This window comes from Micrococcus sp. KRD026, from assembly GCF_017168445.1.
GTDB classification, from domain to species: domain Bacteria; phylum Actinomycetota; class Actinomycetes; order Actinomycetales; family Micrococcaceae; genus Micrococcus; species Micrococcus luteus.
On record NZ_JABFBA010000005.1, the window covers coordinates 161,943 to 208,410 of the forward strand.

Genomic DNA, 46,468 nt, shown 5'->3' on the forward strand with positions numbered 1-46,468 from the left:
GCTCACGGGCGCTCTCCTTCCGTGGTGGGGTGGGCGGCGGGCGCCGCGCCGGCGGTGCCGGGCGTGTCCGCGGCGACGTCCGTGCCGGAGGCGAGGGCCGCGTCGTCGGGGGTCTGGCCGGCCATCATGAGGCCGAGCGTCTCGCGCGAGGTGTCCCCCGGCACGATGCCGACGATCCTCCCGTGGTACATCACGGCGATCCGGTCGGCCAGCTCGAGGACCTCGTCCAGCTCGGTGGAGACGATCAGCACGGGGGTGCCGGCGTCGCGCTCGGCGATGATCCGGTCGTGCAGGAACTCGATCGAGCCGACGTCCACGCCGCGCGTGGGCTGCGAGGCGATGAACAGGCGCAGCCCGTCCACGAGCTCGCGGGCCATGACGACCTTCTGCTGGTTGCCTCCCGAGAGGGAGGAGACCGGCAGGTCCACGCCCTGGGTGCGGACGTCGAACTCGGCCACGCGGCGCTCGGCGAGCGCCCGCACCGCGGCGGGGCGCATCTGCACGGCGTTGCCGGCCGGGGCGACGTCGTACCGGTTGAGCACCATGTTCTCCGCCACGGAGAACGGGCCGACGAGCCCGTCCGTGGAGCGGTCCTCGGGCACGAAGCCGACGCCGGCGCGGATGATCTGGCGGGTGGACCGGCCGATCAGCTCCCGGCCGTCCAGGGTGACGGAGCCGGTGGCCTTGACCAGGCCCATGATCGCCTCGGTCAGCTCCGTCTGCCCGTTGCCCTGCACACCGGCCACGGCGAGGACCTCGCCCTGGCGGACGGCGAAGGACACGGCGTCCAGCAGCACCTGGCCCGTGGGCGAGACGACGGAGAGGTCCTCGACGCGGAACGTCTCCTCCCCCAGGGTCGGGGCCGTCTTGCGCCGCTCGAGGACGACGTTCCGGCCCACCATGAGGGCGGCCAGCTCGGCGGCCTCGGCGGAGGGCTCCGCCGTGCCGACCACGCGGCCGCGGCGCAGCACGGTGATGTCGTCCGAGACGGCCTTGACCTCGCGCAGCTTGTGGGAGATGAACACGATCGCCGTGCCGTCCGCCCGCAGCTGCCGGATGATGCCGAGCAGCTCGTCGGTCTCCTGGGGGGTGAGCACGGCGGTCGGCTCGTCCAGGATGAGGATGCGCGCGTCGCGGACGAGGGCCTTGATGATCTCGACGCGCTGCTGCACGCCCACGGGCAGGTCCTCGACGACGGCGTCCGGGTCCACGTCGAAGCCGTACTGGGCGGAGATCTCCCGGATCCGCCGGCGGGTGGCCTCGAGGTCGAGCACGCCCAGGGCGCGGGTGTGCTCGTCGCCGAGGGCCACGTTCTCGGCCACCGTGAAGACGGGCACGAGCATGAAGTGCTGGTGCACCATGCCGATGCCCGCGCGCATGGCCTCACCGGGACCGGAGAACCGGACGGGCTCGCCGTCGAGGAGGATCTCCCCCTCGGTGGGCTCGTAGAGTCCGAAGAGGACGTTCATCAGGGTGGACTTGCCGGCGCCGTTCTCGCCGAGGAGGGTGTGCACCCGCCCCGACTCCACGGTCAGGTTCACGTCCTCGTTCGCGGCGAACGAGCCGAAGCGCTTGGTGATCCCGCGCAGTTCGAGCCTCATCGAGGGCCTTCCGTCTGGTCGATGCTCGTGGTGCCGCGCTCGGCGGCGGTGGCGAGGCGGGTCAGGCCTCCGGGGAGTACTCCGAACCGACCTTCAGCTCGCCCGAGATGATCTTCGCCTCGAGGTCCTTGAGCTCGTCCTTGAGCTCCTGCGGCACCGTGTCCTCGAAGTCGTGGAACGGGGCCAGCTCGACGCCCTTGTTCTCCAGCGTGCCCACGTAGGGCTCGGCCGAGAACTCGTCCTTCAGGTCCGCGGCGATCACGTCGGTGACGGACTGGCCCATGTTCTTCTTCACCGAGGTGAGGATCAGGTTGCCGTCCTTGGTGGACTCGTAGCCGTCCGAGTCCGGCCAGATGACCTTGACGTCCTTGCCGCCCTGGTTCGCCTCGCGGACGGCGTCCAGGGTGCCCAGGCCCACGGGGCCCGCCACCGGCATCACGATGTCGGCGCCCTCGTTGATGAAGTTGGCGGTGTTCGTCTTGCCGTTGGCCACGTTCTCGAAGTCGCCCGTGAACGAGCCGGTCTTCGCGTCCTTGTCCCAGCCCAGGACCTTGACGTCCTTGTCCTTGACCTCGTTGTAGTGCTCCACGCCGCGGGCGAAGCCGTCCATGAAGATGGTGACGGTGGGGATCTCGGCCCCTCCGTAGGTGGCCACGGTGCCGGTCTCGGTGGTGCCCGCCGCCAGGTACCCGGCCAGGAACGCCGCCTGCGCCGTGTCGTAGGTGAGCTTCTGGAAGTTGTCGGTGAAGTCGCCGTCGGTGACGTCCACGCCGAAGAAGTGGGTGTCCGAGTGCTGGGCGGCGATCGGCTTCATGGCGTCGCCGAGGAGGAAGCCCACGCCGATGACGGCGTCGCAGTCGGCGTTGACCATGGCGGTCACGTTCGGGGTGTACTCGCTGGGCTCGTTCGACTCGGCCTCGCTGGTGGTGATGCCGTAGGCCTTCTCGGCGGCCTTGAGGCCCTCGTAGGAGGACTGGTTGAAGGAGCGGTCGTCGAAGCCGCCCTCGTCCGAGACGATGCAGGCCTTGTAGTCCTTGTTGTCCGAGCCGACGCCGTCCACGGTGGCGATGGCCTCGCTCTCGGCGGCGCCGGAGTCCGAGGCCTCGGACTGCTCCGGCGGGGCGCCGCACGCGGTCAGCAGCAGGCCGGAGACGCCGAGCGCGGCGGCGGGGAGCAGGAGACGACGGCGGCGCGCGGCCGACGGGGTGGCGATGCCCATGGGGTCCTCATTTCGGAAGGCACGGTGCGAGGTCCGCGGCCGGTGGCCGCGGAAAGACGGGGCCCGTGCGGGCGGCCCCGTCCGGATGAGCGCGAGTCTACCGAACGGTGGGCCCGTCCCCTCCGGCGGGGGCGGGCCCACCGTTCGGTAGACTCGCGCTCATCCGGGGCAGAGACAGGAATGTATAAGAGACAGCACCTGCAGCGCGGCGGCGGTGAAGACCCGCATGCCCACGCCGATGGCCCGCTCGTCCGGCGCGTAGTCCCCGCGGTGCAGATCGTAGATGGGGCCACCCGGGGACCGGGTGCCGAGGCGCAGCATGGAGCCGGGCACCTTCTGGGTCATCCAGGCGAAGTCCTCGCCGCCCATCGACTGCGGGGTCAGGACGATCGCCCGCGAGCCGAGCTCCCGCCGCGCCGCGGTCTCGATCAGCGCCGTCTCGCCCTCGGTGTTGTGCACCGGCGGGACGCCGCGCACGTGCTCGAGCTGCACGTGCACGCCGTACGGCGCGGCCACCTGTCGGACCACCTCGTCGAGCAGCGCGCCGGCCTCCTCCCACACGTCCGCGTCGAGGCAGCGCATGGTCCCGGCCAGGTAGCCGGTGTTGTCGATCGCGTTGGGCGCGCTGCCGGCGGCGATCTGCCCCCACACCACCGAGACGGCCGAGCGCACGTCGATCCGCCGGGAGAGCACGGCGGGCACGTTCACGGCGATCTGGGACAGGGCGAAGACCATGTCCTCGGTGAGGTGGGGCCGCGAGGTGTGCCCACCGCGTCCGGTGAGGGTGATCCGGATCGTGTCCGCCGCCGAGGTGATGGCGCCGATGCGGGTGCCGATCGAGCCGACGTCGACCTGGGGGTCGCAGTGCGCCGCCAGGATGCGGGGCACGTCGTCGAGGATCCCCTGCCGCAGCACGGCCAGGGAGCCGCCGGGCAGCCGCTCCTCCGCGGGCTGGAAGATGACGCGGACCGTGCCGTGGACCCGCTCGCCGACCGCGCGCAGGTCGGGGTCGGCGGTGGCCCCGCGGAGGATGCGGCCGAGGGCGACGGCCACACCCGCCATGACGGCGGTGTGCATGTCGTGGCCGCACGCGTGCGCGACGCCGTCATTGACGGACACGTAGGGCAGGCCGGTCTCCTCCTCGACCGGCAGCGCGTCGATGTCCGCGCGCAGGGCCAGCACCACCGGCCCCTCCCCGACGTCCACGTAGGCGCCCGTGGACTCCATCCGCACGGGCGAGAGCCCGTAGCCGGAGAGCAGCTCCACGATGCGGTCGGTGGTGCGGTACTCCTCATAGGAGAGCTCGGGATGCCGGTGCAGGTCCCGGCGGAAGGACACGATCTCGTCCTCGAGCTCGGCCACTACGGGGCCCACCGAGGGGACGGACGTCGGACGGGGCCCGGTCAGCACGGAGTCGGAGGTGGTCATGGCCCAGCACCCTACTCCGGGGGTGCCGGTCGGTGGGGGCCGGACCCTGCCGGGGACGCGGTCAGAGGACCTCGTCCACGCCCTCGGCCTTGAGCGCCTCGACGGCCTTCTTGACCTCCTGGGCGTGCTCCGTGGTGGTGACCAGCAGCGCGTCCTCGGTGTCCACGACGACGACGTCCTCGATGCCGATCAGCGCGATGACGCGCTTCGTGTCCGTCACCACGACGCCGGACGCGTCGTCCGAGTACACGCGCGGGGTGTCGCCGATCACCGTGATGCCGGAGGCGTCCTTGACCGGGTTCAGGCGAGCGATCGCCGCGAAGTCCCCCACGTCGTCCCACGTGAAGGAGCCGGGGATCACGGCCACGTCGCCGACGGCGGCGGCGGGCTCGGCCACGGCGTAGTCGATGGCGGTCTTCGTCAGCTCGGGCCACACCCGGGCCATGACCTCGTCCCGCTCCGGCGTCTCCCACGCGCGGGCGATCTCCATCAGGCCGGCGTGCAGCGCGGGCTCGTTCTCCTCGAGGTGGGCCAGCATGAGGCCCACGGGCGCCACGAACATGCCCGCGTTCCAGAGGTAGCGGCCGGACTTCACGTACTGCTGGGCGACCTTCAGGTCCGGCTTCTCCACGAACGCGGCGACGTCGTACGCGTCCGGGGCGCCGGCCACGCGGAGGCGGCGGCCCCGGCGGATGTAGCCGAAGCCCGTGGCCGCGTGCGTGGGCTCGATGCCGATGGTCACGATCCGACCCGTGGCCGCCGTCTCGACGGCCTGCCGCACCGCGTCCTGGAAGACCTCCACCGGGGAGATCACCTGATCCGCCGCGAACGAGCCCATGATCGTGTCCGGGTCGCGCAGGGAGAGGATCGCCGCGGCCAGGCCGATGGCGGCCGCGGAGTCCTTGGGCGAGGGCTCGAGCACCAGATCCGTCTCCGCCAGGGCCGGCAGCTGCGTGCACACCGCCTCCCGGTGGGCCTCCCCGGTCACCACGAGCATGCCCGCGGCCAGGGGCGCCAGACGGTCCCACGTGGCACGGATCAGGGTCTGGCCCGAGCCGGTGAGGTCGTGGAGGAACTTCGGCGCGGCGGCCCGCGAGAGGGGCCACAGGCGGGTGCCCACGCCCCCGGCGGGGATCACGGCGTGGAAGCGGGACAGGGCCGTGCCCGGCGCGGCCTCGCGCGGGGCATCGGTCAGGTTCGGATCGGTGCTCACCGGGCCAGACTACGGAACCGTCCGGACGGGGGACCACTCGCCGCGTCCCAGGCGGGGCACAGCCCAGACCGAGCAGGACGGCGGCGGGGCGCCGCGCGCGTCACAGTGGCCGCCCCGGCCCCCGATCGGGCACGGAGGCGCGGGAAGGGTCTACCCTAGGAGGAGGAATCCACTCGCACACGCCCCTGCCCGTCGTCGTCCCACGGCGGAGGACCGGGATCGTGCATTCCCCCTGGAGGTATCAACCGTGTCTAGCGCCACTGCGCAGGCCCCGGCCAAGAACGGCCGCGGAACCCTGTACCGGGGCCACGGCGGCATGTGGTCCTGGGTGGGCCACCGCGTCACCGGCGTCGTCATCTTCTTCTACCTGCTCGTCCACGTGCTGGACACGGCCCTGGTCCGGGTCTCCCCCGAGGCTTACGACGCCGTGATCGGCTCGTACAAGACGTGGTACTTCGCGCTCGGCGAGGCCGGCCTCGTCGCGGCGATCATCTTCCACGCCCTGAACGGCCTGCGCATCATCCTGGTCGACTTCTGGAAGGGCGGCACCCAGCACCACAAGACCCTGCTGTGGATCGTGCTGGGGCTGTGGGTCGTCCTGACCCTGGGCTTCGCCATCCGTCACTTCAGCCTCGCACTCGGAGGTCACTGAGCCATGAGCACCACCGCTGAGACCACCATCGCGGCGCCCCGCAGCCGCCGTCTGGACCCCAAGTACACGCGCGACGGCGGCGGCCGCGGCAACTTCGAGATGCTCGCCTGGCTGTTCATGCGCATCTCTGGTGTCTTCCTCGTCGTGCTGATCGCCGTGCACCTGACCACCAACCTGCTGGTGGGCGACGGCATCCACGCCATCGACTTCGGCTTCGTGGCCGGCAAGTGGGCGCACCCGCTGTGGCAGTTCTGGGACCTGGCCCTCCTGTGGCTGGCCATGCTGCACGGCGCCAACGGCGTGCGCACGATCATCAACGACTACACCCGCCGCGGCAGCGCCCGCTTCTGGCTGACGATGATCCTGTACATCGCCACGGCCGTGATCATCATCCTCGGCACCCTGGTGATCTTCACCTTCGATCCCTGCATGGTGGACGCCTCCGGCGCCCTGCTCGAGGGCTCCCCGGCCTTCTGCGGCTGACCCCGGAAACGTTCACCCTGCGGTGCGGCCGGCCCGAGCGGCCGCCGCGTCACAGACACCCAGAAAGAGAGACCTGAATGCAGGTGCACAAGTACGACGTGGTGATCGTCGGCGCCGGCGGCGCAGGCATGCGCGCGGCCATCGAGGCCGGTCAGCGCGCGCACACCGCCGTCCTCACCAAGATCTACCCCACGCGTTCCCACACCGGCGCGGCCCAGGGCGGCATGTGCGCGGCCCTCGCCAACGTCGAGGAGGACAACTGGGAGTGGCACACGTTCGACACCGTCAAGGGCGGCGACTACCTGGTGGACCAGGACGCCGCGGAGGTCATGGCCAAGGAGGCCATCGACGCGGTGCTCGACCTCGAGAAGATGGGCCTGCCCTTCAACCGCACCCCCGAGGGCAAGATCGATCAGCGCCGCTTCGGCGGCCACACCCGTGACCACGGCAAGGCGCCCGTGCGCCGCGCCTGCTACGCCGCGGACCGCACCGGCCACATGATCCTCCAGACGCTGTACCAGAACTGCGTCAAGCACAACGTGGAGTTCTACAACGAGTTCTACGTGCTCGACCTGCTGCTGGTGGAGGAGGACGCCGTGCGCGAGGACGGCACCGCCTACAAGCAGAAGCGCACCGCCGGCGTCGTCTCCTACGAGCTGGCCACCGGCGAGATCCACGTCTTCCAGGCCAAGTCGGTCGTCTTCGCCACCGGCGGCGCCGGCAAGGTGTACAAGACCACCTCGAACGCCCACACCCTCACCGGCGACGGCATGGCCATCGCCTACCGCGCGGGCCTGCCGCTGGAGGACATGGAGTTCGTGCAGTTCCATCCGACCGGCCTGGCCGGCCTGGGCATCCTGCTCTCCGAGGCCGCACGCGGCGAGGGCGGCATCCTCCGCAACGCGGACGGTGAGCGCTTCATGGAGCGCTACGCCCCCACCATCAAGGACCTCGCCCCGCGCGACATCGTGGCCCGGTCCATGGCCGAGGAGGTCCGTCAGGGCCGCGGCGCCGGCCCCAACAAGGACTACGTGCTGCTCGACCTGACGCACCTGGAGCCCTCGCACATCGACGAGAAGCTCCCGGACATCACCGAGTTCGCCCGCACCTACCTGGGCGTCGAGCCCTACACGGAGCCGGTGCCGGTGTTCCCCACCTGCCACTACTTCATGGGCGGCATCCCCACGAACATCAAGGCCGAGGTCCTCCAGGACAACGACACCGTCGTGCCGGGCCTGTACGCCGCCGGCGAGGTGGCCTGCGTGTCCGTGCACGGGTCCAACCGCCTGGGCACCAACTCGCTGCTGGACATCAACGTGTTCGGCCGCCGCGCCGGCATCTACGCCGCCGAGTACGCCGCGCAGGCGGACTGGGTGGAGCTGCCCGAGGGCGGTGAGCTGCCCACCGTGGAGCACATCGAGAACCTGCGCTCCGCCACCGGCTCCGAGCGCGTCGCGGACATCCGCGCCGAGCTCCAGGAGTCCATGGACGCGGACATGCAGGTCTTCCGCGACGAGGACTCGATCCGCCGCGCACTGGCCAAGATCGAGGAGCTGCGCGGCCGCTACGAGAACGTGTCCGTCCAGGACAAGGGCCACCGCTTCAACCTCGACCTGCTCGAGGGCATGGAGCTGGGCTACCTGCTGGACATCGCCGAGGCGATGACCCTCGCGGCCCTGGGCCGCAAGGAGTCCCGCGGCGGGCACTACCGCGAGGACTACCCCGACCGCGACGACGAGAACTTCATGGCGCACACCATGATCTACCGTGACGAGACCGCGGAGATGGAGGGCGTCAAGGGCATCCGCTTCGAGACCAAGCCCGTCGTCGTGACCCGTTACCAGCCGATGGAGCGTAAGTACTGATGAGCCACTCAGCAACCGAGACCGAGGCCCCCGTGGCCCAGGCGCAGACCCAGTCCGCCGGTGGCGGCGCAGGCGAGGTCGAGAGCTTCGACATCGTGCTCAAGGTCCGCCGCTACCTCCCGGAGTCCTCCGAGGAGTCCTACTGGGACGAGTGGCGCCTGACCATGTACGGCACCGACCGCGTGCTGGACGCCCTGCACAAGGTCAAGTGGGACCACGACGGCACCCTGTCGTTCCGCCGCTCCTGCGCCCACGGCGTGTGCGGCTCCGACGCCATGCGCATCAACGGCCGCAACCGACTGGCCTGCAAGACGCTCCTGAAGGACCTCGACCTGTCCAAGCCCATCCTGGTGGAGCCCATCAAGGGCCTGCCGGTGGAGAAGGACCTGATCGTGGACATGGACCCGTTCTTCCAGTCCTACCGCGAGATCATGCCGTTCCTGGTCGCCGAGGGCCACGCGCCCACCAAGGAGCGCTACCAGTCCCAGGCCGACCGGGCGATCTACGACGACACCACGAAGTGCATCCTGTGCGCCGCGTGCACCTCGTCCTGCCCGGTGTTCTGGACGGACGGCCAGTACTTCGGCCCGGCCGCCATCGTGAACGCGCACCGGTTCATCTTCGACTCGCGTGACGAGGCCGGCGACATGCGCCTGGAGATCCTGAACGACAAGGAGGGCGTGTGGCGCTGCCGCACGACCTTCAACTGCACCGACGCGTGCCCCCGCGGCATCCAGGTGACCAAGGCGATTGCCGAGGTGAAGCAGGCCATCCTGGCCCGCCAGTTCTGATCCCCCGCACCACGACGGCGGCCCGTCTCCTCGCACGAGGAGGCGGGCCGCCGTCGTCGTGGGCGGCGCCCCCTCCCGCCGAAGCCCGCAGACGCGCCGTCACCGGACCGGCGTAGCGGCGTGTCTGCGGGCCTCGGCGTGGGGACGGGCGAGACCGGAGGCGGAGTCGGAGGCGGGGCGAGCTCAGACGTCGAAGGCGTCGCGCGTCTCCCGCCGGTGTGCCACACGCAGCCACACCGCGCTGGACACGAGCATCCCGACGACGGCGCCCAGCACGACCGGACCCCCTCCCCCGGCCTGCACCATCCGCCCGCCGTCGACCATCCAGAAGGCCGCCGTGAGCATCCCCAGCACCACGAGCACGCTCCCCACGGGGCGCACGGCCCGGATCCGGCGGGTGATGCCGGCCAGGAGCACCAGGGTCAGGACGACCACCGCCGCGGCGGCCACCGGCCCCGCCCCCGCCGGGGTGAGGAACGCGGCGACGTCGGCGTCGGTGACCTCGCTCGCGCCCCAGGAGCGCGCCTCCAGCACGGCGCGGGCGTAGCCGGGCGTCGCCTGCAGCGCGAGCACGCCCCCCACGCCGGCCGCGCTCAGTGCCCCCGTGACCGCCGTGACGGTCTGGAACAGGCGCAGGGGACGCAGGGCCGCGCGATCGGGACCGGGGTCGCGCTCCGTGGTCTCGTGGGGATCGTCGTGGAGGGGGTGCATGCCCCCCATCATGCCCGGCGGCGCAGGAAGGTCGTCGCGAGGCCCGGGTTGAAGGCGCACACGAGCCAGGCCGCGTTCACGAGCGCGAACAGCCCGCCCAGGACCAGGGGCAGCACCACGTCCCCGGCGGGGAAGACGAACAGGCGGATGGCCCCCAGCAGCGTCACGAAGATGGCGATCGAGGCGAACAGGGCACCCATGATGCGCGCCGTGTTGCTGTGCCGGGTCAGGCCGACGAGGACGATCGCGTAGACCGCCAGACCCAGCAGGGTCGCGAACCAGACACTGCCGGTGAGGGCGCCCTCGATGGCCTCGGCGGTCATCGCGGGCGACTGCGCGCCGCCCTCGGGCAGCGAGTCCGCGATGTCCTGGGCCGCGCCCGGGAGGAGGTTGCGCAGGATCGACGCGGCATAGAGGACTGCGGACGCGACCGTCAGTCCGAGCAGCGCCCGGAACACGCCGGGGGTGCGGGCGTCGGGGCGGATCAGCGGGCGGGCGTCCGGGCCGGAGTGCCCGGCGATGCGCCGCCGCGCCTCATCCGGGCCCACCACGGGCCGCCCGCCGCCGTCCAGGTCGTCGGGGTGGGGGGACACGGGATGCGGGGGTCGATGATCGGAGGCCATGTCGTCATGGTCTCCGCTGGCCGACGCCGGGGCGAGGGCTGGCGACCCCGGACTCGCCGCCGGCGAACGGCGTCGGGATCAGGCGCGGCGGCCCTGACGGGTGTAGGCCGCGACCTGCGGGTTGAAGGCCTTGACCAGCCACAGGATGTTCACGATCACCAGCGCCAGGCTCAGCACGGAGGCCAGGACGCCGCCGATGCCGGGGTAGGTCACGAAGGAGAAGATGCCGCCGACGGCGCTGAGGGTGCCCAGGATCGCGACGACGATGCCGAGGATGCGGGCCCAGTTCTTGGCCCCGCGGAGGTTGAAGTACACCAGGGCGTACAGGGCCACGCCGATGAGCAGGACGATGATCGTGCCCACCGTCACGGAGGCGCCCACGACAGGCGCGATCTCCTCCACCTGCTCGGGGGTGAGGCCGCTCTGGCGAAGGGAGTCCCGCATGCGTTCGATGCTCTCCTCGCCGCCGAACAGGGCCGGCAGGGAGGACAGCACGTACAGCGCGAGCGACGTGAGCGTCAGCGTCAGGAGCGCGGGGAACGCGGCCGGCTCCGGGACGATGCCGTACGAGCTGCCCGGCTGGGCACCATGGCCCGGGGCCGCGTAGGGCTGCGTGCCGTAGCGGGAGCCCGCGGCGGGCTGGCCGTATGCGGGGTTCTGGCCCGGGTACGGGCCGGGGCCGCCCGCGGCGGGCTGCTCCGGGTTCGGGTCCGGGTTCGGTCGATCGGTGGTCATGGTGTGCTCCTCGGTGTCGGGGGTGCGGGTGGTGGTGATGACGGGCGCGGCGGCAGGATCACTCGTGCCGCAGTGCCTCGATGGGATCCTTGCGGGCCGCACGCAGGGCGGGCAAGGTGCTGGCGATGAACGCGATGGCCACGATCAGCAGCAGGATCAGCAGCAGGGCGAGGGGGTTGACCGCGAACAGGACCAGGCCGGTGACGCCGCTGAGGGGGCCGGTGGTCAACACCTGGTTCGCGATGAGTCCGACGGCGACGCCCAGGCCGATGCCGACCAGCGAGCCGAGCAGGCCGATCACGACGGCCTCCATGGTGAACAGGCCGAAGATCTTCCCGCCGGTCATGCCGAGGGCCTTCATGAGGCCGATCTCCCGGGTGCGCTCCTGCACCGCCATGAGCAGGGTGTTGATGATGCCGAAGCTGGCGGCGAGCAGCGCGATGAGCGCGAAGCCGGTGAGCACCCACGTGACGGCGTCGATGATGCCGCGGATCACGCCGAGCTGCTCCTCGAGGGTCTGCGCCAGCAGGCCCTGGTCGGCCAGCGCCTGCTTCACGGCGTCCTCGTTCGCCTCCGGGTCCTCCACGATCGCCGTGGCCTGGAAGTAGGTGTTCCGCTGCGACTCCGGCAGGCCCTCCGTCGTGATGTCGTAGATCGCCTGCTCCAGCGACTCCGACGGCGTCGGGGCGGTGCCCGCACCGGACGCGGCCGCCTTCGTCACACCGACCACGGTGGCCGTCACGGACTTGTGCTCCTGCAGCGGGGTCGCCGCCACGACGGTCAGCTCCGTGCCGACCAGGTCCTCGGCGTCGCCGGCGCCCAGGTCCTCCACCCACGACTCGGGCATGACGATCTCCGCGGCGCCGGCCTCGGGGGCACGGCCGGCCGAGAAGGTGAGCATGTCGATCTCGCCGGAGCTGCCCATGAAGCCGGTCTGCCACTTGCGGTCGTCCGGGCCCTGGATGTACTCCGGCTCGGCCACCCGATAGGTCTTCACCTCGGTGACGTGCTCGGTGTCCTCGATCGCGGCGAGGTCCTCCTGCGTGAGCAGCGGCATGCCGAACATCTCGCCGCCGGCGGCGTCCTGCTCCGTGTACTCCTGGGGCGAGCCGCTCGCCGCACCGGCCGAGGACATGTCCTGCTGCTTCATCACGGTCAGCTCGCCGGGCTTGCCGAAGCCCTCGACCACGTTGTCCACGTACTTGTTGATGCCCGCGCCGAGCCCCGTGGTGAGGGTCAGCGTGAATGCGCCGATCACGATCGCGACGACGGTGAGGAAGGTGCGCAGCTTGGAGCGCATCGTGTTGGCGAGCGCCGTGCCCGCGACGTCGGTGGCCTTCATGCCCGCGCTCCGTCCCGCTCGGTGCCGACGCGCTCGTCGGCGATGACCACGCCGTCCTGCAGCTCGACGCGACGGTCACACTTCGCGGCCAGGTCGTCGTCGTGCGTGACCACCACGAGGGTGATGCCCTCGTCGCGGTGCAGGCCGAAGAGGATGTCCTCCACGGCCGCCGAGGTGGCGGAGTCCAGGTTGCCCGTGGGCTCGTCCGCGAACAGCACCGTCGGGTTGTTCACGAGCGCACGGGCGATGCACACGCGCTGCTTCTGGCCGCCGGAGAGGTCCGTGGCCTTGTTCTTCGCCTTGTCCGCGAGCTCGAGCCGCTCGAGCACCGCCATGCCGCGGCGGGTGCGCTGGGCCCGGCCCACGCCGGCGATCTTCAGCGGCAGCACGGTGTTCTCCAGGACCGTCTGGTTCGGGTTCAGGAAGAACTGCTGGAACACGAAGCCGAACCGCTCGTTGCGCAGCTGGGAGATCTCCGCGGCCTTGAGCTGGGAGACGGGACGGCCGTCCATCGCGACGACGCCGGCGGAGGGCTGGTCCAGCAGCGCCAGCAGGTGCATCAGGGTGGACTTGCCGGAGCCGGACTTGCCGACGACGGCCAGGGACTCGCCGCGCTGGATCTGCAGGGTGATGCCCTTCAGCGCGTCGAAGCGGGACGCCCCGCGACCGTAGACCTTGACGAGGTTCTCCGTCTCCAGGACGGGTTCGGCGCCGGGCGGGACCTCGGCGACGGCGGGGATGGGGACAGCGGTGGACATGGCTCCGGCACTCCTCTGTCGGTGGGGCTCGCCCCCGCTGCGGCAGGAGCGGAGGCAGTGCCTCCATCCTGACAGCCGCGCACGCGCCGCCGCCTCCACCTCGAGTCGGAGAACACGACGGCCCGCGTCCCCCGCAGGTCGGGGGCGCGGGCCATCGTCGGGAGGCCGCGGGGCCGGTGCGGCCCGGCTCAGCGCAGCGGCGGCAGGAAGCCGACCTTGGCGTAGACGTCCTCGAGCACGGGCGTGGCCACGGCGCGGGCCTTCTCGGCTCCGGAGGCGAGGATGCGGTCCAGCTCAGCGGGGTCGGCGAGCAGCTCGAGGGCGCGCTCGCGCACGGGGGCCAGGCGCTCGACGACAGCGTCCGCCACCGCGACCTTGAGGTGCCCGTACATCTTGCCGACGAACTCCTCCTCGAGCTGCGGGATCGGCGTGCCGGACACCGCGGCGAGGATGGTCAGCAGGTTGGAGACGCCGGGCTTGGCCTCGCGGTCGAAGCGCACCTCGGTGCCGTCGTCGGTGACCGCGGACTTGATCTTCTTGGCGGTCTTCTTCGGCTCCTCGAGGATGTTGATGAGCCCGTTCGGGGACGCCGCGGACTTGGACATCTTCGACGTGGGGTCCTGCAGGTCGTAGATGCGCGCGCCGGTCTCCGGGTAGAAGCCGGTGGGCACCACGAACGTCTCGCCGTAGCGGTGGTTGAAGCGCTGGGCGAGGTCGCGGGTGAGCTCCACGTGCTGGCGCTGGTCGTCGCCCACGGGCACGCCATGCGGCTGGTAGAGCAGGATGTCCGCGGCCATGAGCATGGGGTACGCGAGCAGGCCGACGCCGGCCGCGTCCGCGCCCTGCTTGGCGGACTTGTCCTTGAACTGGGTCATGCGCATGGCCTCGCCCATGCCGGTCATGCAGGTCAGCACCCACGCCAGCTGCGCGTGCTCGGGCACCTGGGACTGGACGAACAGCGTGGAGCGCTCGGGGTCGATGCCGCCGGCGATGAACTGCGCGGCGGCCACCCGCGTGCGCTCCGCCAGGGCTGCCGGGTCCTGCGGCACGGTGATGGCGTGCAGGTCGGGGATGAAGAAGAACGCCTCGAAGTCGGCCTGGGTGCGCTCCCAGTTCACGAGGGCGCCGAGGTAGTTGCCCAGGTGGAGGGAGTCCGCCGATGGCTGCATGCCGGAGAGCACGCGGTGCCGGGCGGACGCGCCGGGCAGGTGGGCGGTGGCGGCGGCGTCCTGGGCCAGGACGTCCTGGACGGAGTTCTTCTTCATGGTCATCTCAGCCTCGGGTCTCTCCTGCACGGTCAGAACTGGTAGTCGACCACGAGCGGGGCGTGGTCGGAGAAGCGGGTGCCCCAGCTGGGGGCGCGGTCCACGACGGCGGTCGTCGCCCGCTCGGCCAGGCCCGCGGTCGCCATGTGGTAGTCGATGCGCCACCCGGCGTCGTTGTCGAAGGCCTTGCCGCGCATGGACCACCACGTGTACGGGCCCGGCACCGGCCCGGCGAGGGCGCGGTGCACGTCCGTGAAGCCGAGCTCGCCGAAGAACCGGTCGAAGTAGGCGCGCTCCTCGGGCAGGAAGCCGGCCTTCTTCACGTTGCCCTTCCAGTTCTTGATGTCCAGCTCGGTGTGGCCCACGTTGAGGTCGCCCGTGACGAGGGCGTGCCCCTCCCCCGCGGCCAGCTCGGAGAGGCGGCGGACCATCTCGTCGAGGAACCGGTACTTGTCCTCCTGCTTCGGGGTGTCGACCTCGCCCGAGTGCACGTACGCGGAGACCACGGTCAGCGGCGAGCCGTCCGGCAGGCGCAGGTCGGCCTCGATCCAGCGGCCGGCGTCGTCGAAGTACCCGTCGGCGTCGGCGATGCCCGTGCGGACCTCGCCGAGCGGGAACCGCGAGGCGATCGCGACGCCGGCCCGCCCCTTGGCGGCGGCCACGGCGTCCGCCAGGTGCACCTCGTCCCAGTCCTCGCCCACGATCTCGCGGACCAGCTGCGCCGTGACGTCCGCGGGGGCGCGCACCTCCTGGAGGGTGAGCACGTCCACGCCGCGGCCGGCGAACCACTCCCGCATGCCCTTGCGGTGCGAGGCGCGGATGCCGTTGACGTTCACGGTGGCCACGCGCACGGCGCCGTCGGCCTTGGGCGCCCCGGCGTGGGCGTGCACCACGGGCTCGCCCTCGGCGGGCTCGGGGTACTTCCCGGTGACGGGGTCCTTCTCGGGCAGCGCCGTCATCAGCCGATCACCGTCCCGCTCACCGGGCCCTCGGCGCCGCCGGTCCGGGACTCCTTGATCATGTCGCGGGCGTTGGAGGCCGTGATGTCGATGGTCTCCAGGGCGCGGTCCACCATCTCGCGGTCCATGCCCTCGCCTGCGGCGAGCTGCTCGCGCACCACGCGCACCTGCACCTGGGCGATCTTGAACGAGTGGTCCAGCTTGGTGTCCCGCAGGGGGTCCGCGGCCGGTGCCGGCGGGGCCACCGCGGGGGCGGCGGCGTCGGTGTCCCGGCCGCGCAGGGCGGCGACGTCGGCGCGGGCGTTCTGCATGGCGGTGTCCACCTTGCGGCCCGCGGCCTGGACGCCGCGGCGCATCTGCAGGTACACGACCACCGCGAACACGAGCCAGCCGGCGGCGACGGCGACCACGAGCCACCCGATCACGTCGTTCTGGTTCGCGGCGAAGATGATCGCCACGATCAGGATGACGATCATCGCAACGAAGCCGAGCGATCCCACGCGCAGGCCGGCGCGGGGGCCGCGGCGCGCGCCGTCGGGACCGGGGGTCAGGGACTGGGACATGGGTGCTCCTCCGGAGGGGCTCGTGGGGTCTGCCCTCCATCATCCCGCATCGTGGGGTGCGCTCCGAATCGGGCGGCCCGCGTCGGCGCCTATCCTGAGGCGATGACCCCCCGCCCCCCGCACCCGTCCGGGGCCTTCACCCCTGACCAGCGCCGCATCCTCACCGCACTGCTCATGCCGCTCTTCCTCGCGCTGATGAGCGTGTCCGTGGTGAACGTGGCGCTGCCGGCCATCGAGTCGGGCCTGGACGCCACGAGCGCGGATCTGCAGTGGGTGCTGGCGGGGTACACGCTGACGTTCGGCACCGTGCTCGTGGCCGCGGGCCGCGCCGGCGACCTGTGGGGGCGCAAGAACCTGTTCCTGGCGGGCATCACGCTGTACATGCTCGGCTCCCTGCTCTCCGGCCTGGCCGGGGACACCCTGCTGCTCAACGCGGGACGCCTGCTCACGGGCCTGGGCGCGGGCGTGTTCAACCCCCAGGTCATCGGGTTCATCCAGTCGAACTTCCACGGCCGCGCCCGCGGGCGGGCCTACGGGCTCTTCGGCACCGTGGTGGGCCTCGGCGTGGCCGTGGGGCCCCTGCTCGGCGGGCTGTTCCTCGGCGCGTTCGGCCCCGAGTGGGGCTGGCGCTCCACGTTCCTCATGAACGTACCCGTGGGCCTGGCCGCCGTCGCGATGGGTGCCCTCTGGCTGCCGCCGCCCACCCGCGTGCACGGCCTGCCCGCCGCCCCCGGCCCGCGCGGGATCGCCGCACTGGACCCGGTGGGCGCCCTGCTGCTCGGCGCCGGCGGGGTGAGCCTCATGGTGCCGTTCATCGTCCCGGGCAGCGCCTGGCTGCTGGTGCTCGCCGCCGCGCTCGTGACGGCGTGGTGGCTGTGGGAGAAGCGCGTGAAGGCCCGGGCGTCGGCCACCGGCGTGCAGCCCATGGTGGACCCGGCCCTGTTCCGGCGGCCGTCCTTCACGATCGGCGCGCTCGAGTCCACCATCTACCTGGCCACCATGCCGGCGGTGTTCGCGATCGTGGCGATCTTCCTGCAGCGCGGCATGGGGTTCACGCCGCTCGAGGCCGGCCTCGTGGGCCTGCCCGGCGCCGTCGTCGTGGCCTCCCTGTCCCCGTGGGTGGGCTCGATGGTGCAGCGGCGCGGGCCCGTGCTCGTGCTGCTCGGCGCCCTCGTGGGCCTCGTGTCGCTGGGGGTGCTCGCGCTCGCGTTCGAGCGCAGCGCGGCCGGCGCGTGGTCGCCGTGGATCGTGGGGGTGGGGCTGATCGTGCAGTCGGCCTCGCAGGCCCTGCTGCTCACCAGCACGCAGGTGCTGATGATGGACGACGTCGCCGGCCACGAGGCGGGGGCGGCCGGCGGCGTCGCCCAGACGGCGCAGCGTCTCGGCACCGCCCTGGGCCTGTCCGTGGTGACGGGCGCGTTCTTCGCGGCCCTGGCCGGCGCCGCAGCCGAGAGCGCCGGTCCGCCGTCGGCCGCGGCGTACGCGCACGCGGCCTCGACCGCCATGGGCATGGTGGCCGTGTGCTGGGCGCTCACCGCCGCGGTCGCGGCCCTGGACGTGGTCCGGCGGCGCCGCGCCGCGCGCGCGGCCTGACCGGCCCGCGGGGGCCTCAGCGCAGGAACAGCGCGCCGAGCCGGCGGGCGGCGAGCCACACCCCGACGCCGGCCATCACCACGAAGTAGAGGACGTGGCCGGCGGTCGCCCAGCTCAGCACGCCCACCGCGAGGGCGCGCATCATCTCCACGGCGTGCCACAGCGGGAACACGCGGATCACCCACTGGATCGGCTCCGGGTAGACCGCGAGCGGGAAGAACGTGGCCGAGAACAGGAACATGGGCATCAGCACGATCTGGACCCAGTCCATGTGCTGGAACGTCTTCATCCAGCTCGTCACCGCCATGCCGAGGGAGGCGAAGCCCAGCGCCACGAGCAGGGCGCCGGGGATCATGAGCAGCGCCGTCCACGAGGTGACGAGCCCGGCCACGGTCATGACGATCAGGAAGCCGACCGCGTAGATCAGCCCGCGCAGCAGCGCCATCGCGATCTCCCCGAGCGCCACGTCCAGCGGGCCCAGCCGCGTGGAGAGCATGGTCTGGTACGTCTTCGCGTAGCGCAGCTTGAAGAACACGTTCCACGTGGAGTCGTAGATGGCGCCGTTCATCGCCGAGACCGCCAGCAGTGCGGGGGCGAGGTACATGCCGTACGGGACGGGGGTGCCGTCCGGGCCGGCCACGTCGCCGACCAGCGCACCGAGCCCCAGCCCCAGGGAGGCCAGGTAGAGCACGGGCTCGAAGAACCCGGAGAAGAACACCACCCAGTTGTTGGACTTCAGGGACAGGAACGCCCGCTCCATCACCGCGCGCACGTTGCCCGAGTATGCGCCGGCCAGCGGGCCGCGGCGCACGGGGATCTCGGGCAGGGGCGGCACGGCGACGGCGTGTTCCCGCACCACCGACGACGACGGCGCGGCAGGCTCCGCCTGCGCGGCGGCGGGTGTGACGTCGGCGCGGGCGGCCCCGGTGCGCGGGGCACGGCGGCCCAGGCGCGGGGCACGGCGGCCCAGGCGCGGGGCACGGTCGCGACGGGCGGCCGTGACGGCGTCGCGGTCCGGGGTGCCGCGGACCCAGCCGAGGCGGCGCGTGTAGATCCGCACCGCGAGCCAGGCCCCGCCGAGCGCGAGGGCCAGCAGGAACGCCACGTGCACCACGGTGAGCCAGGCCGGCTCGACCATCCCGTAGGAGAGCACGCGGCCGAGCTGGGCGGCATGCCACTGCGGGGAGAGCCAGCCGATCCAGCGCAGCCACACCGGCAGCGCCTCGAGCGGGTAGAAGGTGGCGGAGAACAGGAACAGGGGCATGACCACGAGCCGCTGCAGGGTGGCGAACTGGCCCTTGTCCTCCTTCAGGGAGGCCGCGAACGCCATGATCGGCGCGCCGACGGCGAGCCCGCCGAGCGTGGCGGTGAGGACCTGCACCCACGCCCACGGGCTCGAGACCACGCCGAACGCCAGCATCACCAGCAGGAACACGGCGGCCTGGAACACGAACCGCAGGCTCACGGCCGCGAGGTGGCCCAGGGCGATCTGCGCCGGAGACAGCGGAGTGGCCTGCGCCGCGTAGTACGTGCGCTGCCACTGGAACCCGCCCATCACCGGGTAGGAGAACTCGACGGACGCGGTCATCAGCGCGCCCGAGGCCAGCAGCGCCGGGGCGATGAACGCGACGTAGGAGACCCCGCCCAGGGCGTCCTGCGGCATCCCCCCGCCCATGAGCTGGGCCAGGCCCAGGCCCATGGCCAGCAGGTAGAGCACGGGCTCGCCGAGCGCCCCGACGAGCAGCACCGCGCCGTAGCGACGCATGTTCCGCAGCTGGTGTTCGGCGTAGAGCAGGACGCCGCGGCGCCTCACACGCTCCGCGGACGCCGCCGCGGTGACCGGCGGGCGCAGCGGCTCGGCGGGCGTGGCGGGGCCGGGGGCCGTCGTCGTGATGGGGGACGGCACGGGTCAGTCCACCAGGGTGCGGCCGGTGAGGATGAGGAACACGTCCTCGAGGCTCGCCCGGCGGGTCAGCGTGGTGGCGGGGGCGGGCAGGGCGCCCTCGTCGACGAGGCGCTGCACGACGTCGTGCAGGTCGTCCGCGCGTCGGGCGTAGACGAGGACGCGGTCCGGGAGGACCTCGACGCGGTGCACGACGCCGTCACCCGCGTGGGCCTGGACGGTGCGGGCCGCGGCCTCGTTGCGGTCCGCGCCGAAGCGCGCCTCGAGGACCTCACGGGAGGCGTGCTCGCGGATGAGCTCGGCGGGGGTGCCGGCGGCCATGATCTCGCCGCCGTCGACGACGACGAGCCGGTCGCACAGCTGCTCCGCCTCGTCCATGTGGTGCGTGGTCAGCAGCAGCGTGGTGCCGCGTTCCTTGAGCCGGTAGAGGCGGTCCCACAGGATGTGGCGGGCCTGCGGGTCCAGGCCCGTGGTGGGCTCGTCGAGGAGGAAGAGGGCCGGCTCGTTGACCAGGGCGCGGGCGATCACGAGCCGGCGCTTCATGCCGCCGGAGAGGTCGGTGACCTTGGCGTCCGCCTTCTCGGTGAGCTGGGCGAAGGCCAGCAGCTCCTCGGCCTTGGGCCGCAGGTACGAGTAGGGCAGGCCGAAGTAGCGGCCGTAGATCAGGATGTTCTCCCGGGCGGTGAGCTCCTCGTCCAGGTTGTCCTGCTGCGGCACCACGCCCAGGCGCGCACGGACGGCCGGCCCGTCCTCCTCCGGGTCGATGCCCAGGATGGTCAGCTCGCCCGCGGTGCGCTGCGAGGTGCCCGCGAGCATGCGCATGGTGGTGGACTTGCCCGCGCCGTTGGGGCCGAGCAGGCCGAAGCACTCGCCGGGACGCACGTCCAGGTCGATGCCCTTCACGGCGTGGAACTCGCCGTACTGCTTGCGCAGCCCACGGGCACGGATGACGGAGGCGCCGCCGGGGGACGCGTGCAGAGTGGTGTGACTCACAAGGCGACAGCATAGGCGCACCACCCGCCCGGACGCGCGCCGCCCCCTCGGCGACGAACCCTGCGATATGGCCCCCATCCGGGGTGGATGGGGGCCATATCGCAGGGTTGGTCGCGGGAGTGGGAGAGGTCAGGCTCCGGCCCGCTCCCCGGCCCAGTCCTCGCCGTCGGCGGCACGCTCGGCGGCCTCGACGACGTTCGCCAGCAGCATGACGCGGGTCATCGGCCCGACGCCGCCCGGGTTCGGCGCCATCCAGGCCGCCTTCTCCTTCACGGCCGGGTCCACGTCGCCCAGGACGCGCGACGTCCCGTCCTCCCCGGTCACGCGGGAGACGCCCACGTCCAGGACGATCACGCCCTCCTTGACCTGCTCCGGCTTCACCATGTGGGCGGAGCCGGCGGCGGCGATCACGACGTCGGCGCTCGCCAGCAGCTCGTCGAGGTTCGTGGTGCCGGTGTGGGCCAGGGTCACGGTGGCGTTGACCTCGCGGCGGGTGAACACGAGGCCGGCGGGCCGGCCGATGGTCACGCCGCGGCCGATCACGAGCACGTGCTTGCCGGCCAGCCCCACACCGTGGTGGCGCAGCAGCTCGACGCAGCCGGCCGGGGTGCACGGCAGCGGCGAGTCCAGCTCGCCGCCGACCGAGGCCACGAGCCGCCCCAGGTTCATGGGGTGCAGGCCGTCCGCGTCCTTGTCCGGGTCGATGGCCTCGAGCACCTTCTGGGTGTCCACGTGCTTCGGCAGCGGCAGCTGGACGATGTAGCCCGTGCAGGCCGGGTCCTCGTTCAGCTCGCGCACGACGTCGAGGATCTGCTCCTCCGTCGCGTCCGCGGGCAGCTCACGCTGGATGGACTCGATGCCCACCTCGGCGCAGTCGCGGTGCTTGCCCGCCACATACTTCTGCGAGCCGGCGTCCTCACCCACGAGCAGGGTGCCGAGGCCGGGGGTGTGCCCGCGCTCGGCGAGGGCGGCCACGCGGCCGCGCAGCTCCTCCTTGATCGCGGCGGCGGTGGCCTTGCCGTCCAGGACCTTCGCGGTCATCGGCGGCTCACCAGCCCTCGAGGCCGTCGTACAGCGGGAAGTCCTCGGTGAGCTTCACGACGCGGGCGCGCAGCGCCTCCACGTCCGGGCTCGGCTTCAGCGCCTCGGCGATGACGTCGGACACCTCGCGGAACTCGGCCTCGCCGAAGCCGCGGGAGGCCAGCGCGGGGGTGCCGATGCGCAGGCCGGAGGTGGTCATCGGCGGACGCGGGTCCCACGGCACCGAGTTGCGGTTCACGGTGATGCCGACCTCGTGCAGGATGTCCTCGCCCTGCCTGCCGTCCAGCTGAGACTCGCGCAGGTCCACCAGGACCAGGTGCACGTCCGTGCCGCCGGTGAGCACCGAGATGCCGTGCTCGGCCATGTCCGGGGCGGTCAGGCGCTCGGCCAGGATCTGCGCGCCGGCCAGGGTGCGCTCCTGCTTCTCCTTGAAGTCCGCGGAGCCGGCGATCTTGAAGGCCACGGCCTTGCCCGCGATCGCGTGCATCAGCGGGCCGCCCTGCTGGCCCGGGAACACGGCGGAGTCGATCTTCTTCTTCAGCTCCTCGGTGGAGAGGATGAAGCCCGAACGGGGGCCGGCGAGGGTCTTGTGCACGGTGGAGGAGACGACGTCGGCGTGCGGCACCGGGTTCGGGTGCAGGCCGGCGGCCACGAGGCCGGCGAAGTGGGCCATGTCCACCCAGAGCCGGGCGCCGACCTCGTCCGCGATCGAGCGGAAGGCGGCGAAGTCGAGCTGACGGGGGTAGGCGGACCAGCCGGCCACGATCACCTTCGGCCGGGCCTCGAGGGCCTTCTCGCGCACCTTGTCCATGTCGATGCGGTGGGTGTCCGGCTCCACCTCGTACGCGGCGATGCTGTAGTTCTTGCCGGAGAAGTTCAGCTTCATGCCGTGCGTCAGGTGGCCGCCGTGCGCCAGGGACAGGCCCATCATCGTGTCCCCGTGGTCCAGCAGCGAGGTCATCACGGCCACGTTGGCCTGAGCGCCGGCGTGCGGCTGGACGTTGGCGTGCTCGGCGCCGAACAGGTCCTTGGCGCGCTGGATGGCCAGGTTCTCGGCCACGTCCACGAATTCGCAGCCGCCGTAGTAGCGGCGGCCCGGGTAGCCCTCCGCGTACTTGTTGGTCAGCACCGAGCCCTGCGTCTCGAGGATGGCGCGCGGCACGAAGTTCTCCGAGGCGATCATCTCGAGCGTGCCCCGCTGGCGGCCGAGCTCGTCCGCGAGCGCCGCGGCGATCTCCGGGTCCACCTCGGCGAGGGGCTGGGTGTTGATGTCGGGCGTCTGCGTCACGGGGGTTCCCTTCGAACGGGGGTCTGTGCGGCCGGAAGGCTCCGGTGCCCTCCATCCTAGTGACTGGGCGCCGTCGTCGGGCCTGCGCGACGGCGGCCCGCGGCCCCGGCGACCGACCCCGGCACCCGGTTCTTTTGACTGATTCAGAAATATGCCAAGATCGGGGATGACGCCGCCCACCGCGCCGATCGGTGCGCGGCCGACGTCGATCGACGAAGGAGAGTTCCATGACGGAGTACCAGAAGAAGACCCCGCACGCGACCGGTTCCACCCGCCAGAACGGCGCCCCGGCCATCAGCGACCGCCAGTCCCTGACCGTGGGCAGCGAGGGGCCCATCGTCCTGCACGACACCCACCTGCTGGAGACCCACCAGCACTTCAACCGCATGAACATCCCGGAGCGCCGCCCGCACGCCAAGGGCTCCGGCGCCTTCGGCGAGTTCGAGGTGACCGAGGACGTGTCGAAGTACACCAAGGCCCTCGTGTTCCAGCCGGGCACGAAGACCGAGACCCTCCTGCGCTTCTCCACCGTGGCCGGCGAGCTCGGCTCCCCGGACACCTGGCGCGACGTGCGCGGCTTCGCACTGCGCTTCTACACCGAGGAGGGCAACTACGACATCGTCGGCAACAACACCCCGATCTTCTTCCTGCGCGACCCGATGAAGTTCACCCACTTCATCCGCTCGCAGAAGCGTCTGCCGGACTCCGGCCTGCGCGATGCCACCATGCAGTGGGACTTCTGGACCAACAACCCCGAGTCGGCGCACCAGGTGACCTACCTGATGGGCCCGCGCGGCCTGCCCCGCACCTGGCGTGAGATGAACGGCTACGGCTCCCACACCTACCTGTGGGTCAACGCCCAGGGCGAGAAGCACTGGGTGAAGTACCACTTCATCTCCCAGCAGGGCGTGCACAACCTCTCGAACGACGAGGCCACCAAGATCGCCGGCGAGAACGCCGACTTCCACCGCCAGGACCTGTTCGAGTCCATCGCCAAGGGCGACCACCCCAAGTGGGACCTCTACATCCAGGCGATCCCCTACGAGGAGGGCAAGACCTACCGGTTCAACCCCTTCGACCTGACGAAGACGATCTCCAAGAAGGACTACCCGCGCATCAAGGTCGGCACGCTGACCCTGAACCGCAACCCGGAGAACCACTTCGCGCAGATCGAGTCCGCCGCGTTCAGCCCGAGCAACACCGTGCCGGGCATCGGCCTCTCCCCGGACCGCATGCTCCTGGGCCGCGCCTTCGCGTACCACGACGCACAGCTGTACCGCGTGGGCGCCCACGTGAACCAGCTGCCGGTGAACCGTCCCAAGAACGCGGTGCACAACTACGCCTTCGACGGCCAGATGTGGTACGACCACACCGGCGACCGCTCCACCTACGCGCCGAACTCCAACGGCGACTCCTGGTCGGACGAGACCGGCCCGGTGGACGACGGCTGGGAGGCCGACGGCACCCTGACCCGCGAGGCCCAGGCCCTGCGCGCGGACGACGACGACTTCGGCCAGGCCGGCACCCTCGTCCGCGAGGTCTTCTCGGCCCAGGAGCGCGAGGACTTCGTGGAGACCGTGGCCGGCGCGCTGAAGGGCGTCCGCCAGGACGTCCAGGCCCGCGCCTTCGAGTACTGGAAGAACGTGGACGCCACGATCGGCCAGCGCATCGAGGACGAGGTCAAGCGCCACGAGGGCGACGGCATCCCGGGCGTCGAGGCCGGCGGCGAGGCCCGCATCTGACGGCTCCTTCCCCCGGCGGGCGCCCGCGCGGGCTCCGCTGAACGCGCGGCGGCCGCTCCCTCACACGAGGGGGCGGCCGCCGCCGTCGTGGGGCGGTTGTTCCGGTCAGCGCTTGCCCCAGCGGCGCTCCTGCGCCTGGGACAGCTTGTCCTTGACCACCTTCACGACCGTGTCCTTGGCGGGCACGGCCACGTTGTCCCGCAGCGGGACGGCGACCTTGTCACGCACGGTCTCGAACGCGGAGGCCGCCACGGCGCCGACCTGGGCCAGCTTCGACTCACCCTCGGCGTCCGAGGCTCGGGTCTCGTCGCGGTCCGCCCGCAGGTCCGGGAGGGCGGCGCCCTCGGTGTCGTCCTCGGCGGGCTCCTCATCCGTGGGGGCGGAGGAGGTGGAGGTGTCTGGGGCCACGGTCGTGGGCGTCGACGACGTCGGCGCGGCGGTCCCGGCAGTCCCGGCGGCTGCCGCCGACTGGGCGGCGCGGGCCTCGCGGCGGGTCGCCGGAGTGGCGTCCTCCGCACGGCCGGACGAGGCCGCGGTCGGATCCAGCTCCGGGGCGCCGCCCAGGGGCGTGGCCGGCGTGGTGCCGGCGTGGGTCTCCGGGGCCTCGGCCCGGCGGGTGGCCGGGGCGGCCTCGAGGGAAGGGCGCTCGGCTGCGGGCTCGACCGCCGCCGGCTGCGCGGCGTCCACGCGATGGTCCTCGGTACGCGCCGGCTCGCGGTCCGCCTCGGCCACGCGCCCGGGCACCCCGGGCGTGCCGTCGATGCGCAGGGCCCCGGCGGCCGAGCGATCCGCCCCGGCGGCGCCGGCCTGCTGGGCCTGGTCCAACTCGGCGGCCACGACGGTGACCGAGCCGTGCGCGGTGGTGGCGACCGTGTGCGTCTCGAGGTGCTCGCCCTGCGGGACGGGGATCGCGTCCGTGGCGAACTCCTTGGTGGGGGTGTGCTCGGTGGCGACCTCGGCGGCGGGGACGGTCCCGTGCACGTGCTCGGGAGCCGGGGTGAGGTGGCTCCTGTGCTGCGGAGCCTCGGCGGCCGGTGCCGCCGGGGCGGGGGTCTCGGTCACCGGGGACGGGGAGGCCGGGGTCGCCGGGACGTCCGCCGCGGGCGTCTGCTCGTCCAGGGTGACGCCGGAGCCGCCGGCCACACCGGCCGCGCCCAGGCCCACGGTGTCCGCCTCGCGCGCCGTGCTCGGCGCCGCCGGAGCGGGGCGCAGAGTGCCCCGGGTGGCCGGAGCCGCGGCGTCGCGGCGGTGGATCTGAGCGGCGGCGTCGGCGCTCGGGGCGTCGTGCTGGTCCACGGTCACCCCGGCACCGCCGGCCACGCCGGCCACGCCGGCGACGGACTCGTCGGTCTCGCGGTCCGCCGCGGCGGTGTCGAACGCAGCCAGACCCCCGGCGGGCTTCACCGCGGCCACGGGGCGCGCGTCCTCCTCGGCCGCCACCTCGTCCAGGCGGGAGAGGCGGGTCGGGGCCGCGGGGGCGGCCGCCTGCTCACCCGCGGTGTCCGCGGTGACACCCCGACGCTCGAGCCGGGTCTCGGCGGCCTCGGCTTCGGCCTCACGACGACGGCGGGAGGCGATCACCGAGAGGATGATCAGGATCAGCAGCACGACGATGATGGCCGCGATGATCCAGTAGAGGGTGGACTCTGGCATGGGGTGCTCCTCGGTCGTCTGGGGCGACCGGCCGGGCCGGGCGCCGCGTCGTGCTTCCCGCGCCGCCGCGCGGCGGGGAACCTGGTCTTGAGAATGACACGGGGCCCGGCCCCCCGACCAGGGATCAGCCCCGTCATCCCGCGGTTCCGCGCGGCCGGCACCGCCTACCATCGACGCCATGGACACGGCAGCCCTCTCCCCCAGCCCCTCCCCCGCCTCCGGCGCGGAGCACGCCCGCGTGCTCACGCTGGCCTGCACGAACCGCAAGGGCATCGTGCACGCCGTGACGGGCGCCCTGCTGGGCGTGGAGGCGGACATCACCGAGTCGCAGCAGTACGACTCCCCGGACACCGGCGACTTCTTCATGCGCGTGGAGTTCGTGACCCCGGCCACGCGGGAGGACATCGAGCAGGCGCTCGCGCCGGTGCGCGAGGAGTTCGGCATGCGCATGGGCCTGTGGGACGCGGCGCACCGCATGCGCACCCTCGTGATGTGCTCCAAGGACGGGCACACCCTCAACGACCTGCTCTTCCAGCAGCGCGCCGGCACCCTGCCCATCGAGATCCCCGTGGTGGTCTCGAACCACCTGGACCTGCAGCCGCTCGCCTCCTTCTACGGCGTGCCCTTCATCCACGTGCCCGTCTCCAAGGACCCCTCGAGCCGGGACTCCAAGGAGGCCGCGGAGGACCGGCTGCGCGACCTGATCGCCCAGTTCGACATCGAGCTGGTCGTCCTGGCCCGCTACATGCAGATCCTCTCGGACGAGCTGTGCCGGGACCTGGCCGGGATGGCCATCAACATCCACCACTCGTTCCTGCCCTCCTTCAAGGGCGCCCGCCCCTACCACCAGGCGCACGAACGCGGCGTGAAGCTCATCGGCGCCACCGCCCACTACGTGACCGCCGACCTGGACGAGGGCCCGATCATCGCGCAGTCCGTGCAGCCGGTGACCCACGCCCAGACCGCCGCCGACTTCGTGGCCCGCGGCCGCGACGTCGAGGGCTCCACGCTCGCGCAGGCCGTGCGCTGGCACGCCCAGCACCGCGTCCTCGCGGACGGCCGGCGGACCGTCGTCTTCAGCTGAGCCCGGGACGACGGCGCCACGCGGCGCCGTCGTCCTGCCCGCCTAGGCTGGTGGCATGGCCCACATCATCACCGTCGCGGGTGCCACCCCGCGCATCCACGAGTCCGTCTTCCTCGCCCCGACCGCCGCGATCACCGGCGACGTCGAGATGGCCGAGCGCTCCTCGGCCTTCTACGGCGTCTCCGCCCGCGGTGACTCCGCCCCCATCCGCGTCGGGGCGGGCACCAACCTGCAGGACAACGTGGTGCTGCACGCGGACGAGGGCTTCCCGTGCACCCTGGGCGCCGGTGTCTCCGTGGGCCACTCCGCCGTGGTGCACGGGGCCACCGTGGAGGACGACTGCCTGATCGGCATGTCCGCCACGGTGATGAACGGCGCGGTCATCGGCGCCGGTTCGCTCGTGGCCGCCGGCGCCCTGGTGCTCGAGGGGACGCAGGTCCCGGCCGGCTCGCTCGTGGCGGGCGTCCCCGCGAAGGTCCGCCGCCCCCTCACGGACGAGGAGCGGGAGGGCCTCAAGAAGAACGCGGCCACCTACCTGCGGCTGTCCGCCGCGCACCGGGACGCCGTCGCCGGCTGAACCGGGCCCGGAGGATGTGGGACGGTGGGCACCATGCCCACCTCTTCCGCTCTCCCCCGCACCCGACCCGACGACGTCCCCGAGCGCCTGCTCGTCCTCCCCGCGGCGCAGGACGTCGCCGGCACCCCCTACGCCCACGCCCGTCGGCTGGCCGAGCAGGCCGTGGCCGACGTCGGCGGCGCCGCCGTGGCCGAGGGCGACACCTCTGCCACGGCCCTGCTGATGGTCCGCCCGATCCCGGTCGATGCGCTCGCCGCGGCCCTGACCGCCCACCCCCACGTGAGCTGGGTGCAGCTCCCGTTCGCCGGGATCGAGCCGTTCGTCCCCCTCGTGCGCAGCCGCCCGGACATCGTGTGGACGTCCGCCAAGGGCACATACGCGCCGCCGGTGGCCGAACACGCGCTGCTGCTCACCCTGGCCCTGCTGCGGGACCTGCCCGCGCGCGTCCGCGCCACCACATGGGGTCCCTCCTCCGGGCGCACCCTGAACGGCCTGAATGCCGTGGTCGTGGGCGGCGGCGGAATCGCACAGGAGTACATCCGCCTGCTCAAGACCTGGGACGTGCACGTCACCGCGGTCCGCCGACGCGCGGGCGACGTGCCCGGCGCGGACCGCACCGTCACGACCGACCGCCTCGACGAGGTCCTGCCCGGCGCGCAGGTCGTGATGATCGCCGCGGCGGCCACCGAGGAGACCCGCGGCATGGTCGACGCCGACCGCCTCGCCCTCCTGGATGAGGACGCCGTGCTCGTGAACGTCGCCCGCGGGGCGCTGGTGGACACGGACGCCGTCGTCCAGGCCCTCGCGGCGGGTCGGCTGCACGGCTACGGCACGGACGTCACCGACCCCGAGCCCCTCCCGGACGGCCACCCGCTCTGGACCGAGGAGCGCGCCCTCATCACGCCGCACACGGCGGACACCCCGGAGATGTGCGTCCCGCTGCTCCACGCGCGGGTCGAGCGGAACCTGCGGGCCCGCGCGGCCGGGACGGAGCTGGAGGGCTTGGTGGACGCCGAGGGCGGGTACTGACCCGCCCCCGGCGTCCCCGGCGCCGGCTCAGCGGCGCGGCGCGTCCGCCTCGTGCTCGGCGGCGTCACGCTCGGCCGCCATCTCGATCTGGCGGCGGCGCTCCTCGGCGGCCCGGCGGGTCAGCTCGGCGCCGACCTCGGGGTCGCGGGTGAGGTTCTCACCGGTGGTCGGGTCGAACAGGTGCACCCGCGTGGTGTCCACCCACAGGCGGGTCGGCGTGCCCGGCCGGGCGCGGGACTCGCCGGAGAGGGTGGCCACGACGACGGGGCGCAGCTCATCCGCATCCAGGTCCTTGGCCAGCGCGGAGAGCATCTCGGCCACGGCCGGGTCCGGATCGAACTCGATGTAGCCGTACTGCTCGTGGCCCAGCCACTCCAGGTGCGTGAGCGTCGCGTCGAAGGTGGAGCCCTGGCCGCGGCGGCTGTCCTCCACCAGCTCGGCGTCCTCGAAGAACTCCGGCCGCAGGCCGAGGAACACGATGTCCCGCCCCTCGGCGGCGCGGGCCTTCTCGGGCGGCACCGGGATGTCACCGATCGGCGAGGACAGCACGTGGCCGCCCTCCTTCTGCTTCAGCGAGGCGGGCAGGAAGTTCATCGACGGCGAGCCGATGAAGCCGGCCACGAACAGGTTGAGCGGCTGCTCGTAGAGCTCGCGCGGGCTGGCCACCTGCTGCAGCTCGCCCTTCTTGAGCACGGCCACCCGGTCGCCCAGGGTCATGGCCTCGGTCTGGTCGTGCGTCACGTAGACGGAGGTGGTGGCCAGGCGGCGCTGCAGCTGCGAGATCTCCGCGCGCATCTGCCCGCGCAGCTTGGCGTCCAGGTTGGACAGCGGCTCGTCGAAGAGGAACGCGTCCGCCTCGCGCACGATCGCCCGGCCCATGGCCACGCGCTGACGCTGGCCGCCGGAGAGGTTGCCGGGCTTGCGCTCGAGGTGGTCCTCGAGCTCGAGCACGCGGGCGGCGTCGCGCACCTTGCGGTCGATCTCCTCATCGGAGGGCTTGTTGTCCTTGATCAGCCGCAGCGGGAAGGCGATGTTCTCGTACACCGTCAGGTGCGGGTACAGCGCGTAGTTCTGGAACACCATCGCGAGGTTGCGGTCCTTGGGGGCCGCCTCGTTCACGCGGCGGCCGTCGATCAGCATCTCGCCGTCGGTGATGTCCTCGAGGCCCACGATCATGCGCAGCAGCGTGGACTTGCCGGAGCCGGAGGGGCCCACGAGGATGACGAACTCGCCGTCCTCGATCTCCAGGTTCACGTCCTTGATGGCGTGGAAGCCGTCGTCGTAGGTCTTGTCGATGTGGTTCAGGGTGATGGAGGCCATCGGGGGGTCCTTTCGGGAGGTCTCGTGTGCGGGCCTCAGCCCTTCACCGCGCCGTTGGTCAGGCCGGCCACGATCTGACGCTGGAACGCCAGCACCAGGATCACGATCGGGATGGTCACGATGATCGCGGCCGCCGAGATGGCCCCGGTCGGCGACTCGAACTGCGAGGCGCCGGTGAAGAAGGCCAGGGCGGCGGGCACGGTGCGCGCGGTCTCGGTGGAGGTCAGGGAGATGCCGAACACGAAGTCGTTCCAGGCGATGAAGAAGGCGATGATCGCCGTCGTGAAGACGCCGGGGGCGGCCAGCGGGACGATCACCTTGCGGAACGCCTCGAGCGGGGTGGCGCCGTCCACCTGCGCGGCCTGGTCGAGCTCCCACGGGATCTGGCGGAAGAACGCGGCCAGGGTCCAGATGGAGATCGGCAGGGTCAGGGACAGGTAGGGGATGATCAGGCCGACCCACGTGTCGTACAGCCCGAGGGTGCGCCACATGTTGAACAGCGGCGTCACCAGGGAGATGACGGGGAACATCGAGACCATCAGGGACACCGTGAGCACGATCCGCTTGCCCGGGAAGTCCAGGCGGGCGATCGCGTAGGCGCACAGCGTGGCCAGGATGACGGCGATGATCGTGGCGATCACGGTGATGCCGATCGAGTTGCGCAGCGCCGTGAGGAACAGCTCGCGCGAGCCGCCCACGAAGATCTCCTCGTAGTTCACCGTGGACCACTGGGTGGGCAGCAGCTTGCCGTTGGCGAGGTCGGCGGGCGTCTTGAAGCTGGTCGCGAAGATCGAGAACAGCGGGAAGAGGCACCACACGCCGATCACGACGGTGAGGATCCACCACAGTGCGGTGGCCTTCCCGGTGCCGCGACGGTGGGGCGCGCGGCCCTCAGGCGCGCGGCCCTCAGGGGCGGGAGCGGATGCGGCGGTGCTCACTTGGAACCTCCTCGGTCGGCCAGGTCCACCTTGAAGCCCTTGACGGCGATGACCGCCATGAGGGCCACGCACAGGAACAGGATCACGGAGACCGCCGAACCCATGCCGATCTCGAGCCGGCCGATGGACGTGCGGTAGGCCAGCAGCGAGAGGACCTCGGTGCCGTAGGCGCCGTTGGTCATGATGTAGATGGAGTCGAAGATGCGGAACGCGTCCATCGCGCGGAACAGGACGGCCACCATGATCGAGGCCTTCATGTTCGGCAGGATGACCAGCTTCATCCGCTGCCACCACGAGGCGCCGTCGACGGCGGCGGCCTCGGTGAGGTCGCCCGGCACCTGGGCCAGGCCGGCCAGCAGGAGCAGGGAGATGAACGGGGTGGTCTTCCAGATCTCGGAGAGCATGATCACGAACAGCGCGGTGCTGCCCTGCGCGAACCAGTTCAGGTCCGCGTCGACGCCCGGCAGCCACTCGAACCAGGCGTTGATGTAGCCCGAGTCGATCGAGAACATGTAGAACCACGCGAACGCGGAGACCACGGTGATGATGCCGTACGGCACCAGGATGATCGTGCGGATCAGGCCGCGGGTCTGCTTGATGGCGTGGTGCATGGCCAGGGCCAGCAGGAAGCCGAGGATGAGCTCGACCACCACGGTCACCACGGTGATCAGCAGGGTCACCCCGAGGTCCTTCCAGAACACGGGGTCCGTGAGGATCACGCCGTAGTTGCCCAGGCCCACGAACTCGCGGTCGCCCGGCGCGGTGAGCCGGTACGTGAACAGCGAGTCGTAGAGGGCCTGCAGGATCGGGTACAGGACCACGAACAGCATCACGAAGAACGCGGGGCCGGCCAGGAGCCAGCCGAGACGCGCCTCGGACTTCGCGCGCTGGGACTTCACCCGGCGGGGGCGGCGACCCTCGGCGGCGCGCGGGGTGGATGCGGCGGGTGCGGTGTCGACGTGGCTCACAGCAGACGCTCCCCTCTCAGGACTTCCTGGATGAAGTCGTCGGTCTCGGCCGGGGTGGACTCGGTGACGCCCGACGGCGGCGCGTAGCGCTGCTGGATCGCGGTGGAGACCTCGTTGTAGTACGGGGTCTGCGGCCGCGGGGCGCCCAGCTCGAGGGACTCCCGGATGGTGTCCGCCATGGGGTACTTCTCGGCGACCTCGGGGGCGTCGTAGGCCGCCGGGTCGGCGGGCGGGTTGCCGTTCTCGACGAAGTACTGGCTCTGGTGCTCGGTGGTGGTGATGCAGGAGATCGCGTCCCAGGCGAGGTCCTGGTGCTCGGACTTCGCGCCCACCCCCAGGTTGATGCCGCCCACGGGCGGCGCGGCGTCCTTGCCCTCGACGGTGCGGGGGTAGACGGCCCAGCCGATGTCCTCGGGCAGGTCCTCCGGCAGCGAGCCCTCCTCCACGGAGCCGAGGGTGGCCGGCCAGACGAACGGCCAGTTGACCATGAACGAGCCGTTCTTGCCCTGGAAGAGCAGCATGGAGGCGTTCTCGTCCTGGGTCGGCAGGCCGGCGCTGCCGAGACCCTCCTTGCCGATGGTGGAGATGATCCGGGCGGCCGTGCGGCCGGCCTCGGAGTCGAGGTTCGTGGTGACCTCGTCCGTGGGCGCCTCGGCGTTGGGGACGATCTGCTCCCCGCCGCCCTCGATGAGCGCGTTGAGCCACACGGTCATGGACTCCGCACGGGCGCCCTGGACGGCCAGGTCCTTGTCCTGGCTGCGGGCGGCCTCCATCAGCTGGTCCCACGTGACGGGCTGGGACATGTCCAGCCCCGCGGCCTCGGCGACCGACTTGCGGTACCAGAGCAGCTGCGTGTTGGCCCAGAACGGGACCGTGACGAGCTCGTCCTTCCAGCTGGCGGCCGCGAGCGCGCCCTCCAGGGCGTTGTCCTTCGCGTACGCCTGCATCTCCTCCGGCACGGGGGCCAGGAACCCGGGCTCGGCGAGCTCGGGGACGAACGGCGGGTCGAGGGACATGATGTCCATCGACGTGTCGCCTGCGGCGAGGCGGCGGGTCAGCTGCTCGCGCTGGGATGCGGCGTCCGTCGGAAGCATGGACGTCTCGACTCTGTACCGGCCGTTCGCGGCGTCGGTGCACTGGGCGGCGATCTTCGCCTGCCCGCCGTCGTCGGGGTTGGTGTACCAGGTCAGGGTGGGCGTCTGCTCGGCCGGAGCACACCCGGCCAGGAGCGCGCCCGCGGCGACGGCGCCGGCCAGCGTGGCCCGGCGCCGTTGACGTGCCCGCGTGTCGTGTCTCACAAGTGGAACCTCAATCGATGCGAGTCGGATGTGACGGCCATCATCACGCATCACAGCGATTCCTGCACGTTTCGCGGACCCCTTTCTCAGCGGGCGCGGCGGTTCGTCCGGGCGGTCGGCTCCGCGGCGGCGGGATCCTCGGGCCAGGGGTGCTTGGGGTACCGCCCGCGGTTCTCGGCGCGGACCTGCGCGTAGGGGCCGGCCCAGAAGGACGGCAGGTCGGCGGTCACGGCGAGCGGGCGACCTGCCGGGGAGAGCAGGTGCAGGACCACCGGCTCACGACCGTCCGCGACAGCGGGGGTGACACGCGCCCCGAAGAACTCCTGCAGCTTGGCGGCGACCACGGGCGGGGTGTCCTCGTGGACGGCCGGATAGTCCACGACGACGGCGCGCCCGCTCGGCACGGGCAGGCGCTCGGGGGCGAGCTCGTCCAGCCGCCCCGCCTCCGGCCACGGCAGGGCACCGCGCAGCAGCGCCTCGGCGTCCAGGCGTGCGAGGGGCCGCCCCGCGGCCAGGTCGGCCGCGAGCCCGTCGACCAGGGCGTCCAGGCCGGGCAGCGCCGCATCCGAGAGGTCCGGCCACGGGGCGCCGAGGACGCGGTGGAGCAGGTGCACCCGGCGACGCAGGCGTTCGGTCCGGCCGCTCGGGTCGAACCGGTCGAGGCCGTCGGCGCTGAGTGCCGCGCGCACGGCCTGCGCGGCGGCGTCGGGGGCGACGGGGGCCGGCGTCTGGGCCAGCACGAGCGCGCCCAGCCGGTCCACGCGGCGGCCGGTGAGCCGGTCCCCGCGCCAGTCGGCGGTGTCCTCGATGCGCCGCAGGCCCGCGCCGGCGAGCTCGGCGAGCGGCCGGTCGATCGGCGCGGCCGCGCGGATCGTGGCACCCGTGCCGGCCGCGTCCCCGGCCACGCGGGCGACCTCGGCCACGGCCAGCCACTCCTGCCCCGCCAGGCCGCCGCCGGCGGCGTCGCGGGGCAGGGCCGCGCGGGTGCCGGAGGCGAGCAGGTACGCGCCCGCCTCCCCCGCGCGTCGGGCGATCCACGCGGGGAAGGCCAGGGCGGCCACGAGGCCGGCGGGGTGCCGCCGCGCGGCCGTCGCCTCGGGCCCGGGTTCGTCCGGCGCCCGCGTCTCCGGGGCGTGGTGCGCGTGCCGACGGGCGAGTCGTTCCAGTCGATCTGCCTCCCGGCGCCAGCGCCCGGCCTCCGGGTGCCGGCCGTCCCGCACGGCCGCGACCAGCGCCTCGAGGTCGGCCCCGGGGGCGCGCAGGTCCAGGACGAGGGCCGCCGTCGCCTCGGCCGCGGGGCGGGGCCCCGTCCACGGTGCCGCGCGCAGGAGGGCGTGGCCGAGCGGCGGGTCCAGGGGCAGCTCGGCCAGGACGGCGCCGTGCGGGGTGATGCGCCCGTCCGCGTCCACCGCGCCCAGGGAGGCGAGCGTGCGCTCGGCGGCGGCCATCGCGTCGGCCGGCGGGTCCTCGGGCAGGGTCAGCCCGCGGCCGCCCGGGGCGCCCCACGCCGCGAACGCCAGGGCCACCGGCGCGAGGTCGACGACGGCGAGGGCCGGCGTCGGGGCTGCGGGCGCGGTGCCCAGGGCCGCGGCGGTGTGACAGCGGACCACGGTGCCGGGGCCGAGGCGGGCGGCGCGGCCCGCCCGCTGGCCGGCGGCCGCGCGCGAGGCCTGGACGGTGACGAGCCCGGCCATGCCGCGCCCCCGGTCCCGGCGCGGCTCGCGGGCCAGGCCCGAGTCGATGACGAGGCGCACCCCCGGCACGGTCAGCGAGGACTCGGCGACCGCCGTCGCGACGACGACGCGCGGCACGGCGGGGTCGGCGCGGCCGGCGAGCGCGGCGTCCTGGTCGGCGGGTTCCTGGCGGCCGTGCAGGACGCGGACCTCGGTGTCCGGGGCGAGCGCGGCGACGCGCCCCGCGACGGCCTCCACCTCGGCCACGCCGGGCAGGAAGACGAGGGCGTCCACGGTCGGGTCGGCATCGAGCGCCTCGGCGTGGGCGCGCGCGGCCGTGGCCGCGACGTGGTCGAGGAAGGCCCGGTCCACGCGGCCCTCGGCGGTGAGGCGGTGGCCGCGGAAGGGGGCGTGCTCCTCGCGCAGCGGGTGCAGCACGGCCGGGGTGAAGACCACGGGCAGGGGCGCGTCCTCCCCCATGCCGCGGGCCCAGCGGGCGGCCAGGGCCGCCGCGTCCACGGTGGCGGACATGGCCACGAGCGCGAGTTCGGGACGCAGCTGCCGCAGGTCGGCGAGGAGGGCGGAGAGCACGTCCGTGTCCAGGTCCCGCTCGTGGACCTCGTCCAGGACCACTGCATCCACGCCGTCGAGCCCGGGGTCGGCCAGGAGGCGGCGCAGCAGCAGGCCCGGGGTCACGAACTCGACGGCCGAGGCCCCGCCGCCGGCCGCATCACCCCGCACGGCGTACCCGACGGCGGCGTCCGCGAGCCGGGCCCGCGCGTCGGGGTCGGCGCCGGGCTGCGCGTCGGCCGCGGCCGTCAGGACCGCCGTGCGCAGCCGCCGCCACGCCGCGCGCACCGCGACCCGCCGCGGCTGCGTGACCAGGACGCGCCCACCGCCGTGGTCCGCGAGCCGGACCGCGAGCGCGGGCGGGACCACGGTGGTCTTGCCCGTGCCCGGGGGCGCCTCGACGACGGCCGCCCCGCGCGCGTCCAGCGCCGATCCGAGGTCGGGCAGGGCGGCGGCGAACGTCAGGCCGGCGCTGAGGCGGCCGAGGGCGGCGGAGAGGGCGGAGGGGACGGTGACGGGATCGACGGGGGTGGGCATCGGGACCCATTGTGCCCGCCTCCGCCACGCTGTCCCGGGGCCGTCCCACTGACTAGGCTGTGACCCATGACCACACCCGTCCAGGAGCACCTCGATCGCCTCACGTCGGCCCACGCGGGCGAGGGGGAGGTCCCGGACGGGCTGGGCGTCGCGATGCTCCTGGTGGACGGGCACCGCTACGTCTCCGGATCCATGACGCCCGTGCCGCTCGCCACGCTCGCCTCTCCCCTGTTCCACGCGCAGGCCCTCGAGGACCTCGGCGCGGTGCGGGTGGGCGAGCGCGTGGGAGCCGCCCCCGTGCGCGACCTGGACCATCGGGTCGAGGTGGACGCCGTCACGGGCCTGCCGCACAACCCGCTGCAGAACGCGGGCGCGGTGGCCACGGCCTCCCTGGTGAAAGGCCGCGGTGGCCGCGACCGCACCGCACGCATGATGCAGCTGCTCTCCGCCCTGTTCGACCGCGAGGTCACCGTCACGGAGTCGGCCGCGCGCGCCGAGAACCGCGCCCAGCACCACACCCGGTCCGCTGCCTGGCTGATGAAGTCCCTCGACACCCTGGACGCCGACCCCGAGACGCTGCTCGAGGACATCGCCACGGTGCGTGCCGCCGCCGTGACCGTGGAGGACCTCGCCCTGCTCGCCGGCACCCTCGCGCACGGCGGTGTCCACCCCGTCACCGGGGACCGTGTGCTGAGCGAGGAGACGGTCCGCGGTGTGCTCTCCGTGATGGACTCCTGCGGCATGGACACCCGGGACTCCCGGTGGGCGTACGACGTCGGCCAGCCCGGCTGGGCGTCCACGCGCGGCGGCACGGTGCTCGTGGTGGTGCCGGGCCACCTCGGTCTGGCGCTGCAGTCGGACACGACAGACGAGAACGGGCTCGGCGCCGCGGCGATGGCCGCCCTGCGGACCATCGTCGAGGACTTCGAGCTGCACCCGTCGGTGGTCACCGGTTCCCCGCGCGCGGCCCTGCGCACCCACTACCGGATCGATCAGGCGCCCTCGGGCACGGTGCGCAGCGCCGTCGTCCTCGAGGCGCTGGGGCGGTTCGCGGACACCGTGCACGTGATGGAGCTGGGCGGTCACCTCGGCTTCAGCCAGGTGGACGCGATCGCCCGCGTCAGCCGCGGTCTGCCGGAGGTCCTCGAGACGCTCGTGGTGGACATGCGCTCGGTCAGCTCCGTCTCCCGTCCGGCCCGGCTGCTGGTGGCCCAGTGGTTCGCCCGCGCGCTGGGCAACGGGCTCGACGTCGTCGTCGTGGACCGGGACGCCGCGGAGATGAAGGAGCTGATGGCGGCCGTCGAGGAGTCCGTGGAGGTGGATCTGCCCGAGCCGCTGCAGGATGAGGCCGAGGGGGTGGACCCCGCCGCCGAGGGCGCGCAGTTCGTGTTCTTCGACTCCCGCTCGCGGGCCGCCCAGTGGGCCGAGCAGCGGCTGCTCTCCCGGCACGCCCCCCACCTGCTGCCGCGGGACGCCCAGGAGGCGGCCGTAGCACCCCTGCTGCAGCACCTCTCCGCGGACGACGCGCGTCTGCTCGAGTCCATGATGGACGAGCGGGTCTACTCGGACGGCCAGATCATCCGCCGCGCCGGCCAGCCGTTCGGCGGCATCTACGTGATCGTCTCCGGCACCGTGGAGCTCTCGGGTCAGGGCACGGGCAGCCGCCGCGTGCGCCGCACCCTGCTCACCCCGGGGATGACGTTCGGCGAGATGGCCCTGGGCCAGCCCGGCCGCCAGCCCTCCACCGTCCGCGCGCGCGGGCCGGTCACGGCGCGAGTCCTCACCGCCCAGGTGATGGTCGCGCTCCAGGAGGGCTTCCCCCAGCTGGCCCTGGCCCTGTGGGAGGCGCTGGCCCGCGACGCGTTCACCGCGCTGGGCCAGCTCATCCGGGAGACCGGCGCGCTGCAGGACTGACGACCCGCGGGGGCAGCGTCCCCGTGGGACGCTGCCCCCACCCCCGTCACCGCCCGAGGACGTGGCGCAACGCGCCCTCCAGTTCGGGGTCGCGCATCTCGTAGCCGGAGGAGACCAGCCGGTCCGCCACGACCTTCTGGTCCGCCGCGACGGTCTCCACCCGGCCCTCCTCGCCCAGCAGCAGGCGCGGCCCGGCCTCGGGCACCGGGATGAGAGCGGGCCGGCGCAGCACCCGCCCGAGCACGGTGGCGAACTCCTTCGCCGTGACCGGCTCGGGCGCCACCGCGTTGACCGGGCCGGTGACGCCGTCGTCGAGCACCGCGTGGGCGAAGGCCCCCGCGATGTCATCCGCGCCGATCCAGCTCAGCCACGGGCTGCCGTCGTGGCTCTCCCCGCCCGAGGTCGCGACCGGGCCGCCGAGCCCCGCGAGGAACAGCGGCAGCACCTGCTGCAGCATGCCCCCGGCCGGGCTCAGGACCACGCCGGTCCGCAGCATCGCCACCCGGATGCCGGACGTCTCGGCGCGTCGGGCCTCGGCCTCCCAGTCCGCGACGACCTCGGCGAGGAAGTCGTCCCCGGGCTCCAGATCCTCGACGAGGCCGCTGCCGAACGGGCCCGTGCCCGCGTCCGCCCCGTAGTACCCGATCGCCGAGCCGTTCACGAGCGCCCGCGCCCGCGCGTCGTCCCCCTCCCGTGCGGCGATCCGGGCGAGCGCGTCCACGAGGGTGCGCGTGCCGCGTACGCGCGAGTCGTGCACGGCCTCCTTGTGCGCGTCCGAGAACCGGCCGGCGATGGGCTCGCCCGCCAGGTTCACGACGACGTCGGCCTCGGCCAGGGCGTCCTCGTCCACGGTCTCCCGGCCGGGGTCCCACAGCGCCGCGTCCAGCGCGCCGGCCTTCTTCGGGCTCCGCACGAGCCGGATGACGCGGTGGCCGCCGGTGGTGAGCAGGGCACAGAGCTGCCGGCCGATCAGTCCGCCGGACCCCGTCACGGCGACCGTGCGAGCCGGCCCGCCGACGAGGGGGCCGGGATGGGCGGCGTGGAAGTCCAGGTCATCGGCCATCACGCGGGCCCGATAGGCGAACTGGCGGCCCAGCTCCGCCTCGAAGGCCTCGTGGGTGCGGCGCGAGGCCGCGGCGCCCAGACCGGGCACGCGGGACACCAGGGACTCCCCCGGCAGGGCGTACTCGATGTGGTCCGTCACGACCGTGCCCCGCCGGCCGTCCGCCGTGTCCGCCTCACCGGGCGCAGCGTCGTCGAGCAGGTGCGTGTGCCGCCAGGAGGCGAGAGGGCCGGAGACCATCTCGTCCCGGAACATGCGGCCCTCCTCGTAGGCCGTGTGGCGGGCCCGCCACGGCACCGCGGGCGCGGCCCCGCCGGGCAGGCGGGAGGCGACGGCGTCCGGCAGCAGGCCGGTGAGCATCCCGTGGGCCGCGCCGGCGAACAGGCCGGCCGCCCCGGGGGCCTGGATGCGCAGCCGCGACTCGGAGCCCACGCGGAGGCCGTCCGTGGGTCCGTGGACCACCTCGCCCGCGAAGGGCGGGGTGAGCCGCTCCAGCGCGCCGGGGTTCTCCAGCCAGCGGAAGACCACCTCACGCGGGTGGCGCAGGAGGGTGCGATGCTCGAAGACGCGGATCTCGGTCATGGACGCCAGCCTGACACAGGGAGGGGACGCGCGAACACCTGTCCGGGCCGGGCCGTGCAGGACAATGAGGGGATGGACCTGCTTCCCGAGCTGCGCTGGACCGCCGCCGCCCTGCCCGCCACCGAGCTCACCCTCGTGGCCGTCTTCTCCCCCGAGGACCAGACGGTGCGCGCCTCCGGCGTGGCCGTGCCGGAGGACTCGGAGCCCCCCGCCGCCGCGATCGGGCGCCTCCTCGAGACGCTCATGGACCGGCTCGTGGCCCTGGACCCGGAGACCGCCGACCGCGAGATGAACCCGCGCCCCGTGGAACCGCGTCCGGGTGCGTCCCAGCCCGTCGCCGACGCCCTGGCCGCCTACGCCGCGGGGGACGTGGCCGCGCTCGACGCCCTCGACGTCACCCAGCCGGGCACCGCGTTCCGGCAGCGGGCGTGGCGGGAGCTGCGCGGCATCGCCCCCGGCTCCCCCGCCACCTACGGCGGCCTGGCCGAACGGTGCGGGGCCCCGCGGGCCGTGCGCGCCGCCGGCGGGGCGTGCGCCGCCAACCTGGCGGCCGTCGTCGTGCCCTGCCACCGCGTGGTGCGCGCCGACGGCGCCGCGGGCCACTACCTCTACGGCACCGCCGCGAAGCAGGCCCTGCTGGCCCACGAGGCGGCGCGCGCGGGCTGACCGGCCCCTCCCCACGGCAACGTCGGTTGAGTTGTCACGGGTCCCGGGCACGCACACCCGTGACAACTCAACCCGCGTTGCGGACACGAGAAGGGGCCGGGCCGCGCGCTCCACGCACGCGACCCGGCCCCCGGCGCTCAGCCGCTCAGTCGCTCAGTCGCTCAGACGGAGAGCTTGTCCACGATCGCGTTGAGCGTCGCGGACGGGCGCATCACGGAGGTGACCTTCTCCAGCTCCGGCCAGTAGTAGCCGCCCAGGTCCACCGGGGAGCCCTGCACGCCGTTGAGCTCGGCCAGGATGGTCTCCTCCTGGGCCCCCAGCTCCTCGGCGATCGGCTTCGCCGCGGCCGCCAGCTCGGCGTCCTCGGTCTGCTTCGCCAGCTCGCGGGCCCAGTACAGCGCCAGGTAGAAGTGGCTGCCGCGGTTGTCCAGCTCGCCGACCTTGCGCTTCGGGGACTTGCCCTCGATCAGCAGGGTGCCGGTGGCGGCGTCCAGGGTGTCCGCCAGGACCTGCGCGCGGTGGTTCTCGTTCGCGACCGCCTCGTGCTCGAAGGACACGGCCAGCGCGAGGAACTCGCCGAGGGAGTCCCAGCGAAGGTGGTTCTCCTCCAGCAGCTGCTGCACGTGCTTCGGGGCGGAGCCGCCCGCACCGGTCTCGAACAGGCCGCCGCCGTTGAGCAGCGGGACGATCGACAGCATCTTCGCGGACGTGCCCAGCTCGAGGATCGGGAACAGGTCCGTGTTGTAGTCACGCAGCACGTTGCCGGTCACGGAGATGGTGTCCTCGCCGCGGCGGATGCGCTCCACCGAGAGCTTGGCGGCCTCGACCGGGGAGAGGATGCGGATGTCCAGGTCCTCGGTGTCGTGCTCCTTGAGGTACTCCTCGACCTTCTTGATGAGCTCACGGTCGTGGGCGCGGGTCTCGTCCAGCCAGAACACGGCCGGGGTCTGGGACGCGCGGGCGCGGGTCACGGCCAGCTTCACCCAGTCGCGCACCGGGACGTCCTTGGTCTGGCAGGCGCGCCAGATGTCGCCGGCCTCGACCTCGTGGGAGAGCAGGGTCTCCCCGGCGGAGTTCTTCACGGCCACGGTGCCCGCGGCGTCCATGATGAACGTCTTGTCGTGCGAGCCGTACTCCTCGGCCTTCTGCGCCATGAGGCCCACGTTCGGGACGGTGCCCATGGTGGTGGGGTCGTAGGCGCCGTTGGCCTTGCAGTCGTCGATCACGGCCTGGTAGACGCCGGCGTAGGAGGAGTCCGGGATGACGGCCAGGGTGTCCTGGGTCTGGTCGTCCTTGTTCCACATGCGGCCGGAGGTGCGGATCATGGCGGGCATGGAGGCGTCCACGATCACGTCGGAGGGCACGTGGAGGTTGGTGATGCCCTTGGCGGAGTTCACCATGGCCACGTCCGGGCCGTTCTCGTAGGCGGCGGCGATGGCGGCGCGCACACCCTCGGCGGTCTCGGCGTCGAGCTTGTCCAGGCCGCCCTCGATCGCGGCGAGGCCGTTGTTCGCGGACAGGCCGGCGGCGGCCAGCTGCTCGCCGTACTTCTCGAACAGCTCGGAGAAGTAGGCCTTCACGACGTGGCCGAAGATCACCGGGTCGGAGACCTTCATCATGGTGGCCTTCAGGTGCGCGGAGAAGAGGATGCCCTCCTCCTTGGCGCGCTTGACCTGCTCGGCGAGGAACGCGTCCAGGGCCTTGGCGGACATGAACGTGCCGTCCACGACCTCGCCCTTGAGGACCTTCAGGCCCTCCTTGAGCACGGTGGTCTTGCCGTCCTCGTCGGTGAACTCGATCGTCAGCACGTCGGCGGCCGGCAGGGTCACGGACTGCTCATTGGCGCGGAAGTCGTCCGCGCCCATGGTGGCGACGGCGGTCTTGGAGTCCGGGGTCCACTCGCCCATCGAGTGGGGGAAGCGCTTGGCGTACGCCTTCACGGCCTTCGGGGCGCGGCGGTCCGAGTTGCCCTCGCGCAGCACCGGGTTCACGGCGGAGCCCTTGACCGAGTCGTAGCGCGCCTTCGCGTCCTTCTCCGCATCGGTCTTCGGCTCGTCCGGGTACTCCGGCAGCGCGTAGCCGTCCGCCTGCAGCTCCTTGATCGCGGCGCGCAGCTGCGGCACGGACGCGGAGATGTTCGGCAGCTTGATGACGTTGGCCTCGGGGGTCTTCACGAGCTCGCCGAGCTCGGCGAGGGCGTCCGCGGTGCGCTGGTCCTCGGGCAGGACGTCCTTGAACGCGGCGAGGATGCGGCCGGCCAGCGAGATGTCACGGGTCTCCAGCTCCACGCCGGCGGTGCCCGCGTAGGCGCGCACGATCGGCAGCAGCGACGCGGTGGCCAGCATGGGCGCCTCGTCCGTGAGCGTGTAGATGATCTTCGACATGCGGATGATCTCTCCTTCTGGCCGCACTCGAGACGCGGCCCTCGTCGGCAGGGAACGGGTGACTCCCCGCCAATCTACCCGGCGCCTCGGACGCGCCACACCGTGTGTGGCTCGGCGTCAGCGCCCGCGGCCGGTCCGGCGGGCCCGCCCCGGAACGCCTCGCCGAGGCGGGAAGGGCGTCGTGGGTCGTGGCCGGCTCAGATGCCGAGCACGGCCTGGGCGATGAAGAAGTAGACGACCAGGCCGAGGGCGTCCACGAGCGTCGAGATGAACGGGTTCGAGAACACGGCGGGGTCGGCGCCGATCGTGCGCGCCGCCAACGGCATGAGGCCGCCGACGGTGGCGGCGAAGGCGCACACGGTGAACAGCGTCGCCCCGATCACGAGACCGACGGGCCACGAGAACACGAGCCCGGCGAGCACGAGGCCCAGCAGGCCGATGCACCCGCCCAGGGCCATGCCGACGCGCAGCTCGCGGACCATCACGCGCGGCGCGTCGCGGGGCCGGACGTCGTCGAGGGCGAGCGCCCGGGTGACCGTGGTGGCCGCCTGGTTGCCCGTGTTGCCGCCGGTGCCGATGATCAGCGGGATGAACAGGGAGAGGACGACCATCTCCTCGAGCGTGTCCTCGAAGACGCCGAGCACCTGCACGGTGAGGGTGGCCCCGATCGCGAGCACGAGCAGCCACGTGATCCGCGAGCGCATCAGGCTCAGGACGGAGGTCGCCAGGTAGGGACGACCCAGCGGCTCCACGCCGCCGGCGCGGGCGGAGTCCTCGGTCGACCCCTCGTCGAGGACCTCGAGGGCGTCGGCCACCGTGAACACCCCGATCAGGCGACCCTCCGAGTCCGTCACCGGCACGGTCCACAGACGGCGGTCCGCGCAGAGCCGGGCCACCTCCTCGGCGTCCTCGGTGGCGACGGCGGACACCGGTTCCCGCATGATCTCCGAGACTCGCGCATCGAGCGGCTGCGTGACCAGCACGGAGACGTCGACGACGCCCGTCAGACGCGCCTGGGGACTGACCACCGGCACGGAGACGATGGCGGCCTGCTCCTGCCCCCCGTGCTCCCGGAGGTTCTCGAGCGCGGTGGACACGGTCCAGTCCTCGCGCAGGCGCACGGGCGCCATGCGCAACCGCCGTCCCACCGAGTCCGCCGGGTAGCCCAGGAGCCGGCCGGCCTTGCCGCTCGCCTCCGCGTCGAGCCCGGCGAGCATCTTGCGGGCCACGTTGGCCGGCATCTCGTCGAGCAGCCGGGCCTGGCCCGAGACCCGCAGCTCGGCGAAGAGGTCCTGGACCTGACCGTCCTGGAGCTTGCGCACCAGGTCGGACTGCTGGCCCGTCTCCATGGCCGCGAAGACCTGGACCGCCGTCGTCTTGTCCAGGAGGCGGAACAGCATCGGGGCCATGCGCGGCTCGGAGCGGTCCAGGAGGTCGAGCGCGTCGCCCGGGGACAGCGCGCGCAGCAGCTCGACCGCGCTGTCGAGGTCGTCCCTGCGCAGGTGCTCACGGATGCGGTCCTCGACGCTCTCGACCTCGCGGCGGGTCATCGCCTCGTCACCTCCTGGGGGTCGCGGGGGCCCGGTCCGGGCCCCCGTCCGGCAGCGGCGCGCCGCGCTCAGCCGTGGAAGAAGTGGCGCGCCCCGGTCAGGTACAGGCTCACGCCGGCGGCCTCGGCCGCGGCCACGACCTCCTCGTCCCGGACGGAGCCGCCCGGCTGGACGACGGCCTTCACGCCGGCGTCGATGAGGATCTGCAGCCCGTCCGCGAACGGGAAGAACGCGTCCGAGGCGGCCACGGACCCGCGGGCCCGCTCGGGGGCGCCCTCCCCGGAGACGTTCTCCGCGCCGCCGGCGCTGCTCACGTCCTGCCCGCCGGTCTGCGCGGCGCCCAGGGTGTTGGCGCGCTCGACGGCCAGGCGGCAGGAGTCGAGGCGGTTGACCTGGCCCATGCCCACGCCGACCGTGGCGCCGTCGTGGGCCAGCAGCACGGCGTTGGACTTGGCCGCGCGCACGGCGCGCCACGCGAAGGCCAGGTCAGCCAGGACGGCCTCGTCGGCGGCGGGGCCGGCGGCGAGGGTCCAGGTGGCCGGGTCGTCGCCGTCCGCGTCCACCGCGTCCGCGATCTGCAGCAGCATGCCGCCGGAGACCTGCTTGGCCTCCACGGCGTCCCGCAGGAAGCCCTCGGGCAGGCTCAGCAGGCGCAGGTTCTTCTTGGCGGAGAGGATCTCCAGGGCCTCGGGCTCGAACGCCGGGGCCACGACGACCTCCGTGAACACGTCCTTCACCTGGGCGGCCATGGCGGCGGTGACGGGGCGGTTGGCCGCGATCACGCCGCCGAACGCGGAGACCGGGTCGCACGCGTGGGCCTTGGCGTGCGCCTGCGCGATGTCCGTGCCCGCGTCCGTGACGGCCACGCCGCACGGGTTGGCGTGCTTGACGATCGCCACGGCCGGGACCGGGTGGTCGAAGGCGGCGCGCACCGCGGCGTCGGCGTCCACGTAGTTGTTGTAGCTCATCGGCTTGCCGTGCAGCAGCTCGGCCTGCGCGATGCCGGGGGCCGCCGAGGAGTCCAGGTACAGCGCCGCGGGCTGGTGCGGGTTCTCGCCGTAGCGCAGGATCTGCGCGCGCTCGAGGGAGAAGCCGGCGTAGGGCGGGAACACGGGGATCTCGTCGGCGTGCGTGTCCTCGCCGAAGTGGGCGGCGGTCCAGGCGGCCACGGCGTTGTCGTACGCCGCGGTGTGGGCGAAGGCCAGGGCGGCCAGGCGCCGGCGGGCGCGCAGGTCGAAGCCGCCGGACTGGGCGGCCTGGACGACCTCGCCGTAGCGGGCCGGGTCCACGACGATCGCCACGGACGCGTGGTTCTTCGCGGCCGCGCGCACCATGGACGGCCCGCCGATGTCGATCTGCTCGACGACGGCGTCCTCCGCGGCGCCCGAGTTCACGGTGTCCACGAACGGGTAGAGGTTCACGACGACGAGGTCGAACGGCTCCACCTCGAGCGCGCGCAGCTGGGTCACGTGGTCCTCGCGACGACGGTCCGCCAGGATGCCCGCGTGCACGCGCGGGTGCAGCGTCTTCACGCGGCCGTCCAGGCACTCCTGGAACCCGGTGACCTCGGCGACCTCGGTCACCGGCACGCCGGCGGCGGCGATGCGCTGGGCGGTGGAGCCGGTCGAGACGATCTGCACGCCCGCGGCGTGGAGCCCGGTGGCGAGCTCCTCGAGGCCGGTCTTGTCGTACACGGAGATCAGGGCCCGCTTCAGGGGCACCGTGTCCAGGACGGTGGTGATGGGCTGGGCAGAGGTCACGAGGGGGCGCTCCTTCGAGGGGGTCCGGGTGCGTCCCCCAGCATAGGCCGGGCCGCATAATGGCCCAGGCGTCCGCGTGACGGACCGCCCCCCACTCCACCCGACGAACGGGAGCCGACCATGTCCTCCGCCAC

37 protein-coding genes are annotated in these 46,468 nt (G+C 72.9%); 11 read left to right on the forward strand and 26 right to left on the reverse strand.

The window, feature by feature from the left end:
- Positions 1 to 2: 2 nt before the first annotated feature.
- From J1M40_RS02160 to J1M40_RS02175, 4 genes are all read right to left on the reverse strand, one after another.
- Positions 3 to 1,601 carry an ABC transporter ATP-binding protein gene (locus tag J1M40_RS02160; protein ID WP_101965729.1) on the reverse strand — a complete coding sequence of 533 codons (1,599 nt, stop codon included), beginning with the start codon at positions 1,599 to 1,601 and terminating at the stop codon, positions 3 to 5.
- 61 nt (positions 1,602 to 1,662) lie between these two features.
- Entirely contained in the window at positions 1,663 to 2,820 is a 1,158-nt protein-coding gene (locus tag J1M40_RS02165; protein WP_101965728.1) for a BMP family protein, read from the reverse strand.
- 159 nt (positions 2,821 to 2,979) lie between these two features.
- Positions 2,980 to 4,248, reverse strand: coding sequence for an amidohydrolase (locus J1M40_RS02170; protein WP_206450413.1), 1,269 nt, complete (start codon positions 4,246 to 4,248; stop codon positions 2,980 to 2,982).
- Positions 4,249 to 4,309: 61 nt separating this feature from the next.
- Complete coding sequence (locus J1M40_RS02175; protein WP_052520022.1) at positions 4,310 to 5,461, reverse strand: mannose-1-phosphate guanylyltransferase; 1,152 nt, start codon at positions 5,459 to 5,461, stop codon at positions 4,310 to 4,312.
- A gap of 247 nt (positions 5,462 to 5,708) precedes the next feature.
- Here J1M40_RS02175 and sdhC point away from each other — a divergent pair, with 247 nt between their 5' ends.
- The 4 genes from sdhC (at position 5,709) to J1M40_RS02195 (ending at position 9,252) form a co-directional block, all read left to right on the forward strand.
- Entirely contained in the window at positions 5,709 to 6,113 is a 405-nt protein-coding gene (sdhC, locus tag J1M40_RS02180; RefSeq protein WP_010079344.1) for a succinate dehydrogenase, cytochrome b556 subunit, read from the forward strand.
- 3 nt (positions 6,114 to 6,116) lie between these two features.
- Positions 6,117 to 6,596 carry a succinate dehydrogenase hydrophobic membrane anchor subunit gene (locus tag J1M40_RS02185; RefSeq protein WP_036314556.1) on the forward strand — a complete coding sequence of 160 codons (480 nt, stop codon included), beginning with the start codon at positions 6,117 to 6,119 and terminating at the stop codon, positions 6,594 to 6,596.
- A gap of 77 nt (positions 6,597 to 6,673) precedes the next feature.
- Entirely contained in the window at positions 6,674 to 8,461 is a 1,788-nt protein-coding gene (sdhA, locus tag J1M40_RS02190) for a succinate dehydrogenase flavoprotein subunit (protein ID WP_100057761.1), read from the forward strand.
- A complete protein-coding gene (locus tag J1M40_RS02195; protein ID WP_036381948.1) occupies positions 8,461 to 9,252 on the forward strand; it encodes a succinate dehydrogenase iron-sulfur subunit in 792 nt (263 codons plus the stop codon). The genes sdhA and J1M40_RS02195 overlap by 1 nt, the downstream gene beginning before the upstream one ends.
- 183 nt (positions 9,253 to 9,435) lie before the next feature.
- On the opposite strand, the gene J1M40_RS02200 is transcribed toward J1M40_RS02195, so the two are convergent.
- From J1M40_RS02200 to J1M40_RS02235, 8 genes are all read right to left on the reverse strand, one after another.
- Complete coding sequence (locus J1M40_RS02200) at positions 9,436 to 9,963, reverse strand: hypothetical protein (RefSeq protein ID WP_043279215.1); 528 nt, start codon at positions 9,961 to 9,963, stop codon at positions 9,436 to 9,438.
- A gap of 8 nt (positions 9,964 to 9,971) precedes the next feature.
- The gene (locus tag J1M40_RS02205) at positions 9,972 to 10,556 is read right to left on the reverse strand and encodes a hypothetical protein (protein ID WP_101965812.1); all 585 of its coding nucleotides are present in this window, start codon (positions 10,554 to 10,556) and stop codon (positions 9,972 to 9,974) included.
- Between the two features lie 108 nt (positions 10,557 to 10,664).
- Complete coding sequence (locus J1M40_RS02210; RefSeq protein WP_102708603.1) at positions 10,665 to 11,321, reverse strand: hypothetical protein; 657 nt, start codon at positions 11,319 to 11,321, stop codon at positions 10,665 to 10,667.
- A 58-nt stretch (positions 11,322 to 11,379) separates the two neighbouring features.
- Positions 11,380 to 12,663, reverse strand: a complete 1,284-nt coding sequence (locus J1M40_RS02215) for an ABC transporter permease (RefSeq protein ID WP_206450414.1) — start codon at positions 12,661 to 12,663, stop codon at positions 11,380 to 11,382.
- Entirely contained in the window at positions 12,660 to 13,421 is a 762-nt protein-coding gene (locus J1M40_RS02220; protein WP_049145557.1) for an ABC transporter ATP-binding protein, read from the reverse strand. Before J1M40_RS02220 ends, J1M40_RS02215 begins: the two co-directional genes overlap by 4 nt.
- Before the next feature lie 188 nt (positions 13,422 to 13,609).
- The gene (gene trpS / locus J1M40_RS02225; RefSeq protein WP_049145560.1) at positions 13,610 to 14,692 is read right to left on the reverse strand and encodes a tryptophan--tRNA ligase; all 1,083 of its coding nucleotides are present in this window, start codon (positions 14,690 to 14,692) and stop codon (positions 13,610 to 13,612) included.
- A gap of 26 nt (positions 14,693 to 14,718) precedes the next feature.
- On the reverse strand, positions 14,719 to 15,645 hold the full coding sequence (locus J1M40_RS02230) for an exodeoxyribonuclease III (RefSeq protein ID WP_070708991.1): 927 nt from the start codon (positions 15,643 to 15,645) through the stop codon (positions 14,719 to 14,721).
- Entirely contained in the window at positions 15,645 to 16,208 is a 564-nt protein-coding gene (locus J1M40_RS02235) for a hypothetical protein (protein ID WP_020624732.1), read from the reverse strand. The genes J1M40_RS02230 and J1M40_RS02235 overlap by 1 nt, the downstream gene beginning before the upstream one ends.
- 102 nt (positions 16,209 to 16,310) lie before the next feature.
- On the opposite strand from J1M40_RS02235, the gene J1M40_RS02240 reads away from it, so the two are divergent.
- On the forward strand, positions 16,311 to 17,801 hold the full coding sequence (locus J1M40_RS02240; RefSeq protein WP_241251981.1) for an MFS transporter: 1,491 nt from the start codon (positions 16,311 to 16,313) through the stop codon (positions 17,799 to 17,801).
- Between the two features lie 16 nt (positions 17,802 to 17,817).
- Here the strand turns inward: J1M40_RS02240 and J1M40_RS12935 are convergent, their stop codons facing one another.
- From J1M40_RS12935 to glyA, 4 genes are all read right to left on the reverse strand, one after another.
- Positions 17,818 to 19,707 (reverse strand): ABC transporter permease, encoded by a 1,890-nt coding sequence (locus tag J1M40_RS12935; RefSeq protein WP_060974383.1) that lies wholly within the window; start codon positions 19,705 to 19,707, stop codon positions 17,818 to 17,820.
- Positions 19,708 to 19,710: 3 nt separating this feature from the next.
- Positions 19,711 to 20,697 carry an ABC transporter ATP-binding protein gene (locus J1M40_RS02250; protein WP_060974382.1) on the reverse strand — a complete coding sequence of 329 codons (987 nt, stop codon included), beginning with the start codon at positions 20,695 to 20,697 and terminating at the stop codon, positions 19,711 to 19,713.
- Between the two features lie 129 nt (positions 20,698 to 20,826).
- The gene (locus tag J1M40_RS02255) at positions 20,827 to 21,738 is read right to left on the reverse strand and encodes a bifunctional methylenetetrahydrofolate dehydrogenase/methenyltetrahydrofolate cyclohydrolase (RefSeq protein WP_036338210.1); all 912 of its coding nucleotides are present in this window, start codon (positions 21,736 to 21,738) and stop codon (positions 20,827 to 20,829) included.
- A 7-nt stretch (positions 21,739 to 21,745) separates the two neighbouring features.
- Positions 21,746 to 23,026 (reverse strand): serine hydroxymethyltransferase, encoded by a 1,281-nt coding sequence (gene glyA, locus J1M40_RS02260; RefSeq protein ID WP_010079361.1) that lies wholly within the window; start codon positions 23,024 to 23,026, stop codon positions 21,746 to 21,748.
- 227 nt (positions 23,027 to 23,253) lie between these two features.
- On the opposite strand from glyA, the gene J1M40_RS02265 reads away from it, so the two are divergent.
- Positions 23,254 to 24,768: a catalase gene (locus tag J1M40_RS02265; RefSeq protein ID WP_144825416.1), complete on the forward strand. Its 1,515-nt coding sequence runs from the start codon at positions 23,254 to 23,256 to the stop codon at positions 24,766 to 24,768.
- A 105-nt stretch (positions 24,769 to 24,873) separates the two neighbouring features.
- Here the strand turns inward: J1M40_RS02265 and J1M40_RS02270 are convergent, their stop codons facing one another.
- Positions 24,874 to 26,421, reverse strand: coding sequence for a hypothetical protein (locus J1M40_RS02270; protein ID WP_170720788.1), 1,548 nt, complete (start codon positions 26,419 to 26,421; stop codon positions 24,874 to 24,876).
- Positions 26,422 to 26,599: 178 nt separating this feature from the next.
- Here J1M40_RS02270 and J1M40_RS02275 point away from each other — a divergent pair, with 178 nt between their 5' ends.
- From J1M40_RS02275 to J1M40_RS02285, 3 genes are read left to right on the forward strand one after another with little or no spacing between them, the layout of a single operon-like run.
- Complete coding sequence (locus J1M40_RS02275) at positions 26,600 to 27,505, forward strand: formyltetrahydrofolate deformylase (RefSeq protein WP_061866944.1); 906 nt, start codon at positions 26,600 to 26,602, stop codon at positions 27,503 to 27,505.
- Between the two features lie 55 nt (positions 27,506 to 27,560).
- Positions 27,561 to 28,082 (forward strand): gamma carbonic anhydrase family protein, encoded by a 522-nt coding sequence (locus tag J1M40_RS02280; RefSeq protein WP_036314590.1) that lies wholly within the window; start codon positions 27,561 to 27,563, stop codon positions 28,080 to 28,082.
- Between the two features lie 24 nt (positions 28,083 to 28,106).
- Positions 28,107 to 29,111: a D-isomer specific 2-hydroxyacid dehydrogenase family protein gene (locus tag J1M40_RS02285; protein WP_070708941.1), complete on the forward strand. Its 1,005-nt coding sequence runs from the start codon at positions 28,107 to 28,109 to the stop codon at positions 29,109 to 29,111.
- Positions 29,112 to 29,138: 27 nt separating this feature from the next.
- Here J1M40_RS02285 and J1M40_RS02290 read toward each other — a convergent pair whose 3' ends face one another.
- The 5 genes from J1M40_RS02290 to J1M40_RS02310 all read right to left on the reverse strand — a co-directional run bounded on the left by J1M40_RS02290 (position 29,139) and on the right by J1M40_RS02310 (position 36,415).
- Positions 29,139 to 30,431: an ABC transporter ATP-binding protein gene (locus J1M40_RS02290; RefSeq protein ID WP_144826111.1), complete on the reverse strand. Its 1,293-nt coding sequence runs from the start codon at positions 30,429 to 30,431 to the stop codon at positions 29,139 to 29,141.
- Between the two features lie 35 nt (positions 30,432 to 30,466).
- Positions 30,467 to 31,369, reverse strand: a complete 903-nt coding sequence (locus J1M40_RS02295; protein WP_080695955.1) for a carbohydrate ABC transporter permease — start codon at positions 31,367 to 31,369, stop codon at positions 30,467 to 30,469.
- Positions 31,366 to 32,337, reverse strand: coding sequence for a carbohydrate ABC transporter permease (locus J1M40_RS02300; protein ID WP_070708749.1), 972 nt, complete (start codon positions 32,335 to 32,337; stop codon positions 31,366 to 31,368). Before J1M40_RS02300 ends, J1M40_RS02295 begins: the two co-directional genes overlap by 4 nt.
- Positions 32,334 to 33,635, reverse strand: a complete 1,302-nt coding sequence (locus J1M40_RS02305) for an extracellular solute-binding protein (protein WP_070708748.1) — start codon at positions 33,633 to 33,635, stop codon at positions 32,334 to 32,336. Before J1M40_RS02305 ends, J1M40_RS02300 begins: the two co-directional genes overlap by 4 nt.
- Positions 33,636 to 33,721: 86 nt before the next feature.
- On the reverse strand, positions 33,722 to 36,415 hold the full coding sequence (locus J1M40_RS02310) for an ATP-dependent helicase C-terminal domain-containing protein (RefSeq protein WP_206450415.1): 2,694 nt from the start codon (positions 36,413 to 36,415) through the stop codon (positions 33,722 to 33,724).
- Positions 36,416 to 36,481: 66 nt separating this feature from the next.
- On the opposite strand from J1M40_RS02310, the gene J1M40_RS02315 reads away from it, so the two are divergent.
- Positions 36,482 to 38,329, forward strand: coding sequence for a glutaminase (locus J1M40_RS02315; RefSeq protein ID WP_060974374.1), 1,848 nt, complete (start codon positions 36,482 to 36,484; stop codon positions 38,327 to 38,329).
- Positions 38,330 to 38,375: 46 nt separating this feature from the next.
- On the opposite strand, the gene J1M40_RS02320 is transcribed toward J1M40_RS02315, so the two are convergent.
- Positions 38,376 to 39,974, reverse strand: a complete 1,599-nt coding sequence (locus tag J1M40_RS02320; protein WP_069941536.1) for a TIGR01777 family oxidoreductase — start codon at positions 39,972 to 39,974, stop codon at positions 38,376 to 38,378.
- A 72-nt stretch (positions 39,975 to 40,046) separates the two neighbouring features.
- Between J1M40_RS02320 and J1M40_RS02325 the strand changes: the two genes are divergently transcribed.
- Positions 40,047 to 40,640 carry a methylated-DNA--[protein]-cysteine S-methyltransferase gene (locus J1M40_RS02325; RefSeq protein WP_095353386.1) on the forward strand — a complete coding sequence of 198 codons (594 nt, stop codon included), beginning with the start codon at positions 40,047 to 40,049 and terminating at the stop codon, positions 40,638 to 40,640.
- A 161-nt stretch (positions 40,641 to 40,801) separates the two neighbouring features.
- Here the strand turns inward: J1M40_RS02325 and J1M40_RS02330 are convergent, their stop codons facing one another.
- The 3 genes from J1M40_RS02330 to purH all read right to left on the reverse strand — a co-directional run bounded on the left by J1M40_RS02330 (position 40,802) and on the right by purH (position 46,334).
- On the reverse strand, positions 40,802 to 43,024 hold the full coding sequence (locus J1M40_RS02330) for an NADP-dependent isocitrate dehydrogenase (RefSeq protein WP_100058387.1): 2,223 nt from the start codon (positions 43,022 to 43,024) through the stop codon (positions 40,802 to 40,804).
- Positions 43,025 to 43,221: 197 nt separating this feature from the next.
- On the reverse strand, positions 43,222 to 44,574 hold the full coding sequence (mgtE, locus tag J1M40_RS02335; RefSeq protein WP_136940005.1) for a magnesium transporter: 1,353 nt from the start codon (positions 44,572 to 44,574) through the stop codon (positions 43,222 to 43,224).
- Between the two features lie 68 nt (positions 44,575 to 44,642).
- Entirely contained in the window at positions 44,643 to 46,334 is a 1,692-nt protein-coding gene (gene purH / locus J1M40_RS02340) for a bifunctional phosphoribosylaminoimidazolecarboxamide formyltransferase/IMP cyclohydrolase (protein ID WP_070709860.1), read from the reverse strand.
- Positions 46,335 to 46,468: the final 134 nt, after the last annotated feature.

Excerpts from the sequence above, each read along its gene's own strand:
- J1M40_RS02270 (WP_170720788.1), bottom strand. The coding sequence starts at position 26,421 with ATGCCAGAGTCCACCCTCTACTGGATCATCGCGGCCATCATCGTCGTG.
- J1M40_RS02210 (WP_102708603.1), bottom strand. The coding sequence starts at position 11,321 with ATGACCACCGATCGACCGAACCCGGACCCGAACCCGGAGCAGCCCGCC.
- J1M40_RS02315 (WP_060974374.1), top strand. The coding sequence starts at position 36,482 with ATGACCACACCCGTCCAGGAGCACCTCGATCGCCTCACGTCGGCCCAC.
- J1M40_RS02160 (WP_101965729.1), bottom strand. The coding sequence starts at position 1,601 with ATGAGGCTCGAACTGCGCGGGATCACCAAGCGCTTCGGCTCGTTCGCC.
- J1M40_RS02215 (WP_206450414.1), bottom strand. The coding sequence starts at position 12,663 with ATGAAGGCCACCGACGTCGCGGGCACGGCGCTCGCCAACACGATGCGC.
- J1M40_RS02325 (WP_095353386.1), top strand. The coding sequence starts at position 40,047 with ATGGACCTGCTTCCCGAGCTGCGCTGGACCGCCGCCGCCCTGCCCGCC.
- J1M40_RS02320 (WP_069941536.1), bottom strand. The coding sequence starts at position 39,974 with ATGACCGAGATCCGCGTCTTCGAGCATCGCACCCTCCTGCGCCACCCG.
- J1M40_RS02195 (WP_036381948.1), top strand. The coding sequence starts at position 8,461 with ATGAGCCACTCAGCAACCGAGACCGAGGCCCCCGTGGCCCAGGCGCAG.
- J1M40_RS02280 (WP_036314590.1), top strand. The coding sequence starts at position 27,561 with ATGGCCCACATCATCACCGTCGCGGGTGCCACCCCGCGCATCCACGAG.
- trpS (WP_049145560.1), bottom strand. The coding sequence starts at position 14,692 with ATGACCATGAAGAAGAACTCCGTCCAGGACGTCCTGGCCCAGGACGCC.
- J1M40_RS02235 (WP_020624732.1), bottom strand. The coding sequence starts at position 16,208 with ATGTCCCAGTCCCTGACCCCCGGTCCCGACGGCGCGCGCCGCGGCCCC.
- J1M40_RS02310 (WP_206450415.1), bottom strand. The coding sequence starts at position 36,415 with ATGCCCACCCCCGTCGATCCCGTCACCGTCCCCTCCGCCCTCTCCGCC.
- J1M40_RS02275 (WP_061866944.1), top strand. The coding sequence starts at position 26,600 with ATGGACACGGCAGCCCTCTCCCCCAGCCCCTCCCCCGCCTCCGGCGCG.
- J1M40_RS02165 (WP_101965728.1), bottom strand. The coding sequence starts at position 2,820 with ATGGGCATCGCCACCCCGTCGGCCGCGCGCCGCCGTCGTCTCCTGCTC.
- sdhA (WP_100057761.1), top strand. The coding sequence starts at position 6,674 with ATGCAGGTGCACAAGTACGACGTGGTGATCGTCGGCGCCGGCGGCGCA.
- J1M40_RS02200 (WP_043279215.1), bottom strand. The coding sequence starts at position 9,963 with ATGCACCCCCTCCACGACGATCCCCACGAGACCACGGAGCGCGACCCC.
- mgtE (WP_136940005.1), bottom strand. The coding sequence starts at position 44,574 with ATGACCCGCCGCGAGGTCGAGAGCGTCGAGGACCGCATCCGTGAGCAC.
- J1M40_RS02170 (WP_206450413.1), bottom strand. The coding sequence starts at position 4,248 with ATGACCACCTCCGACTCCGTGCTGACCGGGCCCCGTCCGACGTCCGTC.
- J1M40_RS02240 (WP_241251981.1), top strand. The coding sequence starts at position 16,311 with ATGACCCCCCGCCCCCCGCACCCGTCCGGGGCCTTCACCCCTGACCAG.
- J1M40_RS02255 (WP_036338210.1), bottom strand. The coding sequence starts at position 21,738 with ATGACCGCGAAGGTCCTGGACGGCAAGGCCACCGCCGCCGCGATCAAG.
- J1M40_RS02265 (WP_144825416.1), top strand. The coding sequence starts at position 23,254 with ATGACGGAGTACCAGAAGAAGACCCCGCACGCGACCGGTTCCACCCGC.
- J1M40_RS02290 (WP_144826111.1), bottom strand. The coding sequence starts at position 30,431 with ATGGCCTCCATCACCCTGAACCACATCGACAAGACCTACGACGACGGC.
- J1M40_RS02185 (WP_036314556.1), top strand. The coding sequence starts at position 6,117 with ATGAGCACCACCGCTGAGACCACCATCGCGGCGCCCCGCAGCCGCCGT.
- J1M40_RS02230 (WP_070708991.1), bottom strand. The coding sequence starts at position 15,645 with ATGACGGCGCTGCCCGAGAAGGACCCCGTCACCGGGAAGTACCCCGAG.
- J1M40_RS02220 (WP_049145557.1), bottom strand. The coding sequence starts at position 13,421 with ATGTCCACCGCTGTCCCCATCCCCGCCGTCGCCGAGGTCCCGCCCGGC.
- J1M40_RS02330 (WP_100058387.1), bottom strand. The coding sequence starts at position 43,024 with ATGTCGAAGATCATCTACACGCTCACGGACGAGGCGCCCATGCTGGCC.